50 protein-coding genes (2 of these 50 running past the window's edge) are annotated in these 57671 nt (G+C 66.7%); 24 read left to right on the top strand and 26 right to left on the bottom strand.

Annotation, left to right across the window (positions count from 1 at the left end; translation table 11 throughout):
- From FOB72_RS23460 to metE, 3 genes are all read left to right on the top strand, one after another.
- Window positions 1-716: the 3' portion of a YbfB/YjiJ family MFS transporter gene (locus FOB72_RS23460; RefSeq protein ID WP_150375076.1), read on the top strand. 520 nt of this gene lie to the left of the window's left edge; the window shows 716 of its 1236 coding nt (coding positions 521-1236); its start codon lies beyond the left edge, outside the window; the stop codon is at window positions 714-716.
- Window positions 717-989: 273 nt separating this feature from the next.
- Complete coding sequence (locus FOB72_RS23455) at window positions 990-1586, top strand: hypothetical protein (RefSeq protein WP_191002388.1); 597 nt, start codon at window positions 990-992, stop codon at window positions 1584-1586.
- Between the two features lie 159 nt (window positions 1587-1745).
- Entirely contained in the window at window positions 1746-4037 is a 2292-nt protein-coding gene (gene metE / locus FOB72_RS23450) for a 5-methyltetrahydropteroyltriglutamate--homocysteine S-methyltransferase (RefSeq protein WP_150375074.1), read from the top strand.
- Between the two features lie 21 nt (window positions 4038-4058).
- Here metE and FOB72_RS23445 read toward each other — a convergent pair whose 3' ends face one another.
- Window positions 4059-5123, bottom strand: a complete 1065-nt coding sequence (locus FOB72_RS23445; protein ID WP_150375073.1) for a D-cysteine desulfhydrase family protein — start codon at window positions 5121-5123, stop codon at window positions 4059-4061.
- Entirely contained in the window at window positions 5120-6643 is a 1524-nt protein-coding gene (locus tag FOB72_RS23440) for a M81 family metallopeptidase (RefSeq protein ID WP_150377354.1), read from the bottom strand. Before FOB72_RS23440 ends, FOB72_RS23445 begins: the two co-directional genes overlap by 4 nt.
- Window positions 6644-6758: 115 nt before the next feature.
- On the opposite strand from FOB72_RS23440, the gene FOB72_RS23435 reads away from it, so the two are divergent.
- Window positions 6759-7682, top strand: coding sequence for a LysR family transcriptional regulator (locus FOB72_RS23435; protein WP_150375072.1), 924 nt, complete (start codon window positions 6759-6761; stop codon window positions 7680-7682).
- Here the strand turns inward: FOB72_RS23435 and FOB72_RS23430 are convergent.
- The 10 genes from FOB72_RS23430 to FOB72_RS23385 all read right to left on the bottom strand — a co-directional run bounded on the left by FOB72_RS23430 (window position 7660) and on the right by FOB72_RS23385 (window position 17510).
- The gene (locus FOB72_RS23430) at window positions 7660-8817 is read right to left on the bottom strand and encodes a CaiB/BaiF CoA transferase family protein (protein WP_150375071.1); all 1158 of its coding nucleotides are present in this window, start codon (window positions 8815-8817) and stop codon (window positions 7660-7662) included. The genes FOB72_RS23435 and FOB72_RS23430 overlap by 23 nt on opposite strands.
- A 28-nt stretch (window positions 8818-8845) precedes the next feature.
- Window positions 8846-9820, bottom strand: a complete 975-nt coding sequence (locus tag FOB72_RS23425) for a Bug family tripartite tricarboxylate transporter substrate binding protein (RefSeq protein ID WP_150375070.1) — start codon at window positions 9818-9820, stop codon at window positions 8846-8848.
- Window positions 9821-9932: 112 nt separating this feature from the next.
- A complete protein-coding gene (gene gcvA / locus FOB72_RS23420) occupies window positions 9933-10847 on the bottom strand; it encodes a transcriptional regulator GcvA (protein WP_150375069.1) in 915 nt (304 codons plus the stop codon).
- 138 nt (window positions 10848-10985) lie between these two features.
- Window positions 10986-11117 (bottom strand): hypothetical protein, encoded by a 132-nt coding sequence (locus FOB72_RS32820; RefSeq protein ID WP_263364833.1) that lies wholly within the window; start codon window positions 11115-11117, stop codon window positions 10986-10988.
- The gene (locus FOB72_RS23410; RefSeq protein ID WP_150375068.1) at window positions 11114-12328 is read right to left on the bottom strand and encodes a CaiB/BaiF CoA transferase family protein; all 1215 of its coding nucleotides are present in this window, start codon (window positions 12326-12328) and stop codon (window positions 11114-11116) included. The genes FOB72_RS32820 and FOB72_RS23410 overlap by 4 nt, the downstream gene beginning before the upstream one ends.
- Before the next feature lie 8 nt (window positions 12329-12336).
- On the bottom strand, window positions 12337-12774 hold the full coding sequence (locus FOB72_RS23405; protein WP_150375067.1) for a MaoC family dehydratase: 438 nt from the start codon (window positions 12772-12774) through the stop codon (window positions 12337-12339).
- Window positions 12775-12801: 27 nt separating this feature from the next.
- A complete protein-coding gene (locus FOB72_RS23400) occupies window positions 12802-13983 on the bottom strand; it encodes a CaiB/BaiF CoA transferase family protein (RefSeq protein ID WP_150375066.1) in 1182 nt (393 codons plus the stop codon).
- Window positions 13980-14753, bottom strand: coding sequence for an enoyl-CoA hydratase/isomerase family protein (locus tag FOB72_RS23395; protein WP_150375065.1), 774 nt, complete (start codon window positions 14751-14753; stop codon window positions 13980-13982). The genes FOB72_RS23400 and FOB72_RS23395 overlap by 4 nt, the downstream gene beginning before the upstream one ends.
- Before the next feature lie 31 nt (window positions 14754-14784).
- A complete protein-coding gene (locus FOB72_RS23390; RefSeq protein ID WP_150375064.1) occupies window positions 14785-15792 on the bottom strand; it encodes a Bug family tripartite tricarboxylate transporter substrate binding protein in 1008 nt (335 codons plus the stop codon).
- A gap of 56 nt (window positions 15793-15848) precedes the next feature.
- Window positions 15849-17510, bottom strand: coding sequence for an FAD-binding protein (locus FOB72_RS23385; protein WP_150375063.1), 1662 nt, complete (start codon window positions 17508-17510; stop codon window positions 15849-15851).
- 190 nt (window positions 17511-17700) lie between these two features.
- Here FOB72_RS23385 and FOB72_RS23380 point away from each other — a divergent pair, with 190 nt between their 5' ends.
- Window positions 17701-19326: an MFS transporter gene (locus FOB72_RS23380; RefSeq protein WP_223851767.1), complete on the top strand. Its 1626-nt coding sequence runs from the start codon at window positions 17701-17703 to the stop codon at window positions 19324-19326.
- 15 nt (window positions 19327-19341) lie between these two features.
- Entirely contained in the window at window positions 19342-19803 is a 462-nt protein-coding gene (locus FOB72_RS23375; RefSeq protein WP_150375062.1) for a MarR family winged helix-turn-helix transcriptional regulator, read from the top strand.
- 27 nt (window positions 19804-19830) lie between these two features.
- Here the strand turns inward: FOB72_RS23375 and FOB72_RS23370 are convergent, their stop codons facing one another.
- The 3 genes from FOB72_RS23370 to FOB72_RS23360 form a co-directional block, all read right to left on the bottom strand.
- Window positions 19831-21207 carry a cobyrinate a,c-diamide synthase gene (locus FOB72_RS23370; protein WP_411859874.1) on the bottom strand — a complete coding sequence of 459 codons (1377 nt, stop codon included), beginning with the start codon at window positions 21205-21207 and terminating at the stop codon, window positions 19831-19833.
- 108 nt (window positions 21208-21315) lie between these two features.
- Window positions 21316-21987, bottom strand: coding sequence for a response regulator transcription factor (locus FOB72_RS23365; RefSeq protein ID WP_150375061.1), 672 nt, complete (start codon window positions 21985-21987; stop codon window positions 21316-21318).
- 201 nt (window positions 21988-22188) lie between these two features.
- Window positions 22189-23148 carry a LysR family transcriptional regulator gene (locus FOB72_RS23360; protein WP_150375060.1) on the bottom strand — a complete coding sequence of 320 codons (960 nt, stop codon included), beginning with the start codon at window positions 23146-23148 and terminating at the stop codon, window positions 22189-22191.
- A gap of 476 nt (window positions 23149-23624) precedes the next feature.
- On the opposite strand from FOB72_RS23360, the gene FOB72_RS23355 reads away from it, so the two are divergent.
- The 5 genes from FOB72_RS23355 to FOB72_RS23330 all read left to right on the top strand — a co-directional run bounded on the left by FOB72_RS23355 (window position 23625) and on the right by FOB72_RS23330 (window position 28743).
- A complete protein-coding gene (locus FOB72_RS23355) occupies window positions 23625-23996 on the top strand; it encodes a transposase (RefSeq protein ID WP_317889562.1) in 372 nt (123 codons plus the stop codon).
- Window positions 23986-24369 (top strand): hypothetical protein, encoded by a 384-nt coding sequence (locus FOB72_RS32680; protein ID WP_223851765.1) that lies wholly within the window; start codon window positions 23986-23988, stop codon window positions 24367-24369. Before FOB72_RS23355 ends, FOB72_RS32680 begins: the two co-directional genes overlap by 11 nt.
- 87 nt (window positions 24370-24456) lie before the next feature.
- A complete protein-coding gene (locus FOB72_RS23345; protein ID WP_223851859.1) occupies window positions 24457-25902 on the top strand; it encodes a DUF3300 domain-containing protein in 1446 nt (481 codons plus the stop codon).
- Window positions 25903-26324: 422 nt separating this feature from the next.
- Window positions 26325-27398 carry a DUF2950 family protein gene (locus FOB72_RS23335; RefSeq protein WP_317889561.1) on the top strand — a complete coding sequence of 358 codons (1074 nt, stop codon included), beginning with the start codon at window positions 26325-26327 and terminating at the stop codon, window positions 27396-27398.
- Between the two features lie 181 nt (window positions 27399-27579).
- Window positions 27580-28743, top strand: a complete 1164-nt coding sequence (locus FOB72_RS23330) for an alpha/beta hydrolase family esterase (protein ID WP_150375058.1) — start codon at window positions 27580-27582, stop codon at window positions 28741-28743.
- A gap of 82 nt (window positions 28744-28825) precedes the next feature.
- Here FOB72_RS23330 and FOB72_RS23325 read toward each other — a convergent pair whose 3' ends face one another.
- Window positions 28826-30127 carry an MFS transporter gene (locus FOB72_RS23325; protein ID WP_150375057.1) on the bottom strand — a complete coding sequence of 434 codons (1302 nt, stop codon included), beginning with the start codon at window positions 30125-30127 and terminating at the stop codon, window positions 28826-28828.
- A gap of 312 nt (window positions 30128-30439) precedes the next feature.
- Between FOB72_RS23325 and FOB72_RS23320 the strand changes: the two genes are divergently transcribed.
- Together FOB72_RS23320 and FOB72_RS23315 are read left to right on the top strand one after the other, a co-directional pair.
- Window positions 30440-34621: a DUF748 domain-containing protein gene (locus FOB72_RS23320; RefSeq protein WP_150375056.1), complete on the top strand. Its 4182-nt coding sequence runs from the start codon at window positions 30440-30442 to the stop codon at window positions 34619-34621.
- A 78-nt stretch (window positions 34622-34699) separates the two neighbouring features.
- On the top strand, window positions 34700-34885 hold the full coding sequence (locus FOB72_RS23315; RefSeq protein ID WP_150375055.1) for a rubredoxin: 186 nt from the start codon (window positions 34700-34702) through the stop codon (window positions 34883-34885).
- 62 nt (window positions 34886-34947) lie between these two features.
- On the opposite strand, the gene FOB72_RS23310 is transcribed toward FOB72_RS23315, so the two are convergent.
- Window positions 34948-35130: a hypothetical protein gene (locus tag FOB72_RS23310; RefSeq protein WP_109584955.1), complete on the bottom strand. Its 183-nt coding sequence runs from the start codon at window positions 35128-35130 to the stop codon at window positions 34948-34950.
- 162 nt (window positions 35131-35292) lie between these two features.
- On the opposite strand from FOB72_RS23310, the gene FOB72_RS23305 reads away from it, so the two are divergent.
- The 6 genes from FOB72_RS23305 to FOB72_RS23280 all read left to right on the top strand — a co-directional run bounded on the left by FOB72_RS23305 (window position 35293) and on the right by FOB72_RS23280 (window position 40633).
- Window positions 35293-35796, top strand: coding sequence for a hypothetical protein (locus tag FOB72_RS23305; protein WP_150375054.1), 504 nt, complete (start codon window positions 35293-35295; stop codon window positions 35794-35796).
- A 144-nt stretch (window positions 35797-35940) separates the two neighbouring features.
- The gene (locus tag FOB72_RS23300; protein ID WP_150375053.1) at window positions 35941-37128 is read left to right on the top strand and encodes a cytochrome c oxidase subunit II; all 1188 of its coding nucleotides are present in this window, start codon (window positions 35941-35943) and stop codon (window positions 37126-37128) included.
- A 20-nt stretch (window positions 37129-37148) separates the two neighbouring features.
- Entirely contained in the window at window positions 37149-38906 is a 1758-nt protein-coding gene (gene ctaD / locus FOB72_RS23295; RefSeq protein ID WP_150375052.1) for a cytochrome c oxidase subunit I, read from the top strand.
- A complete protein-coding gene (locus FOB72_RS23290) occupies window positions 38903-39556 on the top strand; it encodes a bb3-type cytochrome oxidase subunit III (RefSeq protein WP_411859873.1) in 654 nt (217 codons plus the stop codon). Before ctaD ends, FOB72_RS23290 begins: the two co-directional genes overlap by 4 nt.
- 22 nt (window positions 39557-39578) lie before the next feature.
- Window positions 39579-40274 carry a heme-copper oxidase subunit III family protein gene (locus tag FOB72_RS23285; protein ID WP_150375051.1) on the top strand — a complete coding sequence of 232 codons (696 nt, stop codon included), beginning with the start codon at window positions 39579-39581 and terminating at the stop codon, window positions 40272-40274.
- A gap of 8 nt (window positions 40275-40282) precedes the next feature.
- Window positions 40283-40633, top strand: a complete 351-nt coding sequence (locus tag FOB72_RS23280) for a cytochrome C oxidase subunit IV family protein (RefSeq protein ID WP_150375050.1) — start codon at window positions 40283-40285, stop codon at window positions 40631-40633.
- Window positions 40634-40636: 3 nt separating this feature from the next.
- Here FOB72_RS23280 and FOB72_RS23275 read toward each other — a convergent pair whose 3' ends face one another.
- Complete coding sequence (locus FOB72_RS23275) at window positions 40637-42064, bottom strand: NAD-dependent succinate-semialdehyde dehydrogenase (RefSeq protein ID WP_150375049.1); 1428 nt, start codon at window positions 42062-42064, stop codon at window positions 40637-40639.
- 175 nt (window positions 42065-42239) lie between these two features.
- Between FOB72_RS23275 and FOB72_RS23270 the strand changes: the two genes are divergently transcribed.
- The 4 genes from FOB72_RS23270 to FOB72_RS23255 all read left to right on the top strand — a co-directional run bounded on the left by FOB72_RS23270 (window position 42240) and on the right by FOB72_RS23255 (window position 46525).
- Entirely contained in the window at window positions 42240-43712 is a 1473-nt protein-coding gene (locus FOB72_RS23270; protein ID WP_150375048.1) for an MATE family efflux transporter, read from the top strand.
- A gap of 415 nt (window positions 43713-44127) precedes the next feature.
- The gene (locus tag FOB72_RS23265) at window positions 44128-44589 is read left to right on the top strand and encodes a tripartite tricarboxylate transporter TctB family protein (RefSeq protein ID WP_150375047.1); all 462 of its coding nucleotides are present in this window, start codon (window positions 44128-44130) and stop codon (window positions 44587-44589) included.
- A 13-nt stretch (window positions 44590-44602) separates the two neighbouring features.
- Window positions 44603-46105, top strand: coding sequence for a tripartite tricarboxylate transporter permease (locus tag FOB72_RS23260; RefSeq protein WP_150375046.1), 1503 nt, complete (start codon window positions 44603-44605; stop codon window positions 46103-46105).
- A 105-nt stretch (window positions 46106-46210) separates the two neighbouring features.
- Complete coding sequence (locus FOB72_RS23255) at window positions 46211-46525, top strand: helix-turn-helix transcriptional regulator (RefSeq protein WP_150377347.1); 315 nt, start codon at window positions 46211-46213, stop codon at window positions 46523-46525.
- 57 nt (window positions 46526-46582) lie between these two features.
- Here FOB72_RS23255 and FOB72_RS23250 read toward each other — a convergent pair whose 3' ends face one another.
- The 8 genes from FOB72_RS23250 to FOB72_RS23205 form a co-directional block, all read right to left on the bottom strand.
- The gene (locus tag FOB72_RS23250) at window positions 46583-47407 is read right to left on the bottom strand and encodes a DUF4397 domain-containing protein (RefSeq protein WP_150375045.1); all 825 of its coding nucleotides are present in this window, start codon (window positions 47405-47407) and stop codon (window positions 46583-46585) included.
- 277 nt (window positions 47408-47684) lie between these two features.
- Complete coding sequence (locus FOB72_RS23245) at window positions 47685-48692, bottom strand: PleD family two-component system response regulator (RefSeq protein WP_150375044.1); 1008 nt, start codon at window positions 48690-48692, stop codon at window positions 47685-47687.
- Between the two features lie 48 nt (window positions 48693-48740).
- Window positions 48741-49763, bottom strand: coding sequence for a chemotaxis response regulator protein-glutamate methylesterase (locus FOB72_RS23240; RefSeq protein WP_150375043.1), 1023 nt, complete (start codon window positions 49761-49763; stop codon window positions 48741-48743).
- Window positions 49760-52726 carry a hybrid sensor histidine kinase/response regulator gene (locus FOB72_RS32675; protein ID WP_223851764.1) on the bottom strand — a complete coding sequence of 989 codons (2967 nt, stop codon included), beginning with the start codon at window positions 52724-52726 and terminating at the stop codon, window positions 49760-49762. Before FOB72_RS32675 ends, FOB72_RS23240 begins: the two co-directional genes overlap by 4 nt.
- Window positions 52723-53529: a chemotaxis protein CheW gene (locus FOB72_RS23220; RefSeq protein WP_150375042.1), complete on the bottom strand. Its 807-nt coding sequence runs from the start codon at window positions 53527-53529 to the stop codon at window positions 52723-52725. The genes FOB72_RS32675 and FOB72_RS23220 overlap by 4 nt, the downstream gene beginning before the upstream one ends.
- On the bottom strand, window positions 53522-54898 hold the full coding sequence (locus FOB72_RS23215) for a CheR family methyltransferase (RefSeq protein ID WP_223851763.1): 1377 nt from the start codon (window positions 54896-54898) through the stop codon (window positions 53522-53524). The genes FOB72_RS23220 and FOB72_RS23215 overlap by 8 nt, the downstream gene beginning before the upstream one ends.
- Window positions 54895-55395, bottom strand: a complete 501-nt coding sequence (locus tag FOB72_RS23210; protein WP_150375041.1) for a chemotaxis protein CheW — start codon at window positions 55393-55395, stop codon at window positions 54895-54897. Before FOB72_RS23210 ends, FOB72_RS23215 begins: the two co-directional genes overlap by 4 nt.
- Before the next feature lie 18 nt (window positions 55396-55413).
- Entirely contained in the window at window positions 55414-57060 is a 1647-nt protein-coding gene (locus FOB72_RS23205) for a methyl-accepting chemotaxis protein (protein WP_317889560.1), read from the bottom strand.
- 215 nt (window positions 57061-57275) lie between these two features.
- On the opposite strand from FOB72_RS23205, the gene FOB72_RS23200 reads away from it, so the two are divergent.
- Window positions 57276-57671 carry the start of a putative bifunctional diguanylate cyclase/phosphodiesterase gene (locus tag FOB72_RS23200; RefSeq protein ID WP_150375039.1) on the top strand. It continues 933 nt past the right edge of the window, so the window shows 396 of its 1329 coding nt (coding positions 1-396); its start codon is at window positions 57276-57278; its stop codon lies off the right edge, out of view.

Genomic DNA, 57671 nt, shown 5'->3' with positions numbered 1-57671 from the left:
CGCGGCAGGGGTGGGCGTGCTTTGCCGGCGTGGGCGCGGTACTCGTCGCGGCGATCTGGCGCGTGCTCACGCCATGGCCCACCGGCGTGGGAACGCGGCCCGGCGATGGGCCCGGCGATGGGGCCGGTGATGGGGCCGGTGATGGGGGTTCGGCGCCGTGGCTCGCCCCGCGCGCGCTCGCGCTAACCGCGGCTTACGGGCTGGCCGGCTTCGGCTACATCATCACCGCGACGTTCCTGCCCGTCATCGCGCGGCAGGCGATGCCGGGCAGCATCTGGGTGGATCTGTTCTGGCCACTGTTCGGCGTGGGCGTGACAATCGGCGCGGCGCTCGTCACGCGCGTCGGCAGCCATCGGGACAACTGGCGCATGCTGGCGGGGCTGTACCTCACACAGGCGGTCGGCGTCGCGCTCGCGGCAGCATGGCAATCGACGAACGGCCTCGCGCTCAGCAGCGTGCTGGTAGGCCTGCCTTTCACCGCATTGATCGCCGTCTCGATGCGCGAAGCCCACCGCCTGGCGGGCCCGCGCTCCCCGACGCTGATCAGCCTGATGACGGCGATCTACGCCGTGGGCCAGATCGCCGGACCGCCACTGGCGGCAACGACGGTGGCGCGCACGGGCAGCTTCGGTGTGTCACTGTCGATTGCAGCGGGGGCGCTGACGGTGGGGGCAATGATCTGCTTCGCGATGCGAGCGAGAGGACCGCGCTGCTGATGACTGGATTTGCTTAAGGACGAGACGGTGTTGCACCGACGGATGCACACTTGCGTGAGTTGAAGCGAAGAACGTAAAAGCCCGCCTGTCGGCGGGCTTTTACTGTGTTGCTTACTGTGCTGCTTACTGTGTTGCTTACTCCTACGTCCCTGGGGGGAGGCTTGCGCCCGCGAGTCCCAAAGCTCATGGGCCCGACTCTAAGGCATCCGGCAAATGACGTCAACAACGAAAGAAACGATCCATGCTGTCAGGCGCGTTATCTCCACTGCGCGCATGGAAACCTACGAGGCGGCATGCCAGGTCGTGGGCGATGAAAGTCCCGCGGCGCTGGAGTTGTACGCCTGGAACGCAAAAGTATCGGGTGCCTTGATGCCCCCTCTTCATGTCTGCGAGGTCACGGTTCGCAATGCCGTAGCGGATGTGTTGGAGGCGATCTATGGCCCGCTCTGGCCGTGGTCCGCCACGTTCGAAAGAAGCTTGCCGGCCGGCCCGATGGCCACGGCGCTTCGGCAGGCACGCGACGGTTGTTCGTCGGCGGGAAAAGTCATCCCGGAACTCTCGTTTCACTTCTGGCAGCGAATGTTCACCAGCCGCTACGATGTCCGGCTATGGCAGCCGCATCTGCTGAGAGTATTCCCAAATCTGGATGCGGGTAAGCCAGTGTGCCAGCTCAGGCAAGCGATCTATGGCGACCTGGAGCAGGTTCGCAAGCTGCGCAATCGTATTTCGCATCACGAGCCAATCTTCATGCGCGACCTGACCGAGGACTTCCAGCGAATTGTCGGACTGGTCCGTATGAAATGCGTCGTTACGACCGGCTGGATGCTCGGCCACCAGCATGCGTTGGCGCTTATCCAGTCGCGGCCATAAAGCCCCTGTAGCGGGCAAGGTGCCCGGCGGCGGTGCCGATGCATAGCGTGCGGACGATGCGTATGAACGCGATTCATACGTTTCTGAAAAATGACCATTTTACTTCATGGCCGGTGATTTCTAGAATCGGGCATCGACCTGAATACGGAATGACCTGCGATGACCAAGACCCATAACCTCGGCTTCCCGCGCATCGGCGCAAAGCGCGAGCTCAAGTTTGCCCTCGAGTCCTACTGGAAGGGCGAATCCTCGCGCGAGGAACTGACGCGCGTCGGTGCCGCGCTGCGATGGCGGCACTGGAACGACCAGAAGGGGCTGGACCTCGTACCTGTTGGCGATTTCGCGTTCTACGACCAGATGCTCGATATGAGCTTTACGCTCGGCAACCTGCCGGACCGCGTGCAGGGTTTTCATGGCGATGCGCTCGACAACTACTTCCGCGTGGCGCGCGGCCGCTCGGCGCAATCCGCGGAAGAGCATGCCGCATGCTGCGGCGGCGTGGCCGCCGGCGAGATGACCAAGTGGTTCGACACGAACTATCACTACATCGTGCCCGAGTTTTCGTCCGCCACGACGTTCAGCCTCGATGCGTCGCGCCTGCTCGAGCATCTGGCCGAAGCGCGCGCGGCCGGTGTGCAGGCCAAGCCCGTGATCGTGGGCCCGTTGACCTATCTGGCGCTGGGCAAGGCCAAGGATGACTCGGACAAGCTCGCGCTGCTGGCGCGTCTGCTGCCCGCCTATGTCGAACTGCTGGCGACGCTCGCCGCGCAGGGCGTCGAATGGGTGCAGATCGACGAGCCCATCCTCGTCACGGAACTCGACGACGCATGGTGCGCGGCGTTCCGCACGGCCTATGCCACGCTGAACGGTGCTGGCGTCAAGCTGCTGCTGGCAACCTACTTCGGCCAGTTGCTCGACAATCTGCCGCTGGTATGCGAACTGCCAGTGCAGGGCGTGCACCTCGATGCCATCAACGCGCGCGGCGAAGTGGACGCGCTGATCGCGGGCCTGCCGGCCGATCGCGTGATCTCGCTCGGCGTGATCAACGGCCGCAATATCTGGAAGACGGACCTGAACGCCGTACTGGACTGGCTCGAGCCGGTGGCGAAGCAACTCGGCGACCGGCTGTGGATCGCGCCGTCCTGCTCGCTGCTGCACGTGCCGGTGGATCTGGCCAGCGAGCAGAAGCTCGATGCCGACGTGAAATCGTGGCTGGCATTCGCGCTGCAGAAGCTCGACGAACTGCGGGTGCTGGCCGGCGCGCTGCGCCATGGTCGGCACAGCGTGGCCGACGCGCTGTCGGCCAACCGCGCCGCGATCGACGCGCGTCGCCAGTCGCCGCGTGTGAACAACCCCGCGGTCAAGGCCGCCGTGGCCGCCATCGACGCCGCGCTCGGCAAACGCCAGCGCCCGTATGCGGACCGCGCACCGAAGCAGGCCGCGCATCTGAAGCTACCGCTGTTCCCGACCACGACCATCGGCTCGTTCCCGCAGACGGCGGCCATTCGCCATGCGCGCAGCCAGTACAAGGCCGGCGCGCTCGACGATGCGCGCTATCGGGCGGCAATGGAAGCGGAGATTGCCCGCAGCGTGCGCGAGCAGGAAGCGCTGGGCCTCGACGTGCTGGTGCACGGTGAAGCGGAACGCAACGACATGGTCGAGTACTTCGGGGAGCAGCTCGAAGGCTACGCGTTCAGCCAGTTCGGCTGGGTGCAGTCCTATGGCTCGCGCTGCGTCAAGCCACCGATCCTGTTCGGCGATATCAGCCGTCCGAAGGCGATGACCGTGGGATGGATCCAGTATGCGCAGTCGCTGACGAGCAAGCCGATGAAGGGCATGCTCACCGGCCCGGTGACGATCCTGAACTGGTCGTTCGTGCGCGACGACCAGCCGCGGTCGGTATCGTGCTACCAGCTTGCGCTGGCCATCCGCGAGGAAGTACTCGACCTCGAGCGCGCGGGCATCAACGTGATCCAGATCGACGAGGCCGCGCTGCGCGAAGGCCTGCCGCTGCGCCGCGCGCAGTGGAAGGCGTACCTGGACTGGGCGGTGGAATCGTTCCGCATCACGGCCAATGGCGTGCGCGACGAAACGCAGATCCACACGCATATGTGCTACTCGGAGTTCAACGACATCATCGCGTCGATCGCCGAGATGGACGCCGACGTGATCACCATCGAGACGTCACGCTCGGATATGGAGCTGCTCGACGCGTTCGACGACTTCAAGTATCCGAACGAGATCGGGCCGGGCGTGTACGACATCCATTCGCCGAACATCCCGTCGCAGGAACACATCGTGCAACTGATGCGCAAGGCGGCCGAGCGCGTGCCCGGCGAGCGGCTCTGGGTAAATCCGGACTGCGGCCTCAAGACGCGGCAGTGGGCGGAGGTACTGCCGGCGCTGACGAACATGGTGGCGGCGGCCCGGACGCTGCGGGCCGGGGGCTGACCGGCCCAGGGATGCCGCGCGTCAGCGATCGAGATACAACATCGACGACGACGTGCGGCGCACCTGATCGGCGTCGAACACCTCCCGGTAGGCGAACAGGCCCGGCATGCCGCCGGTCATGATGAACAGCACGCTACTGCCTGGCGGAATGGCGCCGTGCCGGATGTCGTGCAGCAGTCCGGCGAAGGCCTTGCCGCTGTAGACGGGGTCCAGCAGCAGCCCTTCTGTCTGCGCCATCAGCCGCACGGCCTCGCGCATGGCATCGGTCGGTATGCCGTAGTCGTCGCCGAGCTGGCCTTCGTCGATGCGCACCGCGTCGGCAGCCTCGGACGATGCGAACTCGAGCTGTGCCTGCAGGTGCCCGATCAACTCGCGCGTCTTTGTCATCGCCACGTCGCGAGGGCTCAGTACCGTGAACGCCTGCAGCCGTTGGGGCCGCGCGCTGGCCATCGCCAGCCCGACGGAGAGGCCCGCGTGCGTCCCGCAACTGCCGGTCGGGAGCACGATGTGAGAGAACGCCTCGCCGCGCTCCGCTTCCTGTGCCAGCAATTCCCGCGCGCCGGACACATAGCCGAGCGCGCCGACGGGCGTCGAGCCGCCGAGCCCCGCCACATAGGGTTTGAAGCCGAGCGAACGCAACACGGCCGCGCGCTCGTGCGCGAACGCCAGCGCATCGGTACCTTCGGGCACCTCGTGGACGGTCGCGCCCAGCAGCTTGTCCAGCAATACGTTGCCATTGTCGCGATACCCGTCGCCGTGGTAGCGCACCATCGGGGCGAGTACCACTTCGCACTTGAGGCCGAGCCGCGCGCACGCGGCCGCGCTGAGGCGTGCATGATTCGACTGCAGGCCGCCGGTGGTCACGAACGCATCGCACCCCTGCGCGAGGGCGTCGCCCATCAGGAACTCGAGCTTGCGGAGCTTGCTGCCGCCAGCGCCGAGGCTCATCAGGTCGTCGCGCTTGACGTGGATGGCCACGTCCTTGCCAAGTACGGATTCCAGCCGGTTCAGCCGCTGGATGGGCGTGGGACCGTCGAGGAGGCGTGCGCGGGCGATACGGTCGAGGGAATCGAACGGAGAGTTCATTGCGGTCCTTGCGAAGATTGGGCTGCGCGGAAGGCGGCGCCATTCGGCTTGAGCCGCATGCCGCAGGCAAGCGATGTCCAGGGGAGGTCGGCCGGGTCGGCGGCCATCGGTCCCGGGGCCTTGGCCACGAGGATCGCTTCCGCGATCGGACCAAAGTCGGCGCGGAAGTGCACCGAGCTCTTGTTGACGAGGATCTTCATGCGCTCCGGCTCGATGCCTGCCATGCGGAACAGGTTGCGATCGTTCATCGAGGTCTTGGCGCTGGAGACCACCACGCTGATGCCGCCGGCGCCACCGATGCGCAAACACGCGGTGGGACCGACATCGACCCTGGAACCGGTCATCATCGGGCCTTCGAACACACAGCGGCCATCGGACAGATAGGCGACCTCGAAGGACGCTTCGAGCGGCGCATCGCCGGCCACGCCAGAGTGGCCGCCGAGCGCGCAGGTAATGGTGGCACCGACGCCGGCCTCGTGCGCGAGCGCCGCCACGGCCGGGTCGTAGAGCAGGCCGAGCGCGGCGTCGGTGGCGCCGTTGTCGATCAGCGCGCGCAGCATGCCCGTGGTGTTCGCGTCCGCGCCGCCAAACGGGTTGTCCTGCGTGTCGGCGATCACGACCGGACGCGCGGCGTTCGCGGCAATCCGCATGGCCTCGCGCACGGCGGCGTCGGGCGACAGGAGGTCGATGGCCCATGCCCCTTCGTCATCCGCGACGGCTGCGTAGAGCGCGTCGACGGTAACGCGGGCCACGTTCGCGTCCTCGGCATAGCCCCACACCACGGGGCCGCAGCCGGGAAAGTCGGCCGCGGGAAACCCCGGCGTGAAAGACATCGAGGCGACCGGGGTGGTGGCTTCGAGGCCGGCGATACGTTCGTAGATCTGCTTCGCCGGCGCCATCAGTGTGCACATCGCGTTGACGGGAATCAGGAACGGCAGGCGCCGCGAGATGCGGGCCAGCCGCTGGCCACCGGCGATTCGCGATAGCAGCCGTGCGCAGGCACGCCCCGTATCGGCCATATCGACGTGCGGATACGTGCGATACGCGACGAGCGCGTCCGCCATCGCCAGCATGCGCTCGGTGACATTGGCATGGAGGTCCAGCGAGGCGACGATCGGGACTCGCGGGCCCACGATCTCGCGCAGTCGCGACAGCAACTCGCCTTCGCCGTCGTCGATATGCTCGGCGACCATCGCGCCATGGAGGTCGAGGTAGATCGCATCGGGCGCGAGGCGCGCGGCGGCATCGGTGATCTCGCCCGCAATGCGCTCGTAGGCCGCGCGCGTGACGTGCGCGGAGGGGCTGGCGGCGGCCCAGACGACGGGCAGCAGCGCATGCCCCTGTGCCTGCGCCTCCGCGATAAAGCCGCCCGCGGGAATGTTCACGTCCCGCAGCGCGAGCATGGCGTCGCCGCGCGACATCGCGGGAAAGCCTTCGCCGCGCACGAAGTTGTCGTAGTCGGCGCGGCTCGGCGCGAAGGTGTTGGTCTCGTGCTGGAAGCCAGCGATCAGAATCCGCATGATAGTCAGGGAACTCACAACGATTTCGGATGGTAGGGGCGGGAGGGGGTGATTGAAATAGCAACTTAAGTCGAATAGAGTTGCCATTTTGGCAACGCCTGAATCGGGGTGCGCAATGAACGACGTGAACCAGCGGCGGCTGCGTTACTTTCATGAAGTGCTGACGCTGGGCTCTATCCGCGCCGCGGCCGACCGCATCAATACGGCGCCGTCGGTCATCACGCGGCAGATCCGGCTGCTGGAGGAAGAGGTGGGCAGCGTGCTGTTCGAACGCGCGCCGCACGGCATGCTGCCGACGGAGGCAGCGCATCATCTGCTCGAATACTGGCGTGGGTGCCAGACGCAGAAGCAGCATCTGGAGGACCAGCTCAACCAGATGCGCGGGCTCGAACGCGGTCATGTGCGCCTGGCGATCGGCGAGGGCTTCGTCGATAGCCTGATGGACGATGTGCTCGGCGCGTTCTCTGACCGCTATCCGAAGATCGAGGTCGTGGTCAGCGTGGTGTCGGTCAGCGATGTCGTGGCGGAGGTGATCGACGACATCGCGCACGTGGGCCTGGCCTACAACCCGCCCGTCGCGGCGGATGCGCACTGCCGCGTCAGCGCATCGCACCCGGTGAAGCTGCTGGTCGGCGCATCCCACCCGCTCGCCCGGCGCAAGGGCCCGGTGTCGCTGGACCAGATACTGGCGCATCCGCTGGCGCTGATGAGCAAGGACTACGGCCTGGGGCAACTGATCCAGGCCGTGGCCTATGCGGAGAAACTGCGCATCGCGCCAGCGCTGACCGCCAACTCGCTCGTGGTCCTCAAGCGTTTTCTGCGCGCGGGCAAGGGCGTGACCTTCGCCCCGGAGTTCGCCGCCGTCCGGGAGCTCGCGTCAGGCGAGCTGGTCGCGCGGCCGATCCATCATCCGATGTTCCAGGCGGCACAGGCCAAGCTGCTGGTGCGCGCGGGGCGGCCACTGTCACCGGCCGCCGATGCCTTGCGGAAGTGGATGCTGTCGCGGATGACGGCGTTCAGCCGAGCCATTCCCGCATGACGGCTTCGCTGTGCTCGCCGACTTCGGGCGGCGCGGTCCAGCCGTCGGTGATATCGAAGCCGCTGTAGCGCATCGCGGGGCCGAGCGTCGGCACCTCGCCATACCGCGGATGATTCAGCGTCAGTTGCATGCCGCGATGCCGGACCTGCTGGTTCGCGAAGACCTGGCTCATATTGTTGACGGGCGCGCAGGGCACGCCCGCTTCCTCGAGCCGCGCGATGATGTCCGCGGTCGGCCATTTGCGCACCTCGGCGTCGAGCATGGCGTAGAGCTCGCCGCGGTGCACCACGCGTCCCGACATCGTGGCGAAGCGTTCGTCCTGAACGAGTTCCGAAAGACCCAGTATCTTCATGAACGATTCGAAGAACCCCTGGAAGCCCGCGCCGATGACGGCCCAGCCGTCTGCGGTCTGAAAGGCCTTGTAGGGAACCTGCTGCGCATGTTCGGATCCCCATTTCTGGGGCTCCTGTCCGGTCATCAGATACTCGAGCGCGGCGTTGGCGAGAAAGGCGATCTCGCTCTCCAGCAGGCTGGTCATGACGCGCTGACCCCGGCCCGTTCGCTCCCGCTGTAGCAGCGCGGCGATGATCGCGGTCTGACAATTCATCCCTGCAAGCATATCGAACGCGGAGGTGCCGAGCTTGACCGGCGCGCCTTCGCGGGAGCCCGTGATGCTCATATACCCGCCGACACCCTGGATCGTGAGATCGAACGCGCCGAGCCCAGCGTCCGGACCATCGGGACCGAATCCCGATATCGACGCATAGATCAGTCGTGGCGCGTCCGCCGCCAGCGCCTCGTAGTCCAGGCCCATGCGGCCCATGATGTCGGGACGGAAGTTTTCCAGCACCACGTCGGCCTTGAGGCAGAGCGCGCGCGCGGTCTGCTTGCCTTCGTCGCTGCGAAGGTCCAGCGCGATGGACCGCTTGTTGCGGTTGGTCGCGTACCACGTGATGCCGTTGTCCTTGAAATAGGGCGGCCCCTGTTCGCGCAGCGGATCGCCGCCGTCCGGCGATTCGACCTTGACCACATCCGCCCCGAGGTCGCCAAGCAGCTGGGCGCAGTAGGGCCCCGCAAAGAATCGCGTGAAATCGAGAACCCGTACACCACTCAGCGGCTTGTCTGTCTTCTGCATCGTTCTGTCTCCTTGGGATGGGTGAGGGTCATTCGGCCTTGATGTTCGCTTCCCTGACGATCCGGGACCAGTTGGCGACTTCGGAGCGCGTGCGCGCCTGCACCTGGTCGGCGGGCAGGCTCACCGCCTGGACGCCCTGCTTGTCGAAGGCCTTGCCGACCTCCGGCGACGAGACCACGAGCGCCACCTCCTTGCCGAGCTTGTCGACGGCGGCCTGGGGCGTGCCCTTGGGTACGGCAAGGCTATAAAGCGCGGTCACTTCGAATCCGGGAATGCCGCTCTCCGCGACGGTCGGCACGTCGGGATACGTCGCGAGCCGCTGGTTGCTCGTCACGGCCAGTACGCGCAGCTTGCCGGCCCGGACGTGCGGCTCGATCGTCGATGTGCTTTCGACGGTGAACGAGATCTCGCCACCCATCAACGCGACGATGGAGGGACCGCCGCCCTTGTAGGGCACGTGCGTGGCCTCGAATCCGGCCGCGCGCTTGAGCATCTCCGTGATCAGATGCGGCGTGCTGCCGATACCCGAGGACGAGTAGTTGTACTTGCCCGGATTGGCCTTCATCAGCTTTACGAAGTCGGCGAAGTTCTGCGCCGGAAAACTTTCGGCGACCACCAGCGCGTAGGCGCCGACGCCGAGGCTCGCGACGGGCAGGAAGTCGCCGACCGGATCGTACGGAATATTCTTGTACAGGCTCGGGCTCGCCGAGAACATGATGGAATTGACCATCAGCATCGTGTACCCGTCGGCTGGCGATTTTGCGGCGATGGAAGTCCCGACCGTGATGCCCGCGCCGGGGCGGTTATCGACGACCACGGCCTGCTTGATGCGCGGCGAGAGCCGGTCGCTCACGATGCGCGCGAGGTTGTCGTTGGCCCCTCCGGGCGGTTGCGGGACGATGAGGCGGATGGGCTTGTCGGGATAGGTGGGCTCGGCCGCCGCGGGCGTGACGCCGATTGCCGCGCCGAGCATGACCATCAAGACGGTGAACTTCTGCAGCATGGGTGTCTCCTCTTTATCGTTTCCATCGTCGTGGCGATCCCATTGTGTGTCAGGGGTACGCGGGTAGAAAGCGATAAAAAGTTGTCACGTCATGCGCGCGGAAGGGGCGTGCCTACGGCGATGGCGCGGTCGGCTTGCGGGCTTCTTCGTGGATCCATGCGCGGAACAGCTCGAGCCGCGACTCGTTCCGCTTGGCCTCCGGAAAGACGAGGCAGTAGGCGTCGTCACTGACGAAGGTTCCCGGAAACGGCACCACGAGGCGCCCGGTGGCCACTTCGTCCTCGATCAGGATACGCGGCAGCAGTCCCAGGCCCAGCCCGGCCACGGCCGCCTGCAGCACCATATAGAGATGCTCGAAACGCGGCCCCGCAATGCCGTTGACGCCGGATACGCCGTGGCTCTGCATCCATTGCGGCCAGCAGGTCTGGCGGCTCGTCTGCTGCAGGAGCACATGATGTCCGAACTGCGTGAGGGATTGCAGATGCTCGCGATGCGCGTGGTAGTAACCCTGCGAACACACCACGAGTAACTCCTCGCCCACGAGCGGTTCGGTAACGACCGTGCCGGGCCAGTCGTTCGCACCGTAATAGATGGCGGCGTCGAGCGGCTCCGACTGGAAGTCGAACGGATGCGCGCGCGTGGAGAGATTGACGAAGATATTGGGAAAGCGCGTGGAGAAATCCGCCAGCCGCGGAATGAGCCAGCGCGCGCAGAACGCGGGCGGCGTGGCCAGCCGGATGATGCCGCCCTTGCCCTTGTGCGCGAGCAGGTTCACCGTGGCCGTCTGCATCTGTTCGAGCGACGCGCGGATATCTTCCACATAGCTGCGTCCCGCTTCGGTGAGGACAAGGCGCTTCTTCACGCGCTGGAACAGCATCAGGCCCAGGTATTCCTCGGTCTGGCGGATCTGACGGCTGACGGCGCTCTGCGTCAGGTTCAGCTCCTGCGCGGCGCGCGTGAAACTCAGGTGGCGCGCGGCGGCCTCGAAAGTGCGTAGTGCGGTCAGTGAAGGTAGTTGCCAACTCATCGTTCGACCATCGGGTCCTCACCAGGCTTCCAGCAAGGCCCTTAGTTCCTCCATGTCGTCTGGCGCGACAGGCCAATCGCTTCGAGCCCGATCGTTTCGTTGCGCAAATATAACATTACGGGCAAGCCGTCTCCGGCGTCAGCGATGCGCCGCACATAGTCGATCACGCCGCGCGGCGCGACGCGCGGGCGCGATCCGGTCATGGGCGTCGAGGGGCGTGACAAGGATGCCGGAGATGCCGTCGAGCGCGGCACGGAGAGGAGTCGTCATGTTCGTGGGTCACCGTTGAGTGCGATGGATGTAAGGGTATCGATATCCGCGGCCGACATGCCCAGCCATTCGGCCAGCACCTCGGCGCTGTGCTGGCCGACGGACGGCGGGGCGGTCCAGCCGCTACCGATATCGAACGCCGAATAGCTCACGGCCGATGCCACTTGCGGCAACGCGGTACCCCCGACGCCCGCCGACGAGGTCACCATGTCCCGATGGGTCGCGTGGCAATGCTCGAGCGCCTGCCCGATGTCGTGCACGGGAGCATGCGGAACGCCGGCCTCGCGCAAGGCGAAGGCCAGCGCCGCGAGGTCGAACGCCGCGATGCGCGGCTCGAGCAGGGCATAGAGTTCTGCCTGATGCCCGAAGCGCGCGGTGCCCGAGGAAAACCTTGGGTCGCGCTGCATGCTCGTGCGGCCGACGATGGCCAGCAACGCCATGAAGTGGTCGTCCTGTGCGGCATCGATGACCAGCCATGCGCCGTCGCGTGTGCGAAACGCCTTGCAAGGGGCGGCATGCGTACTCGCGGCACCTCTGCGCCCGGGTACCTTGCCAGTGCGGAAGTAATCGACGGCCGTGTCGACGAGCAGCGCTACCTGGCTTTCCAGCAGGCTCGTTTCCACGTGCTGCCCCGTGCCGGTCTGAAGCCGCTGCAACAATGCCGCCGCAATGGCGACCTCGCAATGCATGCCCGCCGCAAGATCGATGGCCGACGTGCCGAGCTTGATGGGGCCGCCTGCCTCGTCACCGGTCAGGCTCATATAGCCGCCCATCGCCTGAATGGTCAGGTCGAAGGCGCCGCTGCGGCTGTCGGGTCCTTCGGATCCGTATCCGGAAATGGAGGCGTAGACGAGCCGCGGCGCATCGGCCGCGAGACTTGCGTAATCGAGTCCGAGGCGCGCCATGACGCCGGGACGGAAGTTCTCGACGAGTACGTCGGCCTCGCGCGCGAGGCGACGCGCCAGCGCGATGCCCTCGGCCGATTTCAGATCTAGCGCGAGCGAGCGTTTGTTGCGGTTGCATGCGAGGAACGTCAGCCCATCGCCGGCATGGAACGGCGGACCCTGCAGGCGCAACGGATCGCCGGTGCCCGGCAGTTCGACCTTCACCACGTCGGCACCGAGATCGCCCAGCAGCATCGTGCAATAGGGGCCGGCAAGTACCCGCGTGAAATCGAGGACCTTCAGCCCTGCATAGGGTTTGGCGGGCATGAGACCGTTCAATCGACGAACGCCTTGATATGGGTGGCCACGGCGACGACCTTCTTGTGCTGGTTCAGACATTCCACCCTTGCGGTCATCCGGCGCGTGGACAGGTCCACGCTGTCCACGGTGTAGCGGGTGGTGACGGTATCGCCGAACTTCACGCCGTCCAGAAAGCGCACCTTGTCGTAGCCCAGCGACACGGTGCGGCCGATCCGCAGCCGGGCCGATGCCGTCGACATGAAGCCCATCAGCAGCGTGCCATGCGCGATGCGCGTGCCATACGAACCCTGGCGCATGTATTCCTCGTCCACGTGGTTCGGAGAGAAGTCGCCGGTGATGCCGGCGTAGAGATAGACATCGGACTCCGACACGGTCTTGGTGAAGACGATCGTCGTGCCGATGACGACGTCTTCGATCTTGCCGGATGCCGATTGAAAGTATTCGAGGTCCATGAAAGAAGTGCTCCAGAGTGGGGACGGTCAGGGGGTGGAAGATTCGGAGAGACTCGAGGGCGCGAGCCAGTCCCGCAGCACGTGTTCGGTGTGCTGGCCGGGGCCGGGCGGAGATGTCCAGCCATCGGTCACGGAAAACGCCGAGTACCGGGCGGCGGGACCGAGCACGGCGTGCGGATGTGGGGCGTCCGGGGGAGCGTCCGCCAGGTCGACGCGCAGGCCGTGGTGAAGAACCTGCCTGTGCGCGAACACCTGCGCCAGATCGTTGACCGGCGCGCAGGGCACGCCCGCGTTCTCCAGCTGGCGCAACAGATCGGCGGCCGGATAGCGGGCCGTTTCGGCGTCGAGCTCGGCATACAGCGCATCGCGATGTTCGACGCGGCCCGCCATGCTGGCGAAACGCGCATCGCGCGCGAGGTCCGGACGGCCGAGCACCCGCGCAAAGGCTTCATACAGGTTCTGGAATCCCGCCGCGACGACGATCCATCCATCGACCGTCCGGAACGCCTTGTAGGGAACCTGCTGCGCATGCTCGGATCCCCATCGCTTCGGCTGCGGACCCCCGAGCAGATGTTCGACGGCGGCATTGGCCAGGAACGCGATTTCCGATTCCAGCACACTCGTCGAGAGGTACTGTCCCTGCCCAGTCGCGGCGCGCTGGAAGAGCGCGGCGAGGATGGCCGACTGGCAGTTGACGCCCGTCATGACCTCGAGTGCCGAGGTGCCGAGGCGGCTCGGCGCACCGTCGCGCCCGCCCGTGATGCCCATGTAGCCGCCGGCGGCCTCCATCATGAGATCGGCGGCATCCGGCGCGCAAGCGCCACCGGGCACCGAGGCCGGCGTCACGCGCGCGTAGACGAGCTTGGGCGCGATGCGCGACAGATCGGACCAGCCGATGCCCAGCGCGTCGAGCCTGCCCGCGGGCAGCGCGTCGAGCAGGACGTCGGCGCGGCCGCAGAGCTGCCGCAACAACGCGGGGCCGCTAGCGGGGTCCACGTCCAGCGCGCGCTTGTTGCGGTTGAATGCGGCGTGATATGTCGTATGGGATGCCGCGCAGAATGTCATGTCCGGGGGCCATGCGCCATCGACGCGCACGACATCCGCGCCCAGATCGCCGAGGCATTGTCCGCAATACTGGCCAGCGCGCGAACCCGCCGAGAATTCGAGCACACGCAGACCGCGCAGCGCCTTGCCGGGCATGTCCATCATCGGCCTCGAAACACGGGACGCCGCTTCTCGAAGTGGGCGCGCATGCCTTCTTCGTTGTCTTCGGTGGTGTCGAGGGGGCGGCGCAACTGCTGGTCCAGTATGGCCGCGTCGCGCAGGGACAGATTCGCGCCCTCATTCAGGGAACGCTTGAGTGCCGCGAGCGCCAGCGGCGCCGTGGCTTCCATCTCTTTCGCCCAGTTCAGCGCTTCCTCGAGCAACCTGTCGGCGGGCACGACGCGATCGACCATCCCCAGCCGCAGCGCATCGGCGGCACCGAGCCGGCGGGCCGTGAAAAGAATGTCCTTCGCGCGGGACACCCCGACGATGCGGCTGAGCGTCACGGGACCGCCGCTGCCGGGATACGCGCCCAACGTCATCTCGGGAAAGCCGAACGTCACGTCGTCCGCCGCCATGCGCAGATCGCAGGCCAGCGCCAGTTCGGCGCCGCCGCCGAGGCACCATCCGCCGACGGCCGCGATCACGGGCTTGGGCAACGTCCAGATCTCCTCGCTCAACGTCAGCAGTAGCTGGCTCTGCTCCGCCTTCTGTTCGCGAGACAGCGTCCGGCGCTGCTTGAGGTCGGTGCCCGCCGAGAACGCGCGCGGGCCGCCCGCAAGAATCACGGTGCGCGCTTCATGCAGGGTGGCCGCGCGGCCGATGGCATCGCGCAGCGCCTGCACCAGTTCGAACGACAGCGCGTTCAGCGCTTCCGGCCGGTTCAGTGTCAGTACGAGCGACGCGCCGTGCATCGCTTCGATCAGAATGCTCATGCATCTCCTCCTGTCGTGGAAGTGCCGGTGCTCAATCGCTCTTGATGTTCGTGTCCCGCACGACCTTGAGCCACACGGCCGATTCTTTCCTGATGAGTTCGTCGTAGGCGGCCGGTGTGCTCGTTGTCGCTTCCGCGCCCTGCGCGGCCAGCCGCTTGACGAGGTCGGGGTCGGTGAGCGCGCGGTTCAGCGCCTTGTTCAATACGGCGATCACATCCGCGGGCGTGCCCGCGGGCGCGACCAGCCCGAACTTGCCCGATACGTCGAATCCCGGATAGCCGGACTCCGCGACGGTCGGCAGCGATGGAAACAGGGCCACGCGCTTTGGACCCGTGACCGCGATGCCGCGCAGCGTGCCGGGCTGGACGTAGGGGACGAGCGCCGCGACGTTCTCGAAGGTCGCCTGCACCTGATTGGCCATCAGGTCGGTCAGGGCCTGGCCGCCGCCCTTGTAGGGGATATGCGAGACCTGCGCCTTCGTCACCGACTTGAACAGTTCGGCGGCAAGGTGCGTGGCACTGCCGTTGCCGGCGGACCCGTAGTTGATGCTGCCGGGCTTTGCGTTCGCAAGGTCGACGAAATCCTTGACCGTATGCACGGGCAGCTTCGGATTCACCGCGAGCATGTAAGACACGGTGGCGAACTCGCCGATGGGCGCGAAGCTCTTGATGGGGTCGTAGGGCAGCGACGGATACAGCCCCGCGGCCGACGTGTGGGGCAGGGTGTTGATGATCAGGATCGTGTAGCCGTCCGGGGCGGCCTGCGCCACGGCGGTGGTGCCGATGGTCCCGCCCGCGCCGCCGCGATTCTCGATATACACCTGCTGTTTCAGTTCCTCCGCCAGCTTCGGCGCGACGATGCGGGCCAGGACGTCGTTGCCGCCACCGGGCGGATACGGAACGACGAGCTTGACGGGCCGGCTTGGAAACGCATCGGCCGCATGGGCGGGCGACATGGCGCCAGGCAGGGCGGCAGCGAGCGAAAACGCGCCTATCAGCAAGGCGCGCGCGCGAAGCGAAAGTGTGGATCTGAAACGCATGTTGTCTCCGTATGTCGTGATGGTGCGTAGGCACTCTTATGGTCAAACCATGCTGTCTAGTGGATGGGCTCCTTGCTTTGGACGAGTTCGTCATCGCCGCGCCGGGCAAAGGCGATGTGATGCAGCCATTGGGCATCATTCATGGCCGGGTAGTCTGTACGCTGGTGCGCGCCGCGGCTTTCTGTGCGTCCCAGCGCTGCCTGCAGGACCGCCGTGCCGACGCCCGCCATGCGACGCGCCTCCCGAAGTTCCACCGCGGCTTCGCGGCTGCCCGCGCGCATCTGCAGGATCTCCTTGTGCATCGCTTCGAAGGCGGTCAGCCCCGCCGCAAGGTCGCGCCCGTTGCGCCAGATCCCTGCCGAGGCCGAAAGCACCTTGCGCATGCCGTCCTTGGCGTGCTGCACGTCCTCGGCGGGCACGCCGCCATCCGCATGCGCGAGGCGGGCCATGGCATCGGCTTCGATGGCTTGCCAGTCGCGATCGAGGTTGGGCAGCATGCCCCGTGCCGCGCCGCCTCCGGCGATGGCGCCGAAGACGAGCGTGTCGCTGCAGCCATTGCCGGCGATGCGGCTCGCGCCGTGCACACCGCCCGCGGCCTCTCCGCCGACATAGAGGCCCGGCACACCGGACCAGCAATCGCCATCGACGGCGACGCCACCCATCATGCTGTGCGCGGCGGGCGCGACGATGGGCGGGGTGGTCGCCGGTTCGACGCCTGCCGCGCGCAGCCTGCGGCAATGCGAGACATAGCTTTCGCGCTGCGCGTCGGTGAGGACCGTGGCATCGAACGCGACGCCGCCTTCGGGGAAGCCGCGCCCTTCGTCGATCTCGCGCTGGATGAACAGCGCCAGCCGAGCCTTCTCGATACCGCGTTCGCCGGAAGGCGGGTTGTAGCCGAGCATGAAGCGCTCGCCGCGGTTGTTCAGCAGATGAGCCCCGTCGCCGAGCATCGAGGTCGGCATTTCCATGCCGCGGCATTCCTGCGGCCAGACCGTCACGACGGGCTCGAACTGAACGAACTCCATGTCGATGAGCCGCGCGCCGGCATCGAGCGCCATGCCCAGCCCGTCCGCGCCCACGTCGACGGGATAGGTACTGTCCGCATAGAGACGGCCGATGCCGCCCATGGCAATGACGACGGCGCGCGCGTGCACGGCGGTCATCTGGTTCGAGTGCGGCTTCCACAGGAGCGCCCCGACGACATCGGTGCCGTCGCGCAGCAGTTCGACGGCCTTCTGCCCCGCGATCTGCCCGATGCCGAGCGTCCGCGCGCGATTGGCCATCACCTGCAGGATGGCGCCGCCCGTGCTCTCCGGAACGAACACCGATCGGGGATAGCGATTCCCGCTCAGGTGACGCTGCAGGACACGGCTCGCGCCGGTTTGCGTATCGACCGAATGGGCAAAGGGCACGCCCCAGCTGGCCAGTTCATGAAAGGCATCGACCGACTTTTCCGCCAGCAGGCGTACCAGCCGCCGGTCATTGAGGAAGTAACCGCCCCTGAGCATGTCGTCGTAGAACACGTCGGGGCTGTCGGCCGGGTCCATGCTGCCGATCGGCGCGTTGAAGCCGATGACGTACGGAGAAGCGCCCTTCGCGCGATAGGCCAGCGTGACGTGCGCGCCCGTGGCCCGGGCGGCGAGGGCCGCGCGAAAGCCCGCCATGCCGGCGCCCAGCACCAGTACGTCCGTCGATACCGTCTCCACTGTCCACTGCATCCAGCCTCTCCCGTATGGCCCCGCCACGACGTTGCGGGTATGGCAGGGATTCTGGAGGGCCGCGCGGGAGAGAGAAAGCGATGATTCCTTCCGGTTTGATGAGTAAAACGCACGATCCGCCCACCGTTCTGCAAAACCATTTCAACTGTCCTATAATCATTGACATTGCAACTATTGATTGGGCAATAAAATGACCTCCGAGTCACGCGAAGGGCAGAACGGCGCCGCAGTGGTGCGCGCTGGACAGGTGCTGCCGTTCCGCGAATCGCTGATGGCGATGCTGGGTATCGCGTTCGTCGTCATGCTGGTGGCACTGGATCAGACCGTCGTCGGCACCGCGTTGCCGACCGTGGTCGCCGAACTGCAAGGGTTCGAGTTCTATGCGTGGGTGGCCACCGCCTATCTCCTGACTTCCGTGATCACCGTGCCGATCTTCGGCCGGCTTGGCGACTACTACGGGCGCAAGCCGTTCGTGCTCGCCTCGATCATCGTGTTTCTCGCGGCCTCGGCGCTTTGCGGCATGGCCAACAGCATGCAGTTCCTCGTCGTGGCGCGCGCGTTGCAGGGGATTGGCGGCGGGATGCTCGTCGGCACCGCGTTCGCATGCATTCCCGATCTGTTTCCCGATGCGCACGTCCGCCTGCGCTGGCAGGTGATGATGAGCACCGCATTCGGCCTCGCCAATGCGGTGGGTCCATCGCTCGGCGGTATCCTGACCGAGTGGTACGGCTGGCGCGCGGTGTTCTACGTGAACCTGCCGGTGGGCCTGCTCGGCCTGTGGTTCGCGTGGCGCTATCTGCCCCATCTGCGCCAGCAGATGCACACGGAGGCGCACAGCGGTTCGACGCGTGTCGACTGGGTCGGCGCGTTCCTGATCGCCGCGGGCCTCGGTACGATGCAGCTGTCGGTGGAGTGGCTGCCCGAGCGCGGGCTCGATCTCGTGACCGTGGGCCTGCTGTTGCTGTCGGTGGCCTCGTTCGTGGCGCTATGGCGCTGGTCGCTACGGTGCCCGAATCCGATCCTGCCGCTAGACATGTTCCGCAATCCGGCACTCGCGCCGCTGTTCCTGCTGGCCGTGCTGTCCGGTTTCGTGATGTTCTCGCTGCTGCTGTATGCGCCGCTGCTGTTCCAGGGCGGGTTCGGCTACTCGCCGAAGGATGCGGGCCTCCTGGTCACGCCGCTCGTGGTCTGCATCACCATCGGGAGCATCGTCAACGGTCGCATCATCACGCGCATTCCGTTACCGAACAGCATGTTGTATGCCGGTTTCGCACTGCTGGCGCTGGCCTGTCTTGGATTGACGCAGGCCACGCGCGGCATGCACCATAACCTCCTGCTCGCCATCATGTTGTTCGGCGGTCTGGGTCTTGGCTTTATCATGCCGAACCTGACGGTGTTCGCGCAGCAGACCGCGGGCCGCTCGCAGCTCGGCATCTCCACGGCGATGTTGCAGTCGCTGCGGATGGTCGGCGGGATGGTCGGTACCGCGCTCGTGGGCACGCTGGTTACCCGCAGCTATACGGGCGGGGTGGAGCGGGCGCTGAGTTCGGCTGGTGCCATGGACTGGGCGTCGCGCATGAGCGATCCACAGATCCTGATCGACCGCGCCGCGCAAGGGGCCTTGCTGACTCAACTGCAGCAGGCAGGGCACAATGGAGCCCTGCTGCTCGAGCAGGCGCGTTTGTCGCTGGTCGGCGCCATCCATCTGGGCATGGCGCTTGCCGCGGTGATCGCCGTAATCGGCATCTGGCGCTCGCGCCGCGTGCCGCCCGTCAAGCTCGTGCGCGTGCACGAGCCCGTGATGGCGGCGGATTGAAGACTGGAGAGTGGATTGGAACTGGAGCGACAAAGCCTGGCCGTATTGCAGCAATTCGGACGCACCTACCGCGCGTGGGCATCGGCGTTCGAGGCGCGCATCGGCCTTCCCATGCCGCGCTGGCGCATCCTGTACGCGCTGTACGGGCACGAGGGCGCGATTGCGCAGAAGCCGCTGGCCGACCGGGTCGGCATGGACCCGGGCGCGCTCACGCGGCAGCTCAAGGCGTTGCAGGAACTGGGCTGGGTGGAGCGCGCCACGAGCGAACGCGACAATCGCATGACCAACGTCACGCTGTCGCCGCTGGGCCGGGAGATCGTCGAGGAGGCGCTGCCGCGCCGTGCGGAGTTCCTGCAGGACGTCCTGACGAACGTCACCGAGACCACGATGCACAACCTGTCCAAGGGACTGGGCGAACTCGAGGCCGGCATCGCCGAAGCCGTCGCCCGCACGCAGGCACAGCGCGACGCTGCCTGAACCCGCCTTCGCCGTCGACAATCGCCATCAGCCGCCAAACAGGCGCGCGATGGCTTCCGGGTTCGACGGAAAATACAAATGCACGTATGACGCCGTGAGTGCGCCCGCGCGGTAGACCGCCTCGCCGGGTTTGCCGTCGCGCGGGGAAACCGCCCGCGTGGCCGGTGCGAGCGTCGTCTCGGTCTGCGAGTAGTGGAACGTGTGGCCGCGCACCGTATCGTGTTCCGCGCCGAGCCACGGCAGCGACACGGCCTGATGTCCGAGCGCCGCGAGCCGTGTCTGCATGCGCACGGTGCCCGGCAGGACGCGCGCCATCTCGTGCGCGTTGCCTTCCTTGTCGATCAGCGTATCGAAGAGCGCCATCATCCCGCCGCATTCGGCCAGCATCGGCATGCCGCTCGCACGCGCGCGCCGCAGTGCTTCCTTCATGCCCGCGTTCGCGGCGAGCGTGGCCGCGTGCAGTTCGGGATAGCCACCGGGCAGCCATACCGCGTCGCATGCCGGCAGGTCGGCATCGCGTAACGGCGAGAACAGCGCCACGCGCGCGCCGAGCGCTTCGAGCGTGTCCACGTTGGCGGGGTAGATAAAGCGGAACGCGTCGTCGCAGGCGACCGCGATGGTCTTGCCTTCGAGCCTGCGCGATACCGGTGGCGCGGACGCGGCATCGAGCGCGGTATCGAAGCGCACGGCAGGTGGCAATTGCGAGACCGGCAACGGCGCGAGCAGATCGGCCAGCCGATCGAGACGCGCCATCAGGTCCGGCAGTTCGTTCGCGCTGTACAGGCCGAGATGCCGCTCCGGAAGTGCCACCGATGGATCGCGCGCGAGCGCGCCGGCCCATTGCCCCGGTTCGCGCAGGCTAGTGCGCAGCATGTCCGCATGGCGCGCGGACCCGACGCCGTTGGCGAGCACGCGCATGTCCGCGAACGGCTCACCATAGTGCGCCAGCCCATAGGCAATCGCGCCGAACGTCTGCGCCATCGCGCTCGCCTGGATCACGGTCAGCACGGGCAGGCCGAAGCGGCGCGCGATATCGGCGCTGCTGGGGTCGCCGTCATGCAGGCCCATGACACCTTCCACGAGGATGACGTCGGCGGTCCGCGCGGCCTGCGCGAGCCGCTGCCGCGCATCGTCCGCGCCGGTCATCCAGAGATCGAGCGAATGCACGGGCGCGCCGCTGGCCGCGGCCAGCCATGTCGGATCGAGAAAGTCCGGTCCGGACTTGAAGACCCGCACCGCGCGGCCCTGCCGCGCATGCAGGCGCGCAAGGGCCGCGGTGACCGTGGTCTTGCCCTGGCCCGAGGCCGAGGCCGTGATCATCATCGCGGGCACGGCACGCGCGGCGGGCGCGGCGGCGGCGCGATGCGCGTCAGCAGGGAGGGAGGGGGCAGGCGTTGCGGACATGTCGGGCGGCACGGGGGAGGGGCGTCTCGCGATGAGGCGACCGATTATATCGGCTTCGATCGATCCCTCGCTTGCCCCCGCATGTCGCCGCATGTCCCCGCATGTCCCTCACCGGCGCGGCAGGACCATGCCCTGCAGTGCCGCGCATTCGAACAGCTCGCGGTCGTTGCCGACACCGAGCTTGCTCATGGCGCTGTTCTTCTGCCGGCTGATGGTCTTGACGCTGCGGCACAGCGTCGCGGCGATCTCGGTCACGGTGCGGCCCGTCAGGTAAAGCCGCAGCACTTCCATCTCGCGCATGGAGAGCGAATGCGTGCCGTTGCGCCCCATCGGCAGCGCGGTGCGCGGGTCGATCGGCGCGAGCGCGCGCAAGGCCGACTTGCCGATATAGGTGAACCCCCGCTGCGCGCGTGCGATGGCCACGACCACCTCCGCAAGCGGGCAGTCCTTGAGCAGCAGCCCATGCACGCGCGCGTCGAGAATCGCGCGCAGCACGAGCGGGTTCGTGATCATCGTGAGCACGACGACGGCGATCGTGGGATAGCGGCGCCGCAATGCGAGCAGCAGCCGCGCGCCGTCGAGCGCGGCCACGCCGGGCATGTGATAGTCGGTGACGATGACGTCGGGCGCGAGCAGATCGACCTCGTGCAGCAGTTCGGCGGCGCTGTTGACCTCCCCGCAGACCTCCCAGCCCGTCTGCGTCTGCAGCCTGGCGCCGATTGCCGCCGTGATGACGGGATGATCGTCGGCCAGCAGAATTCTCAATATCGTCGATGTCATCCGGTCACTCCTGTCCGGTGGATCCCGGCGGATCCCCTGTGCGGCATGCCGCCCCGTGGGGATACGGAGCACGGCAATGCCCGCCGAGCATACTGGCGTGTCGTTGCCGTGGGAGTGAGACGATTCGCAAAACGTGCGCCAAATTCAGGCAGTACGTCGTGTCGAATGAGAAAAAAACCGAAGGCGCCTGCGAAGGAGGCGCTATGCCGCGACGCGCCGCGCGCTCTCCTGATGATGGCGGCGGTCGTCGATCGCCTTGAGCGGATCTCGCAGAACCGCCGCGCCGACCTCCATCACGTCGCGCAGTACGCCGCCGTCGCACGCGTCGGACGTCTGCTCGGGCATCCAGAAATGGAGCGCGGCCCAGCCGGGAAAATTCGTGGGCGGTGCGAGCAGGCGTGCCTTGCGATGGCGCGTGACGAGCGGCACGTTGAAGTCCAGCACCGGGCAGATGCCGCCGGTCGCATGCAGGAGCGTGATCTGCGTGTGCCACGATGGCACGACGGTTTCGCGATGGCCGGGCGCGTTCGCCTGGCGCGCCAGGAACGCGTGCAGGGGACTGCCGGCCTCGCAGTCTTCCTGCAGCAGGATCCAGTCGGTTTCGGTGTCCTCGTGACCGTCGGCGCGCAGCGCGCCGACCAGCCGGCGCGGCGTGGCCAGCAGACTGTGCGGCACCACGCCGTCCGGGATCTGTGTGCCATCGACGACGAACGCGCAGTCGAGCTCGCCCGCGTGCAGGCGGCTGGCCAGCGAGGCGTCGGCGATGACGGGACGCGTGATGAAACTGTCGCGCGGAAACTGTTCGCAGAGCGTGGTGAGGATCTCGGTGATGACCGGGTCGCCGATCGACGAGGAGAAGCCGATCGAGATGCGGCGCCCCTGTCCGCGCCGCGCGACGGCCGCGCGCTGCGGCCGTACGAGCTGATTCCATCGGGTCAGGATCTGCCTTGCCGTTTGCTCGAGCCGCAACGCATGGGGCGTGGGTTCGAGCCTGCCGTTGCGCTTGATGAACAACGGATCGCCGGTGATCTCGCGCAACCTCGCCAGACCGTATGCCACCGTGGGGACTCGTCCCTGCGTACATGCGGCCACGGCATTGAGGTCGCGGTACTCCATCAAAAGGACGAAGACGTGCAATAGCTTGGTGCTGACGTGCCGCATGCTGAGCTCTCCCTGTCCACGATTGTTTCGTTCTTCGTTCTTATGGTTTGGGGCAACACGGGCTGCGCGCCGCGCGAACGTCAGGGACCTCTCACGCGGCGGCTACGCTTCTTCTAAATTTAGTTTGTCCGAGCCATGTTAATACATGAATTTGAAACTTCCTAGGAAGCAGTACGATTTATCACTATGCCGCGATATTTGACAAGGTCAGTCGTCTTGATGCATGCCTCCCGGAAACCCAGTCTACGTAAGGGTTCCCGGTTAGTTATGTCGATGTAACGTGAATCGTCGTGCATTTCTTATTGCGCGAAATCTCGCAGATCACGACTGAGACGACAGAAGCTGGTCATTGAATTTTTCCAATTTGGAACAACGAAATTCGGAAATCGTTATCTCGATCAAATTGCTTAACTCGGGCCGCGAAGACACTGAATTGCCTTCCGCGCGAGGGGTGGTTAACGTACGGCAAGGGTCGAGTGAGAACCCGCGGCCATCCGGGGGGCGAGTGGAGGCGGAGCGTGAACAGACGGTATTCGGAAGAGCAGATCCGCATGTACCTTGCCGAGGCCGCCCGGGGAGTGCCCGTCAAGGAGCTATGCGCCCGGTATGGTTTCAGCGATGCTTCGTTCTACGGATGGCGCGCCCGTTACGGCACGCCCGGCGCGCCGGCAGATGCGGAGCGCCGCAGGTTGCGTGAACTCGAAGACGAGAACGCACGACTCAGAAACCTGCTTGCGGACGCGTTGCTCAGGCTCGAACTGCTGCGCCATCGCACCACCCGCCAGCGTGGCGGCAGACATCATGACGAACGGGAAGAGAGGGAAGTGGGTAGCGAGAGTGCCGACTAGCACGCCGGCCCGATGGCGCGTGCTGGCATTCGCGGGTATGGCCATCGCGGGTATGGCCATCGCGGGTATGGCCATCGCGGCGACGACCGGTGCGTGGGATGTCGCCGCGCAGGGATCGAACCCGCCGTCGTCGCCACCGCCGGTCTATGGCGGCGGCCGTGGCAATGCGCCGGGCGGAATGCCCGATATTCCCCCGCCGCCGCGCATGCTGGAGCCTGGCACGTCGGCCGAGGGCGACAGCAGGCCGGCCACGTCGCAGCGGCAGTATTGCACGGGGCTGCTCCGGCAAATCGAGGCGTTGCCCGCGGCCGCGCCGGATCGGGGCCGCATGGAAGATGCCTATCGAAAGGAGTGCGCGCAGCAGGGACGATGACGCGCGCGCTGACCGTTGCACTGCCGAGCGCTTTGAGGGAGGCCCACGATGTCACATCGCCTGATGCGTGCCGTGTTGTCGCTGCTGATGCTGGCAGCGGTGTCGTTCTCGCCGACCTCCGTCTACGCGCAGGCAAAGCTCGGTAACGGCCAGCTCGATCAGTTGCTGGCGCCTATCGCGCTGTATCCCGATGCGCTGCTGTCGCAGGTGCTGATGGCGTCGACCTATCCGGCCGATGTCGCGGCGGCCGCGCAATGGTCGAAGGCCAATCCGTCGCTGTCCGGCGATGCCGCGACCAAGGCGGTGCAGGGCGAGTCGTGGGATCCGAGCGTGCAGTCGCTGGTGGCGTTTCCGTCGGTGATGGACATGATGGGCCGGCAGCCGCAATGGGTGCAGTCGGTCGGCGATGCATTTCTCGCGCAACCCGACGATGTCATGAATGGCGTGCAGCGCCTGCGCGCGCAGGCCCAGAAGGCGGGCTCGCTGAAAACCACGCCCGAGCAGAAGGTCGTGACGCAGCAGAGTGGCGGCACGACCATCGTGCAGATCGAGCCCGCGAATCCGCAGGTGGTCTATGTGCCGTCGTACAACCCGACGGTGGTCTATGGCGCGTGGCCGTATCCGGCCTATCCGCCTGCCTACTATCCGCCGCCGCCGGGGTCGGTGTTTGCCACGTCGCTGGTGGCGGGCATCGGGTTCGGGCTTGGCGTGGCGGCCGTCAATTCGCTATGGGGCGGTTGCGATTGGGGGCGTCATGACGTCAACATCAATGTGAATCGGTACAACAACATCAATGTGAACCGACAACTCGATGTCAATCGGTCGAACGTGAATTGGCAACACAATCCGGCCGCGCGTGGCAACGTGCCCTACAACAATCCGGGGGTGGCCAATCGGTACGATGCGCAGCGCCAGCAGGCACTGGCCAGTCGGACGCAGGGCGGGCAAGGTGGGCAGCGGCTCGGGCAGGGGGGCGCGGGCCAGCAGGCCGGCCAACCGTTCGGGCAGGGCGGCGCGCAGCAACGGCTGGGCGCGGGCGGCGCGGGCCAGCAGGCCGGGCCGCAGTTCGGGCAGGGCGGCGGGCAGCAACGGCTGGGCCAAGGGGGTGGGGGCCAGCAGGCGGGGCAGCAACTCGGGCAGGGCGGCGCGCAACAGCGGCTGGGCGCGGGCGGCGGTGGCACGCAGGCACAGCCCGGTTCGCGCGATGCGGCGCGCGATCGCGCCGCGCAGTCGTTCCAGGGGCACACGGGACAGTCGATCGCCGGGCACGGCGGCGGCGCGAATGCCAATCCGCGGCCGGCCGGCGCGGACCGGCAACGCGCGGACGCGAGCGAGGCACGCAATCGCGCGCATACAGCCAACCGCGACAGCGCGCTGCGGGACGCCGGCAACGGCCAGCGCCTGCAGCAGCAGGGTGCGCGCATGGGGCAGATGCAGGGCGGGTTCCAGCGAACCGGCAATGCGGGCGGCATGAGTGCTCCGCACGGCGTGCAACGGGGCGGCATGGGCCATGGCGGGCACGGACGGAGGTGAGCATGACCGGAACGACGATCGGGAAGGCAACCACAGGCCGCGGCGACGCACATGGCGTAGCGGGTACGACGACGGCATGCGAGGCGCCCACCGCCGCGCCCCGGGCGACCATGCCGTCCCCGGCGACCCCGGCGACCCCGGCGACCCCGGCGACCCCGGCGACCCCGGCGACCCCGGCAACCCCGGCAACCCCGGCAACCCCGGCAACCCCGGCAACCCCGGCAACCCCGGCAACCCCGGCAACCCCGGCAACCCCGGCAACCCCGGCAACCCCGGCAACCCCGGCAACCCCGGCAACCCCGGCAACCACGGCAACCACGGCAACCACGGCAACCACGGCAACCACGGCAACCACGGCGGCCACGGCGGCCACGGCGACCACGGCGACCACGGCGACCACGGCGACCACGGCGACCACGGCGATGGCGGCCACGGCGACCACGGCGACCACGGCGACCACGGCGATGGCGGCCACGGCGGCCCCGGCGGCCCCGGCGACCATGGCGACCATGGCGATGGCGGCGATGGCGGCGATGGCGGCGATGGCGGCGATGGCGGCGATGGCGGCGATGGCGGCGAGGGCGGCGAGAGCGGCGAGAGCGGCGAGGCTGGCGAGGCTGGCGAGGGCGGCGAGGCTGGCGAGGGTGATCGAGGTGGCGATGAGGGCGGCGCTAAAGGCAGTCGTGGCCATGGCTGCGGTCGTCATGGTGGCCGCACCCGTCGCCGCACAGCAGGTCTTCGACACCGCCGAAGCCGCCTCGAACGCCCTCGGCGATGCCATCGCCCGCAGCGACCAGGATGCCCTGCGCAAGGTACTCGGCAATCAATACCGCACGCTTCTGCCGCCCGAAGGCATCACGCAGGACGATATCTACGACTTTCTCGGCGCCTGGGCCGCGCACCACGCGCTCCAGCCTGCCGGCGACAACGCCATGCGCATTGCCGTGGGCGACAGCGGCTGGACGTTCCCCGCGCCGATCGTCAAGCGCCCCGCCGGCTGGCAGTTCGACCTCAAGGCAGGCCGCGAGGAAGTGCGCGACCGCCGCATCGCCCGTAACGAACTCGTGGCGATGGATTCGCTGCTGCAACTCGCGGATGCCCAGCAGCGCTACGCGCAGCAGGTCGGCAACGGCGCCTTCGCCAAACGTATCGTGAGCTCGCGGGGCCGCACCGATGGCCTCTACTGGCCGTCCGACACCGAGGCCGACGCCAGCCCGATCGGCCCCGACGCCCTCGCCATGGGCCCCGATGTCCCGCCCGAAGACGCCTATTACGGCTACCGTTTTCGCGTGCTCCCGCCCGGCACGGGCGCCGGCGCGACGCGGTTCGCGTTTATCGCATGGCCCGCCCGATACGGCGAAAGTGGCGTACACACCTTTTTGATCGACGCGGAAAGAAATTTTTACGAACGCGATCTCGGCACTTCCACGGCCAGTCGGGCCGCCGCGATGCGGTCGTTTTCCACGGAAGGATGGCGTCGCGTGGCCGATAAATAGGCGCCTGCCGCACTTCCGCATCTATCGAGTGACCTGCGAGCCAGTTCCGCAGGTCTTTTTTAATGTTGCAAGATGCATACATTGCCGCACTGGAGTGAGCGATACGCCGCGGCGGCTTGTGTTATGCTGCATCGCACAAACATAGGAGGGGATCCGTTCCAAAGACGAGCAGGAGTCTCTAATGGCCAAAAGCCTGTCCTCGGACTGGGAAACGCAATGGCGCCAAATCGGCCACGCGCAGCACCAGGCCGCACAGCAATTGAAGTCCTGGCTGCGACGCTTCGACGCGTTCCAGCCCACCCCCCCGCTCCGCCCGGTACCTCCGGTCGGCGAGCATGCGCCCGGTTCGCTGCCCGGCACATGGGAATCCCACCGGCTTGGCCTTGCGCCGCTGCCGGGTGAACTCGTTCCGCAGCTGTCATACCGTCTCTACATTCCGTCGGGCGCGTTGTCGCGCAGAACGGGTCCGATGCCCGTCGTGGTATTGCTCCATGGCTGCCGGCAGACACCCGAGGCGCTGGCCGAGGGCACGCGCATGAACGCGCTCGCCGAGCGCGAAGGCTTTATGGTGGCTTATCCGCAGCAGCCGCTGCGGCGGTCCGTGCATCGCTGCTGGCAGTGGTTCGACCTCGGCGCCGAGGAAGGCGGGCGCGAGGCGCAGGCTGTTGCGGCGCTGATCGACGAGCTTGCCGAGCGGCCCGATGTGCGCGCGGGCGAAATCTATCTGGCAGGGTTGTCGGCCGGTGCCACGATGGCGGCGCTGGTGGCGTTGCGCTATCCGGAGAAGGTGGCCGCGGTCGGGTTGCACTCGGGCGTGGTCATCGGTGCCGCGGATTCGCCGCGGGCGGGATTGCGCGCGATGGAGCAGGGCTCCGCGACCGATCCGCTCGTGTTGCTCGACGCCGCGGGCGTGACGCCGGGCGGCCCCACGATGCCCGCGATCGTCATGCACGGGCTCGAGGACCAGGCGGTACACCCGGTCAACGGGCGTCTGCTGGCGCGGCAGTTTCTTGCCTACAACCGCATGGACGACCGGCTCTCGGTGGCGATGCCGCCCCGGGTGGCGGCGATGGCGGGTGCCGGCGCGGAGGCGGCCAACGAGGGTGTCGCTAACGAAGGTGTGGCCAACGCCCGGGCAGCCAACGAAAGGCCAGCGCTCCGGCGCGGCAACTATCGCGAGGCGCGGTTCGGGCGGTGGAACAAGGACCTGGTGAAGCTCGTGGAGGTTGCCGGGCTCGATCACGCGTGGAGTGGCGGTGACGGGCGGGTCGAGTATCACAGCAGCACCGGGCCCGACGCCAGCGCGATGATGTGGGAGTTCTTTCGGGAGCACCGGCGGAAGTAGGGCGCCGAAGGCGGGAAACGACAAAGGGGGCGATTGCCCCCTTTGTTCTTGACGTGCCGCAACGAATCGACGAATAGCCCGATCAGGCCTTCTTCACGAACAGCGCCGTCACGATACCGATCAGGCAGACCGCGATCACGTAGTGCGCCGGGGCCAGCGGGTTGTCCTTGAGCATCAGCGTGACGATCATCGGCGTCAGTCCGCCGAAAATCGCGTACGACACGTTGTACGAGAACGAGAGCCCCGAGAAGCGGACCTGCGCCGGAAACGCGTTCACGAGCACATAGGGCACCGCGCCGACGGTGCCGACCATAAAGCCGGCCAGCGTGTACAGCGGAATCAGCAGCTGCGGATGCGTGCCCACCGTCGTGTACAGCAGATACGCCGTACCGGCCAGCAGCAATCCACCCACGAACAGCGTCCGGCGCGCGCCGAAGCGGTCCGCCAGCATGCCCGCCACCACGCAGCCGATGGACAGCGCGAGCGTGGCGAAGCTGTTGGCGACCAGCGCCGTGCGGCCATCGAAGCCGAACAGCTTCTGCAGGAACGTCGGCGTCATCAGGATCACGACCACGATGCCCGCGGAAAGCATCCACGTCAGCAGCATCGAGATGGCCACGGCGCCACGGTGGTCGCGGACCACGGACTTCAGCGGCATTTCGGCCGCCAGCGCCTTGCGCTGCTGCAGTTCGGCGAACACCGGCGTCTCGTGCAGCCACTGCCGCAGGTACATCGAGGCAATGCCGAACACCCCACCCAGCAGGAACGGCACGCGCCATGCCCAGTCATGGAGCTCGGTCGGCGTGAACGCCGAATTCATGCCGGTGGCGACCAGCGAGCCCAGCAGGATGCCGGCGGTCAGCCCGGCCGTCAGCGTGCCGCAGGCATAGCCGACATGCCGGTTCGGCACGTGTTCGGACACGAATACCCACGCGCCCGGCACTTCACCGCCCACGGCGGCGCCCTGCAGCACACGCAGCAGCAGCAGCGCGAGCGGCGCGAGCAGGCCGATGGAGTGATAGGTCGGCAGCAGGCCCATCGCCAGCGTCGGCACCGACATCAGCAGGATGGACAGCGTGAACATCTTCTTGCGGCCCAGCAGGTCGCCGAAGTGCGCCATGATGATGCCGCCCAGCGGACGGGCCAGGTAACCGGCGGCGAAAATGCCGAAGGTCTGGAACTGGCGGAGCCAGTCCGGCATCGACGGCGGGAAGAATAGCTGGCCGATGACGGTGGCAAAGAAGACGAAGATGATGAAATCGTAGAACTCGAGCGCGCCGCCGAGGGCGGCGAGCGCGAGAGTCTTGTAATCCTGCCCGGTCAGGGGACGCGCGGCATGACCGGGCGCGCCCACTGCCCCGGCAGTGCTGCTGGAGGTAGACATGAAAAAGCTCGCATAGTGAATTCACACACGAAGCGCGCTACACGGATGGCGTGGGGCGGAGGGGCACGGAGGATGGCGTGCCGGGCCAGGCGCGCGGCGGCGGATATGCCTGCCGGCCTGAAAGGGGGTCGCTTCGCGAAAGGCGTAACGATACCAGAACCGCCGCTCTCCCTTTTTGGTAATGCCGGAATGTTTTGAAATGGTCCTTTGCCTTGCCATAATCCGTTGCCATAATGCTAAAAAAAGTGAAATCCGGGGCACACTACCCGACAGTGATTTCCGATGCACAGGGGTCATCTTTTCTGGGTAACCATGTCATTCAAGGATTCCATCGGCACTGCGGCCCGAACGGCCGGCGAGAAAGCCAGGGCCACGCCGCGCAGGCGGCTCGCGTTGCGCGTGCTCGGCGGCATTGTCGTCGCCGTGGCGATTTTCGGAATTGCGGGATATTTCGGCGGCCCGCCGCTGGTCAAATATCTCGTCGAGAAACAGGCGACCGAGGCGCTGGGACGCAAGGTCACGCTCGGGGCGGCGCAGGTGCGGCCGTTCGACCTCGCGGCGACGCTCAATGACCTGACGATCTTCGAGCCGGACGGCACGACGCCGATGGTGACGCTGGGCGAAGTGGATGCCAATGCGTCCATCGCGTCGCTCTGGCATCTGGCGCCCGTGGTGCACAGCCTGCATGTGGACAGGCTGTCCGTGCACGTGGTGCGCGACGCGCAGGGCCGCATGAACTTTGCGGACGTGGAAGAAAAGTTCGCGGCCATGCCGCCGAAGCCCGCCGACAGCAAGCCCGCGCGGTTCTCGATCAGCAATATCGCGGTGACCAACTCGACATTCGTGTACGAGGACAAGCCGCGCGATACCACGCAGCGCGTGGAGAACTTCACGCTGACGCTGCCGTTCCTCTCGAACCTGCCGCACGACGCGACCATCAATACGCGGCCGACGCTGTTCGCGAAGATCAATGGGTCGCCGCTGTCGCTCGACGGTACGACGCAGCCATTTGCCGATACGCGCGAGACGAACCTGAACGTGAACCTCGACGCGCTCGAGGTGCCCACCTATATGGCCTTTGCGCCGCGGCTCAAGGACGCCGAGATCAAAGGCGGGCTCGTCGATACCCGCCTGGTGGTCGGCTTCCGCCAGGACAAGGACAAGCAGGACCTGTTCGTCTCGGGCACCGTGGTGTTGCGCGATGCCGATGTGGTGACCCATGCGGGAGCGCCGATCGTCAAGGCGGGACGGCTGGCGATCGACCTCGACCGCGTGGAGCCGCTGGCGAATCGGGCGGCCATCCGTAGCATCGATCTGGAAGGACTGGCACTGCAGGCCATTCGGCGCGCGGACGGTTCGCTGAACCTTGCCACGGCGTTTCTGCCGGAGAGCGCGCCGACGCCGAAGGCAACGCCGGCGGCTCCGGCTCCCGCTCCGGCTTCCGCGCCGGCAGCTTCGGCCTCCGCGCCGGCTGCCGCGCAGGCCCCGGCACCCGCACCGGCCGAGCCGTTCAGCTATGCGATTCAGCGCATCACGCTGAAGGACGCGAAGCTCGGCTTCCGTGACGAGCTCGCGCCGTCGGGCCCGGGGAAGCTCGATATCGGCCCCGTCAACGTGGAGATCGCGGACCTTGCCAGCACGGGCGACAAGCCCGCGCAACTCGACGCGAAGGTGACGATTGCCGATGGGCAGACGCTCGACCACAAGGGCCAGCTGGCCCTGCGGCAGGGCACGCTTGCGGGCACGCTGAAGACCACGGGCCTGCGGCCGCAGGGGTTTGCCGCATGGTGGCCGCGCGAACTGCAAAGCCAGTTCGGCGAGACGGGCATCAACGCGGAGCTGAATTACCGCATGGCGTGGACGCAGCCGACGTTCCAGTTCGTCCTCGAGAAATCGCGCCTCGAGCTGTCGCCGGTGTATGTGGCGACGCGCGAGCCCATCGCGCTGCCGGCCGCACCGGCCGGGCAGGGCGACGATGCCGCCGCGGCAAGCGACGGCGCGAATGACCGAGCAAACGACAGGGCGCGCAATGGCGCGCGCCGCGATGGCCAGCGCGCGCAGCGCGGCAATGTGCAAGCGGCACAGTCGGCACAGGCCGCGCAAGCTGGGCAGGGCACGACCCGCAAGCGCACCACGCAGGCGCAGCGGCGCGTGGCCGATATCGAGGGCGCGCAGTTGCCGCTCGTGCGCGCGGAGAAGCTCGTACTCGAGGACATCAACCTCGACCTCGCGAAGCAGACGTTCGATACGAGCGCCGTATCGCTGGTGCAGCCGCAGATCGCGGCCACGCGCGATCATCGCGGGCAACTGCTCGAGATGGCCCGCATCTGGGCCGTGCAATCGGCGCAGGAGAAGGCAGCACCGGCGCGGCAAGCGGCTGCTTCGGGCGCGCCGCAGGGCACCGGGGCCGCGACCGCACGGACAAATGGCGCGACAAATGGCACGGCAAACGGCACGGCAAATGGCACGGCTAACGGCAGCGCGGCCGCGCGCGGCACGGCCACGCCACCGGGCTGGAAAGTCCGCATCGGCAAGATCAACGTCGACGGCGGCGCGGCACGCCTCGCCGACTACGAGCCCGCCGAGGCCAACCGTGGCCGCCCCGTGATCCACCAGTACCGCAATATCGGCTTCACGGGCGGTACCGTGACATGGCCGCTTGCCAACGCCGCGATACCCGTCAAGCTGCACGCGGAGTCCGGACGCCGCGGCGTGATCGGCCTCGAAGGCAGCCTGCTGCCCGCCGCGCCGGGCGCGCAAATGCAGCTCGACGTGCGCGAGCTCGATATCGCGCCGCTACAGCCCTATATCGCCGATCGCTTCAACGCGGCACTGCGCGGCGGCACGATGACGCTCAAGGGCAAGCTCGACTTCAATGCGCCGGCCGGCAAGCCGATCGTCGCGCATTTCGCCGGCAACGCACTGGCGGGCAATGTGCGTACGGTCGACCGCATCAGCGGCGACGACTTCCTGCGCTGGCGTTCACTCGCGGTAACGGGCATCGACTTCGCAATGGACGAGTCGAAGGGGCCGATGCGCGTGGGCGTGAACAACGTCGCGCTCTCGGACTTCTATGCGCGCGTGATCCTCAACGCGAACGGCCGCCTGAACCTGCAGGACGTCATGGCCGGCGGCAGCGATCGCGGCCAGCCCGCGCCATCGACGAGCCTCACGCAGGCGAGCCCCGCTTCGGCACCGGCCGCTTCCGCACCGGCCGCGGCCCCTGCAACGGCGACGGTCGCGAAGGAGGGCAAGGCCGGCCCCGCGCCGCAGATTCGTCTCGGCGGCGTGTCCATCAACAAGGGCAACATCAACTTCTCGGACTTCTTCGTCAAGCCCAACTACTCGGCGAACCTCACCGACATGAAGGGCTCGATCTCCAAGGTGTCGTCGTCGGACCCGACCCCCGCGGATATCGTGCTCAACGGCCGGCTCGACGACGATGCGCCGGTCAGCATCAGCGGCAAGCTGAATCCGCTCGGCGAGCAGCTGTTCCTCGATATCGCGGCGAAAGCGGCGGGCGTGGAGCTCACGCGGCTGACGCCCTACGCGGCCAAGTACGCGGGCTACCCGATTACCAAGGGCAAGCTCACGGTGGACGTGGGGTACAAGATCGAGAACGGCAGGCTCGATGCGCGCAATCACCTGTACCTCGACCAGCTCACGTTCGGCGATCGCGTGGACAGTCCCGATGCGACCAAGCTGCCCGTGCTGCTTGCGGTGTCATTGCTCAAGGATCGCAACGGTGTGATCGACGTGAACCTGCCGGTGTCGGGTTCGCTCTCCGACCCCGAGTTCAGCATCGGCGGCGTGATCGTTCGCGTGATCGTCAACCTGCTCACCAAGGCCATCACGTCACCGTTCTCGCTGATCGCCTCCGCGTTCGGCGGCAGCGGCGACGAACTCGGCTATATCGAGTTCGCGCCGGGCAGCGCCACGCTGTCCAAGGAAGCGCAGGAGAAGATCGCCACGGTGGCCAAGGCGCTGAACGACCGGCCGTCGCTGCGGCTCGAGATCAGCGGCCGCATCGATCCCGCAACGGACGCCGACGGCGCGCGCCGCGTATGGCTCGACCAGCGTGTGGCGGAGCAGAAGGAGCGCGAACTGCGCCGCAGCGCGCGTTCGGGCGGCCAGGCCGACGAGGAAGAAAGCGGCGAGCAGGGCGCGAAGATCACGGTCTCCAGGCAGGAGTATCCGAAGTATCTGGAGGCCGTGTACAAGCGCCAGTCGTTCAAGAAGCCGACCAACATGATCGGCCTGAACAAGTCCCTGTCGACGGCGGAGATGGAAAAGCTGCTGCTGGAGAACGCGCCCGTCACCGACACGGAACTGCGCCAGCTGGCCGACCAGCGTGCGCTGGCCGTCAAGCAGGCGCTCGAGCGCGACGGCAAGGTGCCCGATTCGAAGCTGTTCCTGACCGCGCCGAAGCTCAATGCCGAAGGCATCAAGGACAAGGGCGGTCCCAACCGCGTGGATTTCTCGATCCGCCAGTAACGACCGAAAATCGGGCCGCAACCGCAGGCGCGGTATCATGCGGCCCGTTCCATCGACTTTATTTAACGGAGAGACGTTTTGCAGCAGGAAGCCGTCGCCTACAAGACCTGGGTTTGTGTGATTTGCGGTTGGGTGTATGACGAAGAGCAGGGCTGGCCCGACGACAATATCGCCCCGGGCACCCGCTGGGAAGACATCCCGGCCGATTGGCGTTGCCCCGAGTGCGACGTCGGCAAGGAAGATTTCGCGATGATCGAACTGTGATTCGACCATCGGGCGTTTCAAACACCTGAGTGTTCCCCCTCTCCTTCAGGGAGAGGGGCCGATCAGATCAGCATCGGCAACACTTCCAACACCAGCACGCCCATCATGAGGCCGATGATCACGCCGCAGCAGCGGCAGCTGATCTTGAGCGCCTTGGCGGCGACGGGTACCGCGCCCATCGCCAGCATGCCGACGAGTGCCATCGGCAGCAGAAATACAAGATCGTGCGCCTGTAGATGAAACATGGCGGTCTCCTTTCTTGTCTTTTGTTCTTCCAGTATAGGCCGTGTGTGGCGAATACAAGGCAGTTGGCCTCAGGGTTGTCCCTATGTGCGTTCCATGGCGCGGAATCGTGCGTCGCGTGTCCTATGCTGGACTCACGAAGCCGAAGCGACAAGGAGACCATCATGGAACTTCACGTGCATTCGCATCACTACGTGCGCCGTCTGCCCGACTGGAGCGCCGCGGCCGTGTCAGGTATCGCGGCCGGCGCCTTCCTGATCGTGCTGGAGTTGTTCTGGGCGTCGATGATGTCCGGCGTCAACCCGTGGGTGCCCACGCGCATGATCGCGGCGATCGTCATGGGTCAGGACGTGATGCAAAACGCGCTGTTCAGCATCGGTACCGTCGGCGCGGCGCTCTTGATCCACTTCGTGCTCGGCGCGGTACTCGGCATGGTGCTGGGCGCGATCATGGCGCCGTTTCATCTGGACTCGAGTCCGGGCATGGCGGTGCTGGCCGGCGCGGTGTTCGGCGTGGTGGTCTACCTCTTCAACTTCTACGTGATGACGGGCGCGTTCCCGTGGTTCGTGGAAGCGCGCGGCTGGCACACGCTGATCGCCCATATGCTGTTCGGGATGGTGATGGCCATCTGCTACTGGAAGCTCGAATCCAGGGACGTGATGCACTGAATGCGGCACAGCATGTGTCACGTTCCGCGGCACTGAAGCTCGCGCAAGAGCACTTGCCGCATTCGCAACCCATGCACTACGCTTTAACCACTTGCGTGGGTTGCGCGTCTCTCGCGGCAGTTGTCCGCGCAGAGGAGGGTGGATATGGCAATCGCCATTGCGCTCGTGGTCCTCGTCGTCGCTTCGGTGCTCTTTCATTTTCTGAGCCCGTGGTGGGCGACGCCGCTGGCGTCCAACTGGAAGCAGATGGACGACACGCTGACCATTACCCTCGTCATCACCGGCGTCTTCTTCGTCGTCATCAATCTCCTCCTCGGCTATATCGTCTGGCGCGACCGTCACCGCGACGGACATCGCGCGCACTATGCGCCCGAGAACCGGCGGCTCGAGTGGGGGCTGATCGCCATTACCACCGTCGGCATCATCGTGCTGCTTGCGCCGGGCCTCTTCGTCTACGCCGACTATGTGCGCCCGCCGCAGCAGGCAATGGTGCTCGAGGTCGTGGGCCAGCAGTGGCAGTGGGCATTCCGCTTTCCGGGCCGCGGTGGCCAGCTCGGCACGTCGGATATGCGCTTCGTCAGCGCGACGAATCCGCTCGGCGTCAACCCGGACGACCCCAACGGACAGGACGACGTGATCGTCGTGGGGCCCGAGGTGCATTTGCCGCTGAACCAGCCCATCAAGGTACTGCTGCGATCGAAGGATGTGCTGCACGATTTCTATGTGCCGCCGTTTCGCGCGCGCATGAACATGGTGCCCGGCATGATCACGTCGTTCTGGTTCACGCCGACACAGACCGGGCGTTTCGACATCCTGTGCGCGCAACTCTGCGGCGTCGGGCACTACAACATGCGCGGGCACGTCGTGGTCGACGAGCCGGCGGCATTCGAGGCCTGGCTGACGAAGCAGCAGACGTTCGCCATGACGCAGGTGCGCGCGACGGCGCCGGTCGCCGCGGCGCCCGCCGGCGGCGAGGCGGGCACGGGCGGTGCCGGCGTGGCCGCCGCTGCCGGCCTGATCGAGCAGGGACGCGCGCTGGCGCAGAGCAAGGGCTGCGTCGGCTGCCACAGCATCGACGGCGCGCCCGGCGTTGGGCCGACCTGGAAGGGGCTGTACGGCAAGACCGAGACGTTTGCCGATGGCAGCACGGCGCCCGTTGACGATGCATTCCTGAAGCACGAGATCGAGGACCCGCACTCGCGGCTGGTCAAGGGCTACGGCCCGCTGATGCCGAAGATGCCGGTGACCGAGGAAGAGGTGGCCGCGCTGAGCGCGTATATCCGCGCGCAGGGCGCGGCGGCGGGCGGCGCACCGCAGGCGGGAGCCAAATAGACGAAGCAGGGAGGTCACGCATGAGCCATGCCGAAGATGCCGCGGACCACGGGCCGAGGAGCTTCTGGACGCGCTATGTCTGGAGCCAGGACCACAAGGTGATTGCCGTCCAGTACACGATCGTCGCGATCTTCGTGGGACTGGTGGGCGTCGCGCTGTCCAACCTGATGCGATTGCAGCTCGGGTTTCCCGGGCATTTCTCGTTTATCGACGCGAACCGCTACTACCAGTTCGTGACGATGCACGGGATGATCATGGTGATCTATCTGCTGACCGCGCTGTTCCTCGGCGGCTTCGGCAATTACCTGATCCCGCTGATGGTCGGTGCCCGCGACATGGTGTTCCCGTACCTGAACATGCTGAGCTTCTGGGTGTACTTTCTCTCGGTGCTCGTACTGCTGGCCAGCTTCTTCGTGCCGGGCGGGCCCACGGGGGCGGGCTGGACGCTGTATCCGCCGCAGGCGATCCTGCCGGGTACGCCCGGTTATGACTGGGGCATCATCCTGATGCTCGTATCGCTCGTGATCTTTATCGTCGCCGCGACCATGGGCGGCCTCAACTACGTGACGACCGTGCTGCAGGCGCGCACCGAAGGCATGACGCTGCTGCGCATGCCGCTGTCGGTGTGGGGCATCTTCATGGCGACGATCCTCGCGCTGCTCGCATTTCCCGCGCTGTTCGTCTCGGGCGTGATGATGCTGCTGGACAAGACGCTCCACACGAGCTTCTTCATGCCGGCGATGGTTTCCATGGGGCAGCAGCTCGACTACAAGGGCGGCAGTCCGCTGCTGTTCCAGCATCTGTTCTGGTTCTTCGGGCACCCCGAGGTCTATATCGTCGCGCTGCCCGCGTTCGGTATCGTATCGGACCTCGTGAGCGTGCATTCGCGCAAGAGCATCTTCGGGTACCGCACGATGGTGTGGGCGATTCTCGCCATCGGGCTGCTGTCCGTCGTGGTCTGGGCGCACCATATGTTCGTGAGCGGCATGAACCCGTACTTCGGATTCTTCTTCGCCACGACCACGCTGATCATCGCGGTGCCCACGGCCATCAAGGTCTACAACTGGGTCATCACGCTGTGGCGCGGCGATATCCACTTCTCGGTGCCGATGCTGTTCGCCATCGCATTCATCAGCACGTTCGTGATCGGCGGGCTGACCGGACTGTTCCTCGGCAACGTCAGCGTGGACATTCCGTTGTCGAACACCTACTTCGTGGTCGCGCATTTCCATATGGTGATGGGCGTGTCCCCAATCCTTGTGGTCTTCGGCGGTATCTACCACTGGTATCCGAAGGTCACGGGCCGCATGCTCGACGACACGATGGGCCGCATTCACTTCTGGGTCACGTTCATCGGCACCTACGCGATCTTCTTCCCGATGCATTACCTCGGCATCCTCGGCATGCCGCGGCGCTATTACGCGTACGAGAACTACGCGTTCATCCCCGAGTCCGCGCACGTGATGAACATGTATATCTCGATTGCCGCGTTCATCGTGGCGGCGGCGCAGCTGTTGTTCGTCTTCAACCTCGGCTGGAGCCTCGTGCGCGGGCGGCCGGCCGGGTCCAATCCATGGCGCGCGGCGTCGCTCGAATGGCAGACGCCCGAGACGCCGCCCGCGCATGGCAACTGGGGACCGCATCTGCCCGTCGTCTACCGCTGGGCCTATGCGTACAGCGTGCCCGGCGCGCGCGAGGACTTTGTCGCGCAGAACGCGCCGCCCGATGCCGGGGGCGCGGAGCCGGAACCGCATTCGAGCCGGGGGGCCGTGGCATGAAAACCGAATCGAATTTCGCCGCGGGCCCGGGGATGGGCGGTGGCGCGGGCGGTGGGGCGACATCGGGCGATACGCGTCCGGGTGCGCGCACGCCGATGCCGGGCAGCATCGGGCTATGGGCCTTTATCGCCGTGGTTACGTCGCTGTTCTCGCTGTTCCTGGCCGCGTACGTCATGCGCATGGACAGTCCCGACTGGCATCGCGTCACGCTGCCCTGGCAGAGCTGGCTGTCCACGGCGCTGCTGGTGGGTGCATGCGTGGCAATGGAGGCCGCCGCGCGGCTGGCACCGGCGGGACGCATGGCGCCCGCGCGCCTGGCACTGCGGCTGGGCGGGGTGGGGGCGATTGCGTTCGTGGCCTCGCAGCTATGGGCCTGGGAGGCGCTGTATGCCCTGCACGTGGTACCCGCGAACAACCCGGCCGCCAGCTTCTTCTATCTGCTGACGGCCATGCATGGGCTGCACATGCTCGGCGGCGTCGCGGGATGGGCGATGGTGGTGACCGACCGCGGAAGCGGGCCGCGCACGCTGATGCGCATCCGGCTGTGCGCGCGGTACTGGCACTTCCTGCTCGCGGTCTGGGTCGTGCTGCTCGGCGCGCTGGGCTGGCTCACGCCGGAGATCGTGCGCTATCTCTGCGGCACCGCGTAAGCGCGACAACGAAGGAGACGCCATGACCGCGCCACTCTCCACTGCACAGGATCCGCTGGCCAGGCTGCCGGATGGGTTCCGGGGCCTCGTCGCGGACTGGTCGTCGGACCAGCGCGCGTTCAAGGTGTCCTGGGGCAAGGCAATGATGTGGATCTTCCTGCTGTCGGACACATTCGTGTTCAGCTGCTTTCTGACCGGCTACATGACCGTGCGGATGTCGACGACGGTGCCGTGGCCGAATCCGAGCGAAGTGTTCGCGCTCGATTTCGGCGGGCAGCCCGTGCCGTTGATCCTGATCGCCATCATGACGTTCGTGCTCATCACAAGCAGCGGCACCATGGCGATGGCCGTCAATTTCGCCTATCGGCGCCAGCGTCGCGAATGCGCGATGCTGATGCTGGTGACCGCGCTGTTCGGCGCGATGTTCGTCGGCATGCAGGCGTTCGAATGGACCAAGCTGATCGTCGATGAGGGCGTGCGGCCGTGGGGCAACCCGATGGGGGCCGCGCAGTTCGGCTCGACGTTCTTCATGATCACGGGCTTTCATGGCCTGCACGTGACGTGCGGCGTGATCTATCTGCTGGTGGTGGCGCTGCGGGTACTGGGCGGCCGTTACGAGCGGACCGGCAACTACCAGATCGTCGAGATCGCCGGGCTGTACTGGCACTTCGTGGATCTGGTGTGGGTATTCATCTTTGCGCTGTTCTACCTCTGGTGAGGTGTCCCATGGAAGCCCAGGTCCATCAACTGCATCCGCAACATCAACAGCATCAACAACATCAACAACATCCGATCAGTCTGTATCTGAAAGTGTGGCTGCTGCTGTTCGTCCTGTCGGCCATGTCGTACGGGGTGGACTACTTCCACGTGCAGGGCTATCTGCGCTGGACGCTCATCCTGATCTTCATGGCGGCGAAGGCCGGCCTGATCATCGCGGTGTTCATGCACATGGCATGGGAGAGGATGGCACTGATCTGCGCCATCCTCCTGCCCCCGCTATGCCTGCTGGTCCTCGTATGGCTGATGGCCGAGGAGGCCAACTTCACGTTCCTGACACGTGGGGCGTTCTTCCGATAGGCGTCAGACCTGCGTGATGAACTTGGTCACGAGGTAGCCGTCGAACGTTTCCTGGCCGCCTTCGCTGCCGATGCCCGAGTCCTTGATGCCGCCGAACGGGGTCTCGGCGAGGGCCATGCCGAAATGGTTGATATTGACCATGCCGGCTTCGAGCCCGTTCGACACGTAGTTGGCGGTCTTCAGCGAGTTCGTGAACACGTACGAGGCCAGGCCGAACGGCAGGCTGTTGGCGCGGCGCAGCACTTCGTCGGTATCCTTGAAGCGCACGACCGGCGCCACGGGGCCGAACGGCTCGTCGGTCATCAGCTTGGCGTCGTCGGGCAGGTCGGTGATCACGGTCGGGGCGAAGAAGTAGCCCTTGTCGCCGATGCGCGAGCCGCCGGCGACGATCTTGCCGCCGCGATGGTTCGCGTCGTCGAGGAACTGCTCCATCGAGGCGATGCGGCGCTCGTGCGCGAGCGGGCCCATCTGGGTACCGTCTTCCAGGCCGTTACCGACCTTGATCGAGCCGATGACTTCGGTAAAGCGCGCCAGGAACTTGTCGTACGCACCCTGCTGCACGTAGAAGCGGGTCGGCGACACGCAGACCTGGCCGGCGTTGCGCAGCTTGAAGCGGGCCAGCATCTCGGCGGCCGGCTCGATATCGGCGTCGTCGAACACCAGCACCGGCGAGTGACCGCCCAGTTCCATGGTCACGCGCTTCATATGGGCGCCGGCCAGCGCGGCCAGCTGCTTGCCCACCGGCACGGAGCCCGTGAACGAGATCTTGCGCACGATCGGCGATTCAATCAGATACGACGAAATCTCGCCCGGCACGCCCCAGACGATGTTCAGCACGCCCGGGGGCAGGCCTGCATCGTGGAACAGCTGGGCCAGCGCGACCACGGCGCTCGGCGAGTCTTCCGGCCCCTTCAGGATCAGCGTGCAGCCCGCGCCGATCGCGGACACCATCTTGCGGATGGCCTGGTTGAACGGAAAGTTCCACGGCGTGAAGGCCGCGCATACGCCGATGGGCTCGCGCACGACGATCTGGCGCACGTTGGGCTGGCGCGGCGGAATCACGCGGCCGTAGATGCGGCGGCATTCCTCGGCGTGCCATTCGGCATGCTCGGCGCAGATCATGACCTCGGCCACGGCTTCCGCGAGCGGCTTGCCCTGGTCCAGCGTGATATTGCGGCCGATGTCCTTGGCTCGTTCGCGGGTCAGTTCGGCCACGCGGCGCAGGATCTTGGAGCGGTCCAGCGGCGAAGTCTTCTTCCACGACTCGAAGGCCCGCTCCGCCGCGGCGAGCGCGCGGTCCAGGTCGGCGCGGGAGGCGTGCGGCAGCTTGCCGATGACTTCCTGGGTGGCCGGGTTGAGCACGTCCTGCTCGCGCCGGTCGCCGCCCTTGACGAATTCTCCGTCGATATAGAGGGCGAGATCCTGGTACATGCGTGTCTCCTGAGGTGCGGCGCCGCAACATTGAGGGCGCCAGCGGGGTGGGCGGGAACGAAACCGCAAGCTTACCCCGAGCGCGTGCAATTCGCACCATACCCCCCTTTTTCCCTCCCTCGCGTCGGCCATGCACCGACATGGTTCTCCGCGCCCCGCACCTATAATCGTGCGGATGAAACCAGACGCCAGACTGACCTCCGGCCCGATCGGCCGAACGCTCCTCGCCTTTTCGCTCCCGGTGCTCGGCAGCAACATCCTGCAGTCGCTCAATGCCTCGGTCAACGCGGTCTGGGTCGGGCGGTATCTGGGAGAGGCCGCGCTCACGGCCACGTCCAACGCGAACATCATCCTGTTCTTCCTGCTCGGCGTGGTGTTCGGCATCAGCATGGCCAATACGATCATGATCGGCCAGGCGGTGGGCGCGCGGAACATCGAGGAGGCGCGGCGCGTGGTCGGCACCGGCACGACGTTCTTCGTGCTGCTGTCCGTATTCGCGGCGGCGCTCGGCTACGTGTTCACACCGTCGATCCTCGCCGCCATGCACACGCCGGTCGATGCCACGCCGCTCGCGGAGGTGTACCTGCGGGTGATCTTCATCGCGCTGCCGTTCATGTACTTCTACAACTTCGTGATGATGGCGCTGCGCGGTGCCGGGGATTCGCGCACGCCGTTCTACTTCATGCTGTTGTCGGTGGTCATCGACGTCGTGCTCAATCCCGTGCTGATCTTCGGCGTGGGTCCGATTCCGGCGATGGGCATCGCGGGCTCGGCCATGGCGACGCTGATCGCGCAGGTGACCAGCCTGTTCGCGATGATCGCGCTGCTCTATCGACGCAAGCATTTCCTGCTGCTCCATCGCGGGCAACTGAACCTGCTGCGGCCCGATGGGGCGATCCTGCGCGCGCTCGTGATGAAGGGCCTGCCGATGGGCCTGCAGATGGTCGTGATCTCGTCGTCGGCCATCGTCATGATGTCGCTGGTCAATACGTACGGTTCGCAGACCACCGCGGCCTACGGCGTGGCCTCCCAGCTGTGGACGTACGTGCAGATGCCCGCGCTGGCCGTCGGCGCGAGCGTGTCGTCGATGGTCGCGCAGAACGTCGGCGCCGGGCTGTGGGCGCGCGTCACGCGCATCACGCAGGTCGGCCTGCTGTTCAACCTGGCCATGACCGGCGCGCTGGTCGCGTTGCTCTACGTGTTCAACCGCCATTCGCTGAGCCTGTTCCTCGGCGACGATAGCCTCGCCATCTCCATCGCGCAGCATATCAACCATGTGGTGCTGTGGTCGTTCATCCTGTTCGGCTTCACGATCGTGATCTTCGGCACCGTGCGCGCGACGGGTGCCGTGATGGCACCGCTCGTGATCCTGTTCGTCGCGATGTGGGGCATCCGGCTGCCGTTCGCCTGGCTGCTCGGGGAGCGCATCGGCGCCGAGTCGATCTGGTGGAGCTTTCCGCTCGGGTCGATCATCTCCGTCGCGCTGGCATGGGGCTACTATCGCTTCGGCAACTGGCGGCGCAGCCATATCCTGCCGGAGGAGCCGGCACCCGCCGCGATGGGGCAGGCCGCGGACACGAGCATGGCCACGCCCTGCGAGGACGCCGCGCGCGACACGCTACCCACTCCTGCTACCGACCCCCGCTGAAGTAGGGCGATAGTTTCAACGCATTCATCGCAATTTCACATGAGAGACATTTGCGCGAGCGCGCGAATGTCCGCGTGAGCATTCACGTGTAAGGCAATCGAAAGATTCGATCCGCCAGTTACGGGACCCTTCGCTTTCAATCCCCTTTCGACGCAACGCACCATCATTTCCGCTGCATGCGCATAGATATATCACGACGTGATATAACGCGAAAAATAGCGTTTTCCAGCGGTCATCGTCGTGTCTCGGTGAATACCCTAAACACCAGACAACTGAAAGGCGGCTGAAAGATCGCGTCTCTACTGTTCGTCCCATCCTGCCGACCGCACCCATTTCCTGGTTGCGCTCGCATCTCGCGCCTGAGCCGGCGCACCACGCGAGTGGCATGGTTTGTTAAACGTTGAGGAGATTCGCTTTGCGCATACGCAGCCAAAAGGATTTCGCTTCCGGCCTGATGTTCATCCTGGTCGGCCTGAGCTTTTCCTTCGTCGCGCGCGGTTATTCCATGGGAACAGCCGCGAAAATGGGCCCCGGATACTTTCCGTTCCTGCTGGGCCTCGTATTGGCCCTGCTCGGCGTGATCGTGACGATCGGCTCGCTGGGCACCAAGGGTGAAGAAGACCAGCTGGCCCGCTGGGACCTGAAGACGCTGTTGTGGATTCTGGGTTCGGTGGTGCTGTTCGGTCTGCTGCTGAAGCCGCTCGGCATGGTGCTGTCGGTGTTCGTGCTGGTCGTCATCTCGTCGATGGCAAGCCACGAATTCAGCTGGAAGGGTGCGTTGTGCGCAGGGGTCGTGCTGGTACTGATCAGCATGGGCGCCTTCGTCTACGGTATCAACCTGCAGATGCCGGTGTGGCCTGCTTTCATTACGGGCTAAGGAGCGCACGCATATGGAATTGTTCGATCACCTTGCCCTGGGCTTTTCCACGGCATTGACGCTGCAGAACCTCGCGTACGCGTTCCTGGGCTGCGTGCTCGGTACGCTGATCGGCGTGCTGCCGGGCCTCGGCCCTCTCGCGACCATCGCGATGCTGCTGCCGGTGACGTACTCGCTGCCGCCGGTGGCCGCGCTGATCATGCTGGCCGGTATCTACTACGGCGCGCAGTACGGCGGCTCCACCACGGCCATTCTGGTGAATCTGCCAGGTGAATCGTCGTCGGTGGTGACCACGATCGATGGCTACCAGATGGCACGGCGCGGCCGCGCCGGTGTGGCGCTGGCCACGGCCGGTCTGGGTTCGTTCTTCGCCGGTTGCGTGGCCACGCTGATCCTGGCCGCATTCGCAACGCCGCTGTCGGAACTCGCGTTCAAGTTCGGCCCCGCCGAATACTTCTCGCTGATGGTGCTGGGCCTGATCGGTGCCGTGGTGCTGGCATCGGGTTCGCTGCCGAAGGCCGTCGCGATGATCGTGCTGGGCCTGCTGTGCGGCCTGATCGGTACCGACGTGAACTCGGGCGCGGCGCGCTTCTCGTTCGACGTGCCTGAACTGACCGACGGCATCGACTTCGTCGCGCTGGCAATGGGTATGTTCGGCTTCGCGGAAATCATCGCGAACCTCGAGCAGAAGGAAGCCCGCGAAACGTTCACGAACAAGGTGACGAACCTGTTCCCGACGAAGGAAGACTTCAGGCGCATGATCCCGGCCGTGCTGCGTGGCACGTTCCTGGGCTCGGCACTGGGTATCCTCCCGGGCGGCGGTGCGGCACTGGCTTCGTTCGCGGCCTACTCGCTCGAGAAGAAGACCTCGAAGTACGCGCATGAATTCGGCAAGGGCGCCATCGAAGGCGTGGCGGGTCCGGAATCGGCCAACAACGCCGCGGCGCAGACCTCGTTCATCCCGCTGCTGACGCTCGGCATTCCGCCGAACGCCGTGATGGCGCTGATGGTCGGTGCAATGACCATCCACAACATCCAGCCGGGTCCGCAGGTCATGACCAGCAACCCCGCGCTGTTCTGGGGCCTGATCGCCTCGATGTGGATCGGTAACCTGATGCTGATCATCCTGAACCTGCCGATGATCGGTATCTGGGTGAAGCTGCTGACCGTGCCGTATCGCTTCCTGTACCCCGCGATTCTCACGTTCTGCTGCATCGGCGTGTACTCGGTGAACAACCAGACGTTCGACGTGTTCATGGCTGCGGCCTTCGGCGTGATCGGCTATCTGTTCCTGAAGCTCAAGTGCGAACCGGCCCCGCTGCTGCTCGGCTTCGTGCTGGGACCGATGATGGAAGAGAACTTCCGCCGTTCGCTGCTGCTGTCGCGTGGTGACTTCGGCGTGTTCTTCACCCGTCCGCTGTCGCTCGGTCTGCTGATCGCAGCCGCCGCACTCGTCGCCGTGGTCGCACTGCCGTCGATCAAGGCGAAGCGCGAGGAAGCGTTCCAGGAAGAATAGCGCGCTGCGCTACGGAACTACGCCCGCACCTCGGGCGTACACAACGCAAGCTTTGGGGGTGCCGCGTGCACCCCGCTTTTTTGGCGTGTCAGCATGATAACCACCATGAAACCGCCTCCGTTGGACCGGGTTGTATTCCGGCTTTACATCCTGAAGCTCGTACAGGCCAGTCCGGCGACGGTGTTCAACCTCGTCGAGCGGCTGCGCGATCGCGGCATCGACAAGAATATCCGCGCGTTGCGGCCGATCTTGCGCAGCCTGATGATGGCGCGCGCGATCACCGCCGAGCTTGTGGAAGGCAACGGTCGTGTCTACTGCATTACCGATTCCGGACGTGCCGAGCTCGATGCCTACCTGTCGCACCTCGCGGTGCTGCGGGAAGACATCGAGGATGTGGGGGAACGAAAGAACGCTGCTTGATGCGGCGTAAAAAAAACGCCGCGATTCGCGGCGTTTTTCTTTGGAGCGGAGTGCTGCTTACTGAGCGGCGGCTGCCGAGGCGGGCGCTGCCGGTGCGGTCGTGAGCGGCTGCGTGACCAGTTCCTGCGAATCGCTCGGACCCGTGCTGCTCTGTGCCACCAGCACCTTGATGCGGTTCGGGACCACGGCGCCGATGCCGTCCACCGGGATCGTCGTGATCAGCCAGTCGGCGTTGTTCTGCAGCGTCAGCGCGCCCGAATCGAAGATCACGTTCTTCGTACCGGCTGCCGTGATGCGCAGGCGATAGGTACCCGAGTCGAAGTAGATCGAATCGGAGCCCGAAGCCGGGTTGGCGCTCTTGTACGCGATGGCGGCCAGCGTCGGGTTCACCGAGGTGATGTCGATCGCGGGCGCCGTGATGTACATGTCGATGTTCTGCGCATTCAGCGCGGCATTGAAGCCACGCACGCGCGCCTTGTCGGACGTCAGGCCCTTGTCATACGGATCGTCGATCACGACGAGTTCGGCACCGGTCGAGCCCGGCGTGGCAACCAGCGAGTACTTGTGGCCCGTGGCGCCGTTGATCGTTTGCTGGCCGATCACCGTTTGCGTACCGGCGACGCGCAGCTGGAACAGGTTGTTGTCCTTCGAGATGTCGAAGTAAGCCGAAACGTACTTGTACGGCGCGTTCGCGACTTGCGTCGGCGCGCCGTTCTGGAACAGGTCGACATTGACGCCAACCGGAACCGTGTTGAGCAGACGCACGGCCGGCTTGGAAATGCCAAGGCGGTCGTCGATACCGTCATCCCCACCGCAAGCGGCCAACAGTGCCGTTGCCGCAACCACCAGTCCTACCGTCAGTTTGTTCTTAAAGCTTGTCATGGATTCACCTCGCCGTTGTGGAAAAGAAGGGCGCGAAGCAGCCGTGCCGGGGCAGCGGTGAGGCAGCTGAAGGAAGTCGCGCATGCCGTGATGCAACGATAGGCATGTCGGACCTCGCGGAGCAGACGCACGGCTCCGATATCCATGTCGGAGGAATCCCACAATCCGGTTACACGCCGGACACACACGATGCGTGACGATTGCCCGCGAGGCCAGGCGGGACAAGGGATGCGCGCGATGCGGAAAACATTACATCGCGCGAAAGAAGCGGAAATAGTTACACCATGACGACCTGGTTGCGGCCACTGCGCTTGGCTTGGTAGAGCCCTGTGTCGGCGGCTTCGACGATGCTGCTGAAGATGCTGTCGGCTTCCGGCACGATTACCGCGCCGCCGATGCTCACCGTCACGTAGTCGCTATTGGGCGAGCCGCTGTGCGGTATCTTCATGCCCTCGATCGCCCGCCGCACCTTCTCCGCGAGCAGGCGTGCGCCACCGGGCGAGGTCGACGGCAGGATCATCGAGAATTCCTCGCCACCGAAGCGCGCCGGCAGGTCCGCCGGACGCGTGCAGTTGTCGCGGATCACGCTGGCCACGCGGCGCAGCACTTCGTCGCCGGCCACGTGGCCGTAGGTGTCGTTGTACGCCTTGAACGCATCGACATCGAGCATCAGCAGCGCGAGCTGTGTCTGCTCGCGTTGCGCGCGGCGCCATTCCGCGCCGAGATACTCGTCGAAGTAACGCCGGTTGGACAGGCCGGTCAGGCCATCGGAGTTGGTCAGCCGCTGGAGCTCGAGGTTGGTTTCGAGCAGTTGCTGCTGGCTCTGGCGCAGTGCGCGGTAAGCCTCGTCGCGCTGGAGCAGGTTCAGGTACGAGCGCGAATGGTAGCGAATGCGCGCGATGAGCTCGATGCTGTCTGGCAGCTTCACGAGGTAGTCGTTGGCACCTGCCGCGAACGCCGCGCTCTTCATCGTCGGCTCTTCCTTGGTGGAAAGCACGATGATCGGGATGTCGCGCGTGCCAGGGTTCTCGCGATAGCGCCGCACGAGGGTCAGGCCGTCGGTGCCGGGCATTACCAGATCCTGCAGGATCACCGTGGGCTGCGTGCGCTCGGCCACGGCCACCGCTTCCTCGGGCTGCGCGCAGTAGTGAAAATCGATATCGGACTCGCCGGCGAGCGCGCGCCGGATCGCCTCGCCGATGATGGCCTGGTCATCGACCAGTAGCACCATCGACAGGTACTCGGCATTGGCCGCCGCGTCGGCCGGTTCGTTGTGTCTGGACATGGTGTGCTTCCTGATTCTATTCTTGTCGTTGCCCTTTGGCGTGCCGCGTCAGCACGCCGGGCGTCCGCCGCCGCAGGCCTTGATCAATCGTGGCGCGATCCTCGGCAATGGCAGGATGTCGCAGGCCGCGTCGAGCGCCGCGGCGGCCTTCGGCATGCCATAGACGGCGCTGGTCGCCTGGTCCTGCGCAATCGTCAGATAGCCACGCTCCCGCATGGCTCGCAGCCCGAGCGCGCCATCGCGGCCCATGCCCGTGAGCAGGACGCCGACCGCTTCGCCGCGCCAGTGTTCCACCACGCTCTCGAAAAATACGTCGATCGAGGGCCGGTAGAGCGAATCGGCGGGGTCCGGCGTATAGGCGAACTGCGCGCTCGCGACGAGCCGCAGATGGTCGTTGGTGCCGGCCAGCAGCACCGTGCCCGTCTGCGGCGTCTCCCCCGCGCGTGCCAGGCGTACCGGCAGCGCACACTGCGCGTCGAGCCATTCGGCCATGCCTTGCGCGAACGCTTCATCCACGTGCTGTACGATCACCACGGCAGCCCCAAAGTTCTCGGGAATTTCCGCGAGCAGCGTGGCAAGGGCCGCGGGACCGCCCGCGCTCGCCCCGATCGCCACGAGCCGCGGGGCGGCCGGCAGCGGCGTGGCGCGCCGCACGGCGAGCGGTACCGCGCCGCGGCCCGCGAGCAGGCGGCCGATGTTCCGCAGCTTGCGCAGCAGCGGACCGGCGACGAGCTGCGCATCGGGTTCGGTCAGCGTGGGCGTGTCCACGGCGTCGATCGCGCCATGGCCCATGGCGTCGAAGACCTGCGTGGCGTTGCGGCCCAGGTCGGTGGTTACGATCACGATCGCGCAGGGTGTGGCGGCCATGATGCGGCGCGTGGCCTCCACGCCGTCCATGACCGGCATCAGCAGGTCCATGAGGATGACGTCGGGCGTGCGCGACGCCGCCATGCGGATGGCCTGCTCGCCATCGCCCGCGACCCACAGGATCTCGTGCGAGTTCTCGAGCGAGACCGCGCGGCGCAGGGCCGCGACGGCCAGCGGTGAATCGTTGACGATACCGATCTTCATGCGCGTGCCTCGCCGATCAGGTCCTGTACCGCGTCGAGCAGTGCGGTATCGTGGAAACTGCCTTTGGCCAGATAGTAATCCGCGCCGGCCTGCAGGCCGCGTTCGCGGTCCTGTTCACGGTCCTTGTACGAAACGATCATCACCGGCAACTGCTGGAGGGCCGGCTCCGCGCGAATGCGCCCGACCAGTTCGATGCCGTCCATGCGCGGCATATCGACGTCGGTGATCACGAGGTCGAACTTCTCCGCGCGCAGCACGTTCCAGCCGTCCATGCCATCGACGGCGACGGCGACATCATAGCCGCGTCCGGCAAGCAGCTTGCGCTCGAGTTCGCGGACGGTCAGCGAATCGTCCACGACGAGCACGCGCTTGCGGCGCACCTGTCCGGCTTCCGGTCCCACCTGGCGCACCTGCGCGAGGCGGCCGTCGGACACCAGTTTCTCGACCGAGCGCAGCATGTCCTCGACGTCGAAGATCAGCACGGGGGTGCCGTCGTCCGTGAGGCTGCCGGCCGCGATGTCCTTGATCTTGCCGAGCGCCGGCGAGAGCGGCTGCACGACGAGCGTGCGTTCGCCGATCAGCCGGTCCACGGCCACGCCATAGACGCGGTCGTGCTCGCCGAGCACGACCACCGGAATCGCGGCATCTTCCTGCGGGCGTTCCGGGCGCTGCAGCAATTGCGCGGCGCTGACGAGGCCGACCGGCTTGCCGTCGTGCCGGAAGTGCTGCTGCGCTTCGACCTGCTCGATGTCTTCGCGGGCCACGCTGACGGCGCGCAGCACATGGCCGAGCGGAAACGCGTACGTTTCTCCGGCCACTTCGACGAGCAGCGCGCGGACGATGGACAGCGTGAGCGGCAGTTCGAGGTGGAAGTGCATGCCGCTGCCGGGTTGCTGCGTCACGCGCAGGCTGCCGCGTACGCCGCGCACCATGTCCTGTACGGCGTCGAGGCCGACGCCGCGGCCCGATACCTCGGACACGGTCTCGCGCAGGCTGAAGCCGGGTAGCAGCAGGAACTCGAGCATCTCCGCCTGCGACAGGCGCGTGGCGGTATCGGGCTGCGCGAGGCCGCGCCGGACGATGGTCGCGCGCAGCGCGTCGAAGTCGACGCCAGCGCCATCGTCGAAGATCTCGATGACGAGGCGGCCCGCGTTATGGCGCGCGTGCAGAGAGATGCGGCCTTCTTCGGGCTTGCCCGCCGCGCGGCGGGCCTCGGGGGTCTCGATGCCGTGATCCACCGCGTTGCGCAGCAGGTGCGCGAGCGGGGCGTCGAGTTGCTCCAGTATGTCGCGATCGACCTGCGTGTGTTCGCCCGAGAGCTCGAGGTGCACCGACTTGCCGAGCGCGCGGCCGAGGTCGCGCACCATGCGTGCGTAGCCGGTGATGCCGTCGGACAGCGGACGCATGCGGCACGAGAGCGCCGTGTCGTAGAGCCGGCGGGAGAGGCGCGTGGCGCGATGATCGTACTGGTCGAGTTCGTCGGCGCGCTGGGAGAGCTGGTCGCTGGCCTCGCCGAGCATGCGGCGCAGGTCGGCGAGGGCGGCGCCCATGCGGGCGGCGCTGGCATCGGGGCTGGCCAGGAGTGCCTGCATGCTGTCGACGGCCTGCATGACGCGCATCTGCTGGCGGCGCGTCTGCTGGAGCGCCACGCCGAACGGATGCAGCCAGTGCGTCTCGACCATGGCCTCGCCGGCCATCGCGAGGACGCTGTCGAGGCGGTCGGCGTTGACGCGGAGCATGCGTTCCTGTTTGCCATGACTGTCGTCGACGAGGCCGGTGTCGTGGCGCGGGATGGGCGCGGGGGCGGCAGACGCGCTGCCGGGCGCGCCACCGGGAGTGCCACTGGGCGCCGAGCCGCGCGCGGATACGGGCGCTGTGGCGAACGCCGAGGGCGAAGCCCCGGCCGCCGGGCCAGCAGTCGGCCCAGCAGCGGGGCCAGCAACCCGGCCCGCAACCGGCCCAGCAACCGGCCCAGCAACCGGCCCAGCAACCGGCCCAGCGACCGAGCCAGCAACCGGCCCAGCGACCGGGCCAGCAACCGGGCCAGCAACCGGGCCAGCAACCGGGCCAGCAACCGGGCCAGCAACCGGGCCAGCGACCGGGCCAGCGACCGGGCCGGTAATCGGGCCAGTAATCGGGCCAGCGACCGGGGCGGTAATCGGGCCAGCGACCGGGCTAGCAAACGGGCGAGCGACCGGGCCGGTAATCGGGCCAGCCATCGGGCCAGCCATCGGGCCAGCCATCGGGCCGGCGATCGGGGCGGCGATCGGGGCGGCGATCGGGGCGGCAGTCGGGGCGGCGATCGGGGCGGCAATCGGGGCGGCGATCGGGGCGGCGATCGGGGCGGCAATCGGGGCGGCGATCGGGTCGGCAATCGGGGCGGCGATTGGGGCGGCGATTGGGGCGGTGATCGGGGCGGCGGTCGGACCCGCCGTCGGGGCAGCCATTGGGCCCGCGTCGGCCCGGCCCCGGCTGTCGGGATCGGCCACGGTTGCCGATGGCACATGCGCGCTCAGTCCCGCTACACGCCCCCCCTGCACCGACGACCCCACCGTCCCATCGAGCACCGCAGACATATGCACAACAAACGCATCGATCTCCGCACGCCCATCGGTCTCCGACCAATCGACCCTGCCCCCCGGCGGCCGCCCGATGCGCTGCAGCAGGTCAGTCCCCTGCAACAACGCATCGATATGCGCGGGCGACAGCAGCAGCCCGCCCCGCTGTGCCGCCACCAGGCAGTCTTCCATGACATGCGCGACCCGCACGCCGCCATCGAGTCCCACGATGCGCGCCGCGCCCTTGAGCGAATGCGCGGCGCGCATGCACGCTTCGAGGTGATCCGCCGCCACGGGGTCGCGTTCGAGCGCGAGCACGCCGGCATTGAGGACCTCCGCCTGCGAGTCGGCCTCGAGCGCGAACAGCTCGAGCATCGACGCATCGCGTAGCTGTTCGGGATTCATGACAGGCTCCGTGCGAGGGCCTGGCGCAGCATCGCCGCGTTCAGCAGACCGACGGTGCGGCCATCGTGGTCGAACAGCGCCTCCGTATAGTGGGACGATGCGCGCGCGAGCGTCGCGGGCAATGGCAACAGCGCGTTATCGGGCACGCCGTGCACGCCGGCGACTTCATCGACGGGCAGCGCCAGTGCCTGGCGTCCCTGCCCGAGGATCAGAAAGCGGGCCCCGCGCACGGCCTGCGCGTCGCCATCGGCGCTGAAGTCGCCCGTGGCGCCGTTGACGTCGAACAGCAGCGCGAGCGACAGGCAGGGCAACAGCGCGCCACGCACGGGCGCCACGCCGAGCAGTGCCGCATGCCGCCGATGCGGCAGCGAATGGACGCGGCTCGGCGCGGTAACTTCGCCGAGGACGACGGTCGGCAACGCCAGCCATTCGTCGCCGACACGGAACACGAGGCACGAGCGGCCACGCGCATGGGCGGTACGGTGGGCCTCGGTGGCGGCTTCCAGCTGGGCCATGTCGATGGGCGCGTCAACGGACAGCGCATCGAGCAGCGCAACGGCTGCGTTGGCATAGACGGGGCAATTGCGGCAGCGTACGTACTTGACGAGCTCGGGGCAGCTCCGGTCGCCGGTCTCGCCGATCCGGCGCCAGCAATCGTCGATGGCGCCGGCGCTTTCGTCGAGCACCAGGGGGGCGTCGATCGTACGCGCGACGAGCCCGGCGCCCGTGTCGGCACCAACGCCACTCGGCCTGGCTGCTACGTTGGCCTCGGCGGGCCCGTGGGGCGCGGAGGGCTTAGCCATGGTTCATGCGTGCATGCCGCTGGGCGCGCTGCCGCAGGCGCATGGCCCCCGGTGCGTCGCCCACGCTTTCCAGCAAGGCGGCGAGATGATAGAGCGCTTCCTCGTGGCCCGGGTCGAGGTAGACCGCCTTGCGATAGGCGGCCTGCGCATCCGACGTACGCGCGGCCGCGTCGTGCAGCACGCCGAGCAGGCACCATCCGTCGGCCGACTGGCCGTGTGCGTCCAGATAGTCGAGGCAGGCGGCCGTAGCCTCGGCCAGCTCGCCACGGTCCGCGCGCGCGGCGATGGCGGCCAGCGCGGACCGCCGTTCCGCCTCCTCGCCCTTGTCGTCGGCAACGTCTCGCGCGGCACCGTCCCTTGCTCTTTTCGCGAGCCCGCTGCCGCCAATGCCCGCGCCATCCGCGCGACCATCCCCCTGCGCGTCCGGGCGCCGCGCCCGGACCGTCGTCCGCGCGGGCGGCGGCAAGGCCGCGCGCGGCGGCGCGTGCTGGACCGGTGGCCAAATCGCGGCGCTCGCGGCAATCGGATCCGCCGCCGGCACCGGATGAAACGCAAACGCCAGCGGCACCCCCGTGCTGCGCAGCCCTTCACGCGTCAGCAGGCTCGCCTCCGCCGGACCGACGAAGATCATGCCGTCCGCCTCCGTCAGGCGCGTCAGCGTGCGAACCGCGCGGCGCTGCGTCTCGGCGTCGAAATAGATCAGCAGATTGCGGCACAACACGAAGTGATAGGGCAGCTCGTTGGCGAGCAGCAGCGGGTCCACGAGATTGCCGCGCAGCAGTCGCACCTGCGCACGCACGCGCGAATCGATCTGATAGCTGCCGTGCACCGCCCCGGGCGCGATCGAGAAATGCCGTTCGCGATAATCGAGCGGCCCGCTCCGGAACGCGTTGGGGCCATAAATGCCAATGCGCGCGCGCTCCAGCGAACGCGCGCTGATATCGATCGCATCCACGCGAAAGCGGTCGGCCGGAATCCCGGCGTCGAGCAGCGCCATCGCAATGGAGTACGGTTCCTCGCCCGTCGAGCACGGCACGCTGAGCACGCGTAACAGCGGCACCCCGCCCGGCCCCTCGGCCGGCAGGCCGAACACGCGCTGCGCGGCCGCGCGGGCGAGCGCCAGCAGCGCCTCGCGATGGCGGAAGAACCAGGTCTCGGGGACGATCACGGCCTCGATCAGCGCCTGAAGCTCGTTGGGCGCGGCGTGCAGCACGTTCCAGTAGGCGGCGATATCCTCCACGCCCACCGCCAGCTGACGATCGCGCACCGCGCGCGCCACCGCGCCGGCGCCGATGGTCTCGGCATCGAGCCCGATCCGCTCCTTGAGCAGCAGCGCGATATGCGTGGCGTCCGGAATGGCGTTGATCATGGATGACTCACGGCGAGATCCCGGGCGGCATTGCTCTCGGGGTACAGCAGCGCGCGCACATCGTCCGGCAGCAGCGCCGGCACGGTAATCCATTGCACGAGCCCGCGCGCGTCATGCCGCACGGGGCCAAGGTAGCGCGCCGTACCGGGATCGATGCCGCCATCGACGAACGAATCTTCCTCGCAGCGCAGCGTCTCCGTCGCGTATTCGAGCCGCAGGCCGAGCAACTGCGCGGGACGATCGTCGCCCGCATGCGCCGGACGATAGTGGACGAGCACGGTCCGCGAACTCGTGCGCGGCACCACGGGCGTCCCGACGGCCAGCGCGGAGATATCGATGACCGGCACCGGCTTGCCATGCCGGACCATCAGTCCCGCGACCCACGCCGGCGCGCCGGGAATCTGCTTCAGCGCGGTCAGCGGCAGCACCTCGGCGATCTCGGCGGTGTCGAGCGCGTAATGATCGCTACCGATGCGGAACAGCAGGAACAATTTCATCGCGGGCGACAATGCCGCTCAGACCTTGAAGCGGGACACGCCGCTGCGCAGTTCGTTGGCCGTGAGCGTGAGCTCGTCGATCGCCTGGCTGGACTGGCGCAGCGACTCGACGGTCTGCTGCGCGGCCTCCGACAGCTGCATCAGCGCCTGGTTGATCTGCTCGGCACCGCCGGCCTGCGCCTGCATGCCTTCGTTGACCATCTGGACGCGCGGCGCCAGCGACTGGATCTGGCCGATGATCTGCGACAGCTGGTCGCCGACCTGCGTCACCTCCGACATGCCACGGCGCACTTCTTCCGAGAACTTGTCCATGCCCATCACGCCCGCGGCCACGGCCGACTGGATCTCGCGCACCATCTGCTCGATGTCGTAGGTCGCGACAGCGGTCTGGTCGGCCAGGCGCCGGATCTCGGTGGCCACGACAGAGAAGCCGCGGCCGTACTCGCCGGCCTTCTCGGCCTCGATCGCCGCGTTCAGGGAGAGCAGGTTGGTCTGGTCGGCCACGCGGGCGATGGTCGTCACCACCTGATTGATATTGCCGGCCTTCTCGTTGAGCGTGGCCAGACGGGAATTGACCGAACCGGCGGCGTCCATCACATGGTGCATGGTGGTTTCCATGCGCGACAGGCCCACCTGACCCGTACCGGCCAGCCCCGCGGTCTGCTCGGCGGCGTGCGATACCTCGCTGATCGTGCGAACGAGGTCGCGCGCGGTGGCCGAGATTTCGCGCGAGGTCGCGCCGATCTGCGTGGTCGTGGCGGCCGTCTCGGTCGCGGTGGCCTGCTGCTGCCGCGCGGTGGCGGCAATCTCGTTGACCGAGGTCGTGACCTGGATGGCCGAGCGCTGGGCCTGGCCGACCAGCCCCGTCAGTTCGCCGGACATCTGATTGAAGCCTTCCTCGACGGCAAGGAATTCGTCGCGGCGGGCCAGCGCCATGCGCTGGCGCAGGTCGCCGCCGCGCATGGTCGCCAGCAGCGAGACGATGGTCCGCATCGGGACGGTGATCGCACGCAGCAGCAGATAGCCGCAGACGGCCGCGGCCAGCACGGCGATGGCCAGCGCCACCTCGATGCTGATCTTGGCCGCGTCCACGGCGCTGACGATGCTCGCCGCCGCCCGGTCGTTTACCGCGGTGTTGTCGTCCACGAGTTGCTGCAGCAGCTTGCGGCCATCGAACCAGAGGTCGTGGGCGGTGCCGCGCAGCGCGGCTTCGGCCGTGGCGGTGTCCTTCCACCGCAGCGGATCCATATAGGGGAGGGCGGCCTGATCGTATTTGGCCCGCACCTGCTTGAAGGCCTCGAAGCGCGCGCGGTCTTCCTCGCGCGCGATGGAGGCCTCATACATTTGTTCCAAACGATCGAAACGCTGGATCGCGTCCTTGGTCTGCGCCAGCAGCCGGCCGCGCTGGCCTTCATCGGCGGCGGTCACGGTCTGCCACGCCAGCACGTAGATCTCGCCCCAGACGCCGCGCAGGCCGGCGCTGTAGGTCAGGCCCGGCAGCGCGTCGGTACGCATGACGGTGGTCTCGTGCTCGATCTTGCTCAGCCGGTTGTACGACACCACGGCCATCAGCGTCATGACCAGCAAAATAAAGGTAAAGCTCGCCAGGATGCGCGTTCGGATGGTCCAGTGCTTCACGATGATGCTCTTGTTATGAGATGTCATATCCCCGGCCGGCGCGTAACCATTCCGACCGGAGGGACGTTGCGGCGTAGGGTACGCGAAGCCCCAACCCATTTCAACGACGCCCGCAAGCCGCCTTGCGGCGACGTTGCGCGGTTGCGCCGCCGATTTGAGACGCTTGATTTTTCCATGGTTTTCGTCACACTTGCCAAATAGCTGAAGCGCGCACAATGTCATTCACAACAGATAGGGCAGGAATGGTGGCCAAGTCGGAGGCAAAGGCGACTGGCGCCTTGCCGCCGGCGGACCTCGATCCGCTGACCGGCGTGGTCGCCCGCCAGGCATTCTTGAAGCGGCTGGAAACGCGTCTGCAGACGGACGCGACGCCCCGTTTCGCCTTGCTGCTTGTGGGGATCGACGACTTTCGCGCGTTCAACGACATGCATGGCCACGCCGAAGGCGACCTGATTCTCCAGCACGTGGCCCGTCGTCTCAAGGATGCCTCGCCGCGCGATGCGGTGATCGGCCGCGTCGGCGGCGACGAATTCGGCGTCCTGCTGACGTCCATTTCCGACCCCACTCTGGTGCGCCACGTCAGTGCCGCGATCCAGTCGATGCTGTCCGCCCCGTATGAAATGGCCGGTCGCCGCCAT

Origin of the sequence: Cupriavidus pauculus (assembly GCF_008693385.1) — a bacterium.
Classification (GTDB): domain Bacteria; phylum Pseudomonadota; class Gammaproteobacteria; order Burkholderiales; family Burkholderiaceae; genus Cupriavidus; species Cupriavidus pauculus_D.
Note: the sequence above shows the minus strand (reverse complement) of the source record. Positions and strands in the feature narration are given on the sequence as shown.

Excerpts from the sequence above, each read along its gene's own strand:
- FOB72_RS23220 (WP_150375042.1), bottom strand. The coding sequence starts at position 53,529 with ATGGCTAAGCCCTCCGCGCCCCACGGGCCCGCCGAGGCCAACGTAGCA.
- FOB72_RS23445 (WP_150375073.1), bottom strand. The coding sequence starts at position 5,123 with ATGAACTCTCCGTTCGATTCCCTCGACCGTATCGCCCGCGCACGCCTC.
- FOB72_RS23270 (WP_150375048.1), top strand. The coding sequence starts at position 42,240 with ATGAAACCAGACGCCAGACTGACCTCCGGCCCGATCGGCCGAACGCTC.
- FOB72_RS23370 (WP_411859874.1), bottom strand. The coding sequence starts at position 21,207 with ATGTCCGCAACGCCTGCCCCCTCCCTCCCTGCTGACGCGCATCGCGCC.
- FOB72_RS23400 (WP_150375066.1), bottom strand. The coding sequence starts at position 13,983 with ATGATGGACATGCCCGGCAAGGCGCTGCGCGGTCTGCGTGTGCTCGAA.
- FOB72_RS23325 (WP_150375057.1), bottom strand. The coding sequence starts at position 30,127 with ATGTCTACCTCCAGCAGCACTGCCGGGGCAGTGGGCGCGCCCGGTCAT.
- gcvA (WP_150375069.1), bottom strand. The coding sequence starts at position 10,847 with ATGAGTTGGCAACTACCTTCACTGACCGCACTACGCACTTTCGAGGCC.
- FOB72_RS23425 (WP_150375070.1), bottom strand. The coding sequence starts at position 9,820 with ATGCTGCAGAAGTTCACCGTCTTGATGGTCATGCTCGGCGCGGCAATC.
- FOB72_RS23405 (WP_150375067.1), bottom strand. The coding sequence starts at position 12,774 with ATGGACCTCGAATACTTTCAATCGGCATCCGGCAAGATCGAAGACGTC.
- FOB72_RS23390 (WP_150375064.1), bottom strand. The coding sequence starts at position 15,792 with ATGCGTTTCAGATCCACACTTTCGCTTCGCGCGCGCGCCTTGCTGATA.
- FOB72_RS23335 (WP_317889561.1), top strand. The coding sequence starts at position 26,325 with ATGGCGGCCACGGCGACCACGGCGACCACGGCGACCACGGCGATGGCG.
- FOB72_RS23430 (WP_150375071.1), bottom strand. The coding sequence starts at position 8,817 with ATGCAGAAGACAGACAAGCCGCTGAGTGGTGTACGGGTTCTCGATTTC.
- FOB72_RS23320 (WP_150375056.1), top strand. The coding sequence starts at position 30,440 with ATGTCATTCAAGGATTCCATCGGCACTGCGGCCCGAACGGCCGGCGAG.
- FOB72_RS23245 (WP_150375044.1), bottom strand. The coding sequence starts at position 48,692 with ATGTCCAGACACAACGAACCGGCCGACGCGGCGGCCAATGCCGAGTAC.
- FOB72_RS23455 (WP_191002388.1), top strand. The coding sequence starts at position 990 with ATGGAAACCTACGAGGCGGCATGCCAGGTCGTGGGCGATGAAAGTCCC.
- FOB72_RS23310 (WP_109584955.1), bottom strand. The coding sequence starts at position 35,130 with ATGTTTCATCTACAGGCGCACGATCTTGTATTTCTGCTGCCGATGGCA.
- FOB72_RS23305 (WP_150375054.1), top strand. The coding sequence starts at position 35,293 with ATGGAACTTCACGTGCATTCGCATCACTACGTGCGCCGTCTGCCCGAC.
- FOB72_RS23435 (WP_150375072.1), top strand. The coding sequence starts at position 6,759 with ATGAACGACGTGAACCAGCGGCGGCTGCGTTACTTTCATGAAGTGCTG.
- FOB72_RS23300 (WP_150375053.1), top strand. The coding sequence starts at position 35,941 with ATGGCAATCGCCATTGCGCTCGTGGTCCTCGTCGTCGCTTCGGTGCTC.
- FOB72_RS23250 (WP_150375045.1), bottom strand. The coding sequence starts at position 47,407 with ATGACAAGCTTTAAGAACAAACTGACGGTAGGACTGGTGGTTGCGGCA.
- FOB72_RS23215 (WP_223851763.1), bottom strand. The coding sequence starts at position 54,898 with ATGATCAACGCCATTCCGGACGCCACGCATATCGCGCTGCTGCTCAAG.
- FOB72_RS23205 (WP_317889560.1), bottom strand. The coding sequence starts at position 57,060 with ATGACATCTCATAACAAGAGCATCATCGTGAAGCACTGGACCATCCGA.
- FOB72_RS23365 (WP_150375061.1), bottom strand. The coding sequence starts at position 21,987 with ATGACATCGACGATATTGAGAATTCTGCTGGCCGACGATCATCCCGTC.
- FOB72_RS32820 (WP_263364833.1), bottom strand. The coding sequence starts at position 11,117 with ATGACGACTCCTCTCCGTGCCGCGCTCGACGGCATCTCCGGCATCCTT.
- FOB72_RS23290 (WP_411859873.1), top strand. The coding sequence starts at position 38,903 with ATGAAAACCGAATCGAATTTCGCCGCGGGCCCGGGGATGGGCGGTGGC.
- FOB72_RS23260 (WP_150375046.1), top strand. The coding sequence starts at position 44,603 with ATGGAATTGTTCGATCACCTTGCCCTGGGCTTTTCCACGGCATTGACG.
- FOB72_RS23410 (WP_150375068.1), bottom strand. The coding sequence starts at position 12,328 with ATGCCCGCCAAACCCTATGCAGGGCTGAAGGTCCTCGATTTCACGCGG.
- FOB72_RS23360 (WP_150375060.1), bottom strand. The coding sequence starts at position 23,148 with ATGCGGCACGTCAGCACCAAGCTATTGCACGTCTTCGTCCTTTTGATG.
- metE (WP_150375074.1), top strand. The coding sequence starts at position 1,746 with ATGACCAAGACCCATAACCTCGGCTTCCCGCGCATCGGCGCAAAGCGC.
- FOB72_RS23395 (WP_150375065.1), bottom strand. The coding sequence starts at position 14,753 with ATGAGCATTCTGATCGAAGCGATGCACGGCGCGTCGCTCGTACTGACA.
- FOB72_RS23285 (WP_150375051.1), top strand. The coding sequence starts at position 39,579 with ATGACCGCGCCACTCTCCACTGCACAGGATCCGCTGGCCAGGCTGCCG.
- FOB72_RS23280 (WP_150375050.1), top strand. The coding sequence starts at position 40,283 with ATGGAAGCCCAGGTCCATCAACTGCATCCGCAACATCAACAGCATCAA.
- FOB72_RS23255 (WP_150377347.1), top strand. The coding sequence starts at position 46,211 with ATGAAACCGCCTCCGTTGGACCGGGTTGTATTCCGGCTTTACATCCTG.
- FOB72_RS23330 (WP_150375058.1), top strand. The coding sequence starts at position 27,580 with ATGGCCAAAAGCCTGTCCTCGGACTGGGAAACGCAATGGCGCCAAATC.
- FOB72_RS23345 (WP_223851859.1), top strand. The coding sequence starts at position 24,457 with ATGCTGGCAGCGGTGTCGTTCTCGCCGACCTCCGTCTACGCGCAGGCA.
- ctaD (WP_150375052.1), top strand. The coding sequence starts at position 37,149 with ATGAGCCATGCCGAAGATGCCGCGGACCACGGGCCGAGGAGCTTCTGG.
- FOB72_RS23380 (WP_223851767.1), top strand. The coding sequence starts at position 17,701 with ATGACCTCCGAGTCACGCGAAGGGCAGAACGGCGCCGCAGTGGTGCGC.
- FOB72_RS23240 (WP_150375043.1), bottom strand. The coding sequence starts at position 49,763 with ATGAAGATCGGTATCGTCAACGATTCACCGCTGGCCGTCGCGGCCCTG.
- FOB72_RS32675 (WP_223851764.1), bottom strand. The coding sequence starts at position 52,726 with ATGAATCCCGAACAGCTACGCGATGCGTCGATGCTCGAGCTGTTCGCG.
- FOB72_RS23440 (WP_150377354.1), bottom strand. The coding sequence starts at position 6,643 with ATGCGGATTCTGATCGCTGGCTTCCAGCACGAGACCAACACCTTCGCG.
- FOB72_RS23275 (WP_150375049.1), bottom strand. The coding sequence starts at position 42,064 with ATGTACCAGGATCTCGCCCTCTATATCGACGGAGAATTCGTCAAGGGC.
- FOB72_RS23210 (WP_150375041.1), bottom strand. The coding sequence starts at position 55,395 with ATGAAATTGTTCCTGCTGTTCCGCATCGGTAGCGATCATTACGCGCTC.
- FOB72_RS23385 (WP_150375063.1), bottom strand. The coding sequence starts at position 17,510 with ATGCAGTGGACAGTGGAGACGGTATCGACGGACGTACTGGTGCTGGGC.